This window comes from Streptomyces sp. NPDC054961, from assembly GCF_053609145.1.
Genome location: NZ_JBSGWY010000005.1, coordinates 39,335 through 84,736, shown reverse-complemented (window position 1 = coordinate 84,736; position 45,402 = coordinate 39,335). Strand labels below are relative to the sequence as shown.

Genomic DNA, 45,402 nt, shown 5'->3' with positions numbered 1-45,402 from the left:
CACTCAGGCTCTCCTCGCGAAGGACTCTCACCAGATCCCACACGTCGTAGTGGGAGGGCGCTTCTGGCCTCGCGACGGCCCCCCCCCCCCCCCCCCCTCGACCGCGGACTACTCCCCGGAGGGACCCTGGTCCAGCACGCGGCCCTCGCCCGGCGCCAGCGTGCCCAGAATCCGCTCGAGATCCTCCATTGATGCGAACTCGACGGTGATCTTGCCCCGCTTCTGACCCAGGTCCACCTTCACCCGCGTCTCGAACCGGTCCGACAGCCGCGTCGCCAGCTCACTGAGCGCCGGAGAGACCCGGGCTCCGGCCCGCGGGCCCTTCGGCTTCACCGCGCCGGCCGATTCCGCCCCCATCAGGGAGACGATCTCCTCGACCGCGCGGACGGAGAGACCCTCGGCCACGATCCGATGCGCCAGCCGGTCCTGCGCCTCGGAGTCGTCCACCGAGAGCAGGGCCCGCGCATGACCGGCCGACAGCACGCCCGCCGCCACCCGGCGCTGCACCGACGGCGACAGCTTCAGCAGCCGCAGCGTGTTCGACACCTGCGGACGCGAACGCCCGATCCGGTCCGCCAGCTGGTCGTGGGTGCACTTGAAGTCCTGGAGGAGCTGGTCGTACGCCGCAGCCTCTTCCAGCGGGTTCAGCTGGGCCCGGTGCAGGTTCTCCAGCAGCGCGTCCAGCAGCAGCTTCTCGTCGTCCGTCGCCCGGATGATCGCCGGAATGCGCGGCAGGCCGGCCTCCCGGCACGCCCGCCACCGCCGCTCGCCCATGATCAGCTCGTAGCGGCCCGGGGCCGCCTGCCGTACGACCACCGGCTGGAGCAGGCCCACCTCCTGGATGGAGGTCACCAGCTCCGCCAGCGCGTCCTCGTCGAACACCTCGCGCGGCTGGCGCGGGTTCGGCGTGATCGCATCCATCGGAAGCTCCGCGAACGTCGCTCCCGCCACCTCCCCGAGCTCCGGGGCAGCCTGCGCCGCCTCGGCCACGGCCGGGAAAGCCGTCGATGTTTCACGTGAAACATCGGCCTGCGACAGCGCGGCCAGCTTCGCCGCCGCGATTCCGCGCTCCGAGGGCAGCACCGGTACGGCCGACGGAGACGTCGACCCGGAACTGATCACCGGCGGCGTCTTCTCCTGCGGAGCCGCGGGAATCAGCGCGCCGAGCCCCCGCCCCAGACCCCTACGTCGCTCACTCACTGGATCCCCTCCGCCATGCTCTGCGTGTTGTTCATGCCCGCACCCAGATGGGGGTGCTGGGGGTCGTACTGGATTCCGGCCCCGCGCAGCGCGATCTCGCGCGCCGCCTCCAGGTAGGAGAGGGAACCGCTGGAGCCCGGGTCATAGGTCAGCACCGTCTGCCCGTAGCTCGGGGCCTCGGAGATGCGGACCGACCGCGGGATGCTCGTGCGCAGCACCTCCTTGCCGAAGTGCGTGCGCACCTCCTCCGCCACCTGCGAAGCCAGCCGGGTCCTGCCGTCGTACATCGTCAGCAGGATCGTGGACACGTGCAGCGTGGGGTTCAGGTGGGCCCGCACCAGGTCGACGTTGCGCAGCAGCTGCCCCAGACCCTCCAGCGCGTAGTACTCGCACTGGATCGGGATCAGTACCTCCGCGCCCGCGACCAGGGCGTTCACGGTCAGCAGGCCCAGCGAGGGCGGGCAGTCGATCAGGATGTAGTCGAGCGGCTGCTCGTACGCCTGGATGGCCCGCTGGAGGCGGCTCTCGCGCGCCACGAGGGAGACCAGCTCGATCTCGGCGCCCGCCAGATCGATCGTGGCGGGGGCACAGAACAGCCCTTCCACGTCGGCCACCGGCTGGACGACCTCCATCAGCGGGCGGCTGTCCACGAGTACGTCGTAGATGGACGGCACGTCCGCGTGGTGGTCGATGCCCAACGCGGTGGAGGCGTTGCCCTGCGGGTCGAGGTCCACGACCAGGACCCGCGCACCGTGCAGAGCCAGGGAGGCGGCCAGGTTCACGGTCGACGTGGTCTTGCCCACGCCGCCCTTCTGGTTGGCCACCACCATGATCCGGGTCTGCGCGGGGCGGGGCAGGCCCTCGCTCGCACGGCCCAGGGCCTCGACCGCGATCTGGGCGGCACGGCCGATGGGCGTGTCTTCGTTGTCCACAAGCGGCGGGGCCGATGTTTCACGTGAAACATCGTCGCCCGGCGATTCGGAGCGGGGACCGGGGACCGGATCGGCCATCGGCCCCGCAAGGTTGGCGTCTGACCGCACGGTGTCACTCTCCTCGGCATCAGGCTCGCGATGAACAGAGCCTGCCATGTCGCCGGGGTTGCGAACCAGCGGGGCCCGTACTCCTGTGGATGAATCCACCATTGTGGACAACTCCGTCCCCCCTTCGTCCTCGCGGTGAGGGGGGGACGCAGCCGCACGACCGCGGCTGATGACTCCGTGCAGCAGAGAGCGACGTTTCACGTGAAACACGATGCCCGGACGGAGTCATCCGGCCGCTACGACACTCCGGCTGGAGCCTTCGGGGTCAGCGGCGCCGACGCGTACGGCTCACCCGGGCGGCCTTGGCCCGCTTCGCCGCGAACCTCACGCCTCCGGGGCTCTCGCCGACCTCGACCCGCACCACGGTCGAGAGCGGATCCACGATCCCCTCGCCGACATGCAGCACCGAGGTCTTCACCACACCGAGCTTGGTGAGCGCGGCCTTCGCCGCCACCAGCTCCTCCTCCGCGGTGTCACCCTTCAGCGCCAGCATTTCGCCGTACGGACGCAGCAGGGGCACGCCCCAGCCCGCGAGCCGGTCCAGGGGCGCGACCGCCCGAGCCGTCACCACGTGCACCGGCTGGAGCTTTCCGAGGACCTCCTCGGCCCGGCCCCGCACCACCGTCACATGGTCCAGCCCCAGCATTTCCACGACTTCCTGGAGGAAGTTGGTGCGGCGCAGCAGCGGCTCCAGAAGCGTGATCTTCAGGTCCCGGCGGACCAGGGCCAGCGGGATGCCGGGGAGGCCGGCGCCCGAACCCACATCGCAGACGGTCACACCCTCGGGCACGACCTCCGAGAGCACGGCGCAGTTGAGCAGGTGCCGCTCCCACAGGCGCGGTACCTCGCGCGGGCCGATGAGGCCTCGCTTGACCCCCGCGTCCGCCAGCAGCTCCGCGTACCGCACGGCTTCCGGGAAATGTTCGCCGAACACCGCACGCGCCTCTTCAGGTGCCGGGGGCGCTTCTTCAGGCGTCAGGGGAAGCTCAGCTGCCTCCGTCACGGGACCGTCCTTCCGTACCGCATGGTGTGAAAACCACGTCGTCACTGCCAGGCTGACAAACTTCGGCCCCGCCTGCGAGACAGACGGGGCCGGACACTACAGCTTCCGGTCAGGCCGGGAGCACGACGACGAAGCGCTGCGGCTCCTCGCCCTCGGACTCGCTCCGCAGACCGGCGGCCGCCACGGCATCGTGGACGACCTTCCGCTCGAAGGGGGTCATCGGGTCCAGCTTCAGGGGCTCGCCCGAAGCCTTCACCTCGTCCGCGGCCTTGGCACCGAGCGCGGTCAGTTCTTCGCGCTTCTTCGCCCGGAACCCACCGATGTCCAGCATCAGACGGCTGCGGTCACCGGTCTCGCGGTGCACGGCGAGGCGGGTCAGCTCCTGCAGGGCCTCGAGCACCTCGCCGTCACGGCCCACGAGCTTCTGCAGGTCGCGTGCGGATTCGCTGACGATGGAGACCGAGGCGCGGTCCGCCTCGACGTCCATGTCGATGTCGCCGTCCAGGTCGGCGATGTCCAGCAGACCCTCGAGGTAGTCGGCCGCGATCTCGCCCTCCTGCTCGAGGCGGGTCAGGGTGTCGCCACCCTCAGCGGCAGCGGCGGTGGTGGTGCCTTCCGTCACGGGAGGGGCTCCTTCTTACTTCTTGGAAGAGGGCTTGCTGGGGGGCGTCTGTCGCTGCGCCTTCGACTGCCGCTTGGGCTGCTGCCGCTTCTGGAGACCACCGCCGGCCGCATCCGCGTCGACGGTCGCCTCGACGCTCTTCGTCACCGAGCCGTCCGCCTGGGCGGCCATGCCCTGCTTGGTCAGAGCGGTGATGAACTTGCGCTCGTTGTCGTTGCGGTCCGGGCCCTTGGCCACGATCGCCGCGACGATCTTCTTCTTGCTCCGGCCCTTGATCGCGCCGTGGGTGGAGACGTGCTTCAGCAGGCGGGTCAGGTACTGGTCCTGGGCCTTGCTTCCCGGGGTCGGGTTCTGGCTGATCACGAACATCTGCTGACCCATGGTCCACAGGTTCGTGGTCAACCAGTAGATGAGGACGCCGACGGGGAAGTTGATGCCCATGACGGCGAAGATCAGCGGGAAGACGTACATGAGCATCTTCTGCTGCTGCATGAACGGCGTCTTGACCGAGAGGTCGACGTTCTTCTGCATCAGCTGGCGCTGCGTGTAGAACTGCGACAGCGACATCATGACGATCATGATCGCGGTGACCACGCGCACGTCGGTGATGGAGGCGCCCAGAGAGGCGGCCTTCTCCGCGCTGTCCGTGAACTTCGCCGCCAGCGGAGCACCGAAGATGTGCGCGTTACGGGCGCTCTCCAGGAGCGGGCCGTCGATCTGGCCGATCGGCTTGCCGTTCGCGATGCCGGAGAGCACGTGGTAGAGCGCGAAGAAGAACGGGGACTGCGCCAGGATGGGAAGGCACGAGGAGAGCGGGTTGGTACCCGTCTCCTTGTACAGCTTCATCATCTCTTCGGACTGGCGCTGCTTGTCGTTCTTGTAGCGCTCCTGGATCGCCTTCATCTTCGGCTGGATCGCCTGCATGCCACGCGTCGCCTTGATCTGCTTCACGAAGAGCGGGATCAGGCAGATGCGGATCAAGATCACCAGGGACACGATGGACAGGCCCCAGGCCCACCCACTGTCGGCGCCGAACATGGCGCCGTACACCTTGTGGAACTGGACGATGATCCACGAGACAGGCGTGGTGATAAAGCTGAACAAACCGGCAAACGTGTCCACTAATCAGGCTCCTTGAGCATTGCGAGATCGACGCAACGCACTGCGCAGCTGCTCGTGCCAACGCGGGCGTTTACGGGGTGGGACATGATCCACACCGCCCGGGGACCACGGATTGCACCGCAGGATCCGCCAGCCGGTCAGGACCGTCCCCTTCACCGCACCATGCCGGTCGATGGCCGTATACCCGTAGTGCGAACACGAGGGGTAGTAGCGGCACACCGGCCCGAGCAGCGGACTGATCGTCCACTGGTACAGCTTGATCAGTGCGAGCAGCGGGTACTTCATCGAGCCACGCCTCCCAAGAGCCGCAGCAATGCGGCGTCAAGGTCCCGGGCCAGCTCGTCGAGACCGGCATCGCCCGCTCCGGGCAGAGCCCGTACCACCACCAGGCTACCTGCGGGCAGCTGCGACAGCCGCTCGCGGATGAGATGGCGCAAACGGCGCTTGACCCGGTTGCGTACGACGGCACCGCCGACAGCCTTGCTGACGACGAAACCCGCACGCGTCGAGGGATCGATCTCCCCCGGCTCGTGCGGGTCCGTTGCACCGCTTGTACGTAGGTGTACGACGAGGAGCGGGCGACCAGCCCGACGGCCCCGACGTACCGCGCTCGCGAAGTCCTCGCGCCGCCTCAGCCGATTCTCGGGAGACAGCACGACGTCACGATCCGCCCGTCAGTTACGCGGAAAGGGCGGCGCGGCCCTTGCCACGACGGTTCGCGAGGATGGCGCGGCCGGCACGGGTACGCATCCGGAGACGGAAGCCGTGGGTCTTGGCACGACGGCGGTTGTTCGGCTGGAAGGTGCGCTTGCTCACTCGGGGGCTCCAGAGAATAAATCGTTGTGGCGGGACATCGCCTGGCTGTCACCGTGCGCCCACGAGGAAGAAACTCGCGTGTACGCCCGAGTGGCACCGCAAAACGATCACTATCAGTGATCTTCGCCCATCGGTAGGCAGGCGGCAGCAGCCATCGACAACTCGACCTCGTTACGGTACGCGCGGCTACGCCATCCGGTCAAACCGGGTCGGCTGGGCCTCACACTGTGCACAGGCTGTGGACAACGACTTGAACCGTACCCGTTGGCCTGACTACCGTTGACTGATCCCGGATTTTTCGTCCCGACCGTCCCAAAGAACCACACATTCGTGGGACCCCCTGTGAGAGAGCGTGCTCTGTGGCTGACGTACCTGCCGATCTTGCCGCAGTGTGGCCAAGGGTGCTCGAGAAGCTCCTCGGTGAGGGACAGAACAGCATCGAGCCCAAGGACAAGCAGTGGGTCGAGCGATGCCAGCCGCTGGCCCTCGTGGCCGACACCGCACTGCTCGCCGTCCCCAACGAGTACGGCAAGCGCGTGCTCGAAGGCCGGCTCGCCCCGCTCATCAGCGACGCCCTCAGCCGTGAGTGCGGCCGCCCGATCCGGATCGCCATCACCGTCGACGACTCCGCCGGCGAGCCCGCGCCCCAGGTGACGGACGCGCCGTCCGGCCGGGATTCCTACGAGTCCTACGGCGGCCAGCGCCCCGGAGGCCACACCGGACCCGGAGGCCACACCGGTCACACCGGCCCGAACTCCGGACCCGGCTCCTCCGACGACGACCGGCTCCCCACGGCCCGCCCCGCCTATCCGGACTACCAGCAGCCGCGCCCCGAGCCCGGCGCCTGGCCCCGCGGCGGCCAGCAGGACGACTACGGCTGGCAGCAGCCCCGCCTCGGCGGCTTCCCCGAGCGCGATCCGTACGCCTCCCCGCAGCCGGGCTACCTCCAGCAGCCCGACCCCTCCTCCTACGACCAGGGCTCCTACGAACAGCAGAAGTACGAGCAGCCGCGCCAGCAGTACGAGGACCCGCAGCAGCGCCCGTCCCGGTCGTACGAGCAGCAGCAGTACGAGCGGCCCGCCGCCCGCCCGGCGCCCAGCCGGCCCGCGCCCTCCGCCCCGTCCGGCGGCTCCACCTCGGGCCCGCTGGAGCCGACCGCCCGGCTGAACCCCAAGTACCTGTTCGACACCTTCGTCATCGGCGCCTCCAACCGCTTCGCGCACGCCGCCGCGGTGGCCGTCGCCGAGGCGCCGGCGAAGGCGTACAACCCCCTCTTCGTCTATGGGGAGTCGGGTCTCGGCAAGACGCACCTGCTGCACGCCATCGGGCACTACGCCCGCAGCCTCTACCCCGGCACCCGGGTGCGGTACGTGAGCTCCGAGGAGTTCACCAACGAGTTCATCAACTCGATCCGCGACGGCAAGGGCGACGCGTTCCGCAAGCGCTACCGCGAGATGGACATCCTGCTCGTCGACGACATCCAGTTCCTCGCGAGCAAGGAGTCGACGCAGGAGGAGTTCTTCCACACCTTCAATACGCTCCACAACGCCAACAAGCAGATCGTGCTCTCCTCCGACCGGCCGCCCAAGCAGCTCGTCACCCTGGAGGACCGGCTGCGCAACCGCTTCGAGTGGGGCCTGATCACCGACGTCCAGCCGCCCGAGCTGGAGACCCGCATCGCGATCCTGCGCAAGAAGGCGGTCCAGGAGCAGCTCAACGCCCCGCCGGAGGTACTGGAGTTCATCGCCTCCCGCATCTCGCGCAACATCCGCGAGCTGGAGGGGGCGCTGATCCGGGTCACGGCCTTCGCGAGCCTGAACCGGCAGCCGGTCGACCTGGGTCTGGCCGAGGACGTCCTGAAGAACCTGATCCCCGGCGGCGAGGACAGCGCGCCCGAGATCACGGCCAGCGACATCATGGCGGCCACCGCCGACTACTTCGGGCTCACCGTGGACGACCTCTGCGGCTCCTCGCGCAGCCGCGTGCTCGTCACCGCCCGGCAGATCGCCATGTACCTGTGCCGGGAGCTCACGGACCTCTCCCTGCCCAAGATCGGGGCACAGTTCGGCGGCCGCGACCACACCACCGTCATGCACGCGGACCGCAAGATCCGCGCCCTGATGGCCGAGCGCCGCTCCATCTACAACCAGGTAACCGAGCTCACCAACCGCATCAAGAACGGCTGACGCGGGCCCGTGCAAGGGCCGTACGGGCGTCGCCAGGACCTCCCCAAACGCTTCCAGAGGGCGCTCCCGGGTCACTTCGGGGGCGCCCTTCTTCGTGCGTGCGCCCCCGACTTGTTCGAATACGCCCCCAATGGAGCAACTCATCCACAGATTGGGCCACTTTCTTCTGTCCACACCCTGGGGACGGCCCGCCCCGCCCACAAAACTGTCCACAGGACCCGGGCGTGAGGCACCATCAGAGCTGGTCAGACCCCTGTGGAATTGTGCGCAAGCACTGTCCACAGGCTGTGGACAGAATTTTCATCCACAGGTTCGTCCACCGCGTTGTCCACCGGTGGTCCACAGCTTCCGGTGTCCTGTGCACAGGATCAGACGACTTCCCCACACCGTTGTCCACTGTTCGGCAACGGGGAAGCCCCTCTCACCGCCCCGAGTGAAAGCGGTCACACTGAAGTCGACGTTTGGGTTGTGGAGTACTGGGGGAAACCTGGGGACGCACCTGTGGAGTAGTCGGGGTCATCTGGGGACGGCCTGTGCAGAACTTTTCGTTCTCCACAGAGACACGGGGTTGTCCACCGGTGTCACCCACAGGGTGTGGGGATAAAAAACGCGGGCTGACCTGCGAAGACGGGCTTATCCACCGTTTCCACAGGCCCTACTACTACCCCCATAGAGAGTTAGCCCGGTTTCGGTTTTCAAGCAGGACCTGTGCACAACTCGGTGGATCGCCCTCCCCGACACCTCGCTCCCGACTTGACCGCCAGCAGCGACGACTGTCGGCGCCGTACGTCAGACTGGTCCCCGGCAACGGTCGAGGCATCGACGAGCCGACGACGAAGGCCGGCAGACGAGCGAGCAACAGCAGGAGGCGGTTTCCGGTGAAGATCCGGGTGGAGCGCGACGTACTCGCGGAGGCGGTGGCCTGGGCTGCTCGTAGCCTCCCGGCCCGGCCGCCGGTGCCCGTTCTCGCGGGCCTGCTGCTGAAGGCCGAGGAGGGCAAGCTGTCCCTCTCCGGCTTCGACTACGAGGTCTCGGCCCGTGTCTCCGTCGAGGCCGACGTCGAGGAGGACGGCACCGTCCTGGTGTCCGGCCGGCTGCTCGCCGACATCTGCCGCGCCCTGCCCAACCGGCCGGTGGAGATTTCCACAGACGGTGTACGGGCGACCGTGGTCTGCGGCTCCTCGCGGTTCACACTCCACACCCTGCCTGTGGAGGAGTACCCGGCGCTGCCGCAGATGCCCACCGCGACCGGCACCGTGCCCGGCGAGGTCTTCGCCTCCGCCGCCGCCCAGGTCGCCATCGCCGCCGGCCGCGACGACACGCTGCCCGTGCTGACCGGTGTCCGCATCGAGATCGAGGGCGACCGCGTCACCCTGGCCTCCACCGACCGCTACCGCTTCGCGGTCCGCGAGTTCCTGTGGAAGCCCGAGGACCCGGAGGCCTCCGCCGTGGCCCTGGTGCCCGCCAAGACCCTCCTGGACACCGCCAAGTCGCTCACCAGCGGCGACACGGTCACCATCGCGCTGTCGGGCTCCGGCCAGGGCGAGGGCCTCATCGGCTTCGAGGGCGCCGGCCGGCGCACCACCACCCGCCTCCTCGAGGGCGACCTGCCGAAGTACCGCACGCTCTTCCCGACGGAGTTCAACTCCGTCGCGGTGATCGAGACCGCCCCGTTCGTCGAGGCCGTCAAGCGCGTCGCCCTGGTCGCCGAGCGCAACACCCCGGTCCGCCTCAGCTTCGAGCAAGGCGTGCTGATCCTGGAGGCCGGCTCCTCCGACGACGCACAGGCTGTGGAGCGCGTCGACGCGAAGCTGGAGGGCGACGACATCTCGATCGCCTTCAACCCGACCTTCCTGCTGGACGGCCTGAGCGCGATCGACTCGCCGGCCGCGCAGCTCAGCTTCACGACCTCGACCAAGCCCGCGCTGCTCAGCGGCCGCCCGGCCGTCGACGCCGAGGCCGACGAGGCGTACAAGTACCTGATCATGCCCGTCCGCCTCTCCGGCTGAGACCCGGTCGGCACACGGCAGTGAGCACGGCGTCGGGCCCGGTCACGCTTCCCGCGGGGCCGGGCCCGACGTCGTCCTCCCGGCCCGGGCGCGCTGTCCGCGTCCTCAGTCCCGCCCGGAGCGCCCGTGGGGCCGGGCAGCGCCGCCCGGCGTACGCTCGGGACGGGGGAGGTCCCGAGCAGCAGGGGACCCCCGGCACAGACGGCCACAACGCTTAAGGAACCACCTGATGGAGCTTGGTCTCGTCGGTCTCGGCAAGATGGGCGGCAACATGCGCGAGCGCATCCGCCGCGCCGGCCACACCGTCATCGGATACGACCGCAACCCGGACCTCGCCGATGTCCACAGCCTCGCGGAACTTGTGGACGGCCTGCAGGCCCCCCGCGTGGTGTGGGTGATGGTCCCCGCGGGCGCGGCGACCCAGTCCACCGTCGACGAGCTCTCCGAGCTGCTCTCGCCGGGCGACATCGTCGTCGACGGCGGCAACTCGCGCTGGACCGACGACGAGAAGCACGCCGGCGAACTGGCGGCCAAGGGCATCGGTTTCGTCGACTGCGGCGTCTCGGGCGGCGTCTGGGGCCTGGAGAACGGCTACGCGCTGATGTACGGCGGCGACAAGGAACACGTCGCGGTCGTCCAGCCGGTGTTCGACGCCCTCAAGCCCGAGGGCCAGTTCGGGGCCGTGCACGCCGGCAAGGTCGGCGCCGGCCACTTCGCCAAGATGGTCCACAACGGCATCGAGTACGCCATGATGCAGGCCTACGCCGAGGGCTGGGAGCTCCTGGAGAAGGTCGACTCGGTCACCGACGTCCGCGAGGTCTTCCGGTCCTGGCAGGAGGGCACGGTCATCCGTTCCTGGCTGCTGGACCTGGCCGTGAACGCGCTGGACGAGGACGAGCACCTGCAGCAGCTGCGCGGCTTCGCGCAGGACTCGGGCGAGGGCCGCTGGACGGTCGAGGCCGCGATCGACAACGCCGTGCCGCTGCCGGCGATCACCGCCTCGCTGTTCGCGCGCTTCGCGTCCCGCCAGGACGACTCCCCGCAGATGAAGATGATCGCCGCGCTGCGCAACCAGTTCGGCGGCCACGCGGTCGAGAAGAAGTAATCCACAACCGCTCCACAGCAGCACAGAGCAGAGCAGCAGGAAGCCGGGGGAGGTCGGCGCCGTATGCATGTTTCGCATCTCTCGTTGGCCGACTTCCGCTCGTACGCCCGGGCCGAGGTTCCCCTCGACCCGGGCGTCACGGCTTTCGTGGGTCCCAACGGCCAGGGCAAGACGAACCTCGTCGAGGCGATCGGCTACCTCGCGACCCTCGGCAGCCACCGCGTCTCCGCCGACGCCCCCCTGGTGCGGATGGGCGCGGACCGGGCCGTCATCCGGGCCGCGGTCACCCAGGGCGAGCGTCAGCAGCTGGTGGAGCTCGAGCTGAACCCGGGCCGGGCGAACCGGGCGAGGATCAACCGGTCCTCGCAGGTCAGGCCCCGGGACGTGCTGGGCATCGTACGGACGGTGCTCTTCGCCCCCGAGGACCTGTCCCTGGTCAAGGGAGACCCGGGGGAGCGGCGCCGCTTCCTCGACGAACTCGTGACGGCCCGCTCGCCGCGCATGGCCGGGGTCCGCTCGGACTACGAGCGGGTGCTCAAGCAGCGCAACACCCTGCTGAAGTCGGCGGCGATGGCCCGCCGGCACGGCGGCCGCTCCATGGACCTGTCCACCCTGGACGTGTGGGACCAGCACCTCGCGCGCACGGGCGCCGAGCTGCTCGCCCAGCGGCTCGACCTGATCGCGACGCTGCTGCCGCTCGCGGACAAGGCGTACGAGCAGCTCGCGCCCGGCGGCGGCCCGCTCGGACTCTCCTACAAGTCCTCCGCCACCGCCGACGCGGTCGGCGAGGCCGTCACGGAGGCGGTCGCCGAGGCCGGAGCGGCCGTGGGCGGCGGCGCCCGCACCCGCGAGGCGCTGTACGAGGTGCTGCTCGCGGCGCTGGCCGACGTGCGCAAGCAGGAGATCGAGCGCGGCGTGACCCTCGTCGGCCCGCACCGCGACGACATGACCCTGCGCCTGGGCGAGCTTCCGGCCAAGGGGTACGCGAGCCACGGCGAGTCCTGGTCGTACGCACTGGCCCTGCGCCTGGCCTCCTACGAGCTGCTGCGCTCCGAGGGCAGCGAGCCGGTGCTGATCCTCGACGACGTGTTCGCGGAGCTCGACGAGCGCCGACGGGAGCGGCTGGCGGAGCTGGTGGCCCCCGGCGAGCAGGTGCTGGTGACGGCGGCGGTGGACGACGACGTCCCGGGGGTGCTGATCGGGACGCGGTTCGCGGTGTCCGGCGGTGAGGTGAACCGGTTGTGAGCGAGAACGAGCAGGGCGGCGGTGGCGGCCGGGAGCCCGCGCGCAAGGTCCCGGAGTTCTCGGGCGTGGACCTGGCGCGCCAGGCGCTGGCGGCCGCCAAGGAAGCGGCGCGCGCCCGGGGCAACGCGGCCACGGGCAAGAAGCGCCCCTATCAGCAGGGCCTGCGTTCGGGGGCCCGGGCGGACGGCCGGGACCCGATGCCGCTGATGGCGGCGCTGGACCGGCTGCGGACCGAGCGCGGCTGGGAGATGCCGATGGCGGTGGCGGGCGTGATGGAGCGCTGGCCCGAGATCGTCGGCCCGGACATCGCGGCGCACTGCGTGCCGGACCGCTACGAGGACCGCGAGCTGGTGGTGCGCTGCGACTCCTCGGCGTGGGCGGCGCAGCTGAAACTGCTGGCTCCGCAGCTGGTGGCGCGGCTGAACGCGGACCTGGGGCAGGGCACGGTCCGGCTGATCAAGGTGCACGGGCCGGGCGGCGGGCCGAAGCGGTACGGGCCGTGGCGGGCGCCGGGCAGCACGGGCCCGGGGGACAACTACGGGTGAGCGCGCGAGGTCCCGTACGGACCTCAGGCGCCCGTGGCCCGCGCGGGTCCCGGCGGACCCGGCGTCCGGTCCCCCCGCACCTCCGCACCCCCGGCGGACCTCCGCGCCGCCTCTACGCCGCCTCCGCGCGGGTTCCCCGGGGCTCCCCGCGCCCGCTTCCGCGCCGCCCGGCCGGAGCCGGCTCGAGCGTCCGCGCGAGGGCCCGTACGGACGGCCCGCGACCGGGACGTACGCCCGCTGCGAACGTCCGCGCGGGTGGCGTCCCTCACGGTAGCGGGAGGTTGACAGCCCGAAGCGCTCAATGCCCGTGTGAGCCTCTTTGAGCCCCTCCCTGGATATGGGGAGTCGGAGAGAGAGGTTTCCGGGCGGCACATGCGGACTCAGGTACCGGCAAACGCCCATTCATGGGGGTGATACCGGTAGACTGAACGAGAATCCCGCGCTTGCGCGGGATCCAGTCGAGTAAAGCTGACCACCGCTGACAACGCAGATCGACGCAGCCGCTCCCGCTTGCATGCCTGCCGGCCCGGAGTACGGCCTGTGCTGTGCCAGAAAGGGCGCTTCGTGGCCGATTCCGGCAACCCCAACGACAACCAGTCCACAGCCGGCCAGAACGGCGGCGACCCCGCTGCACCCGTTGAGTACACCGGCAACCAGATCCAGGTCCTCGAAGGCCTTGACGCGGTCCGCAAGCGGCCCGGCATGTACATCGGCTCCACCGGCGAGCGGGGCCTTCACCACCTCGTCTACGAGGTCGTCGACAACTCCGTCGACGAGGCCCTCGCCGGCCACGCGGACACCATCGACGTCACGATCCTGGCCGACGGCGGCGTGCGCGTCGTCGACAACGGCCGAGGCATCCCCGTCGACATCGTGCCCTCCGAGGGCAAGTCGGCCGTCGAGGTCGTACTGACCGTCCTGCACGCGGGCGGCAAGTTCGGCGGCGGCGGTTACTCCGTCTCCGGCGGTCTGCACGGCGTCGGCGTCTCCGTCGTCAACGCCCTGTCGACGAGGGTCGCGGTCGACGTCCGCAAGGACGGCTACCGCTGGAGCCAGGACTACAAGCTCGGCGTCCCGACGGCACCCCTCGCCAAGAACGAGGAGACGTCCGAGACGGGCACCACGGTGACCTTCTGGGCCGACGGCGACATCTTCGAGACGACCGAGTACTCCTTCGAGACGCTCTCGCGCCGCTTCCAGGAGATGGCCTTCCTCAACAAGGGCCTGACCCTCACGCTGACCGACGAGCGCGAGTCCGCGAAGGCGACGATGGGCGCGGACTCGGCCGAGGAGGCCGACGACGACCAGGCGCGCACGGTGAAGTACTTCTACGAGGGCGGCATCGTCGACTTCGTGAAGTACCTCAACTCGCGCAAGGGCGAGCTGATCCACCCGACCGTCATCGACGTCGAGGCCGAGGACAAGGAGCGCACGCTCTCGGTCCAGATCGCGATGCAGTGGAACTCGCAGTACACCGAGGGGGTCTACTCCTTCGCGAACACGATCCACACGCACGAGGGCGGTACCCACGAAGAGGGCTTCCGCGCGGCGATGACCGGTCTGGTCAACCGCTACGCGCGGGAGAAGAAGTTCCTGCGCGAGAAGGACGACAACCTCGCGGGCGAGGACATCCGCGAGGGTCTGACGGCGATCATCTCGGTGAAGCTGGGCGAGCCGCAGTTCGAGGGCCAGACGAAGACCAAGCTGGGCAACACGGAGGCCAAGACCTTCGTGCAGAAGGTCGTGCACGAGCACCTCAACGACTGGTTCGACCGGAACCCGAACGAGGCCTCGGACATCATCCGCAAGGCGATCCAGGCGGCCACGGCGCGCGTCGCGGCCCGCAAGGCCCGCGACCTCACCCGCCGCAAGGGCCTGCTGGAGAGCGCCTCGCTGCCGGGCAAGCTGTCCGACTGCCAGTCGAACGACCCGACCCAGTGCGAGATCTTCATCGTCGAGGGCGACTCGGCCGGCGGCTCCGCGAAGTCCGGCCGCAACCCGATGTACCAGGCCATCCTGCCCATCCGCGGCAAGATCCTGAACGTCGAGAAGGCCCGTATCGACAAGATCCTCCAGAACACCGAGGTCCAGGCGCTGATCAGCGCCTTCGGCACCGGCGTGCACGAGGACTTCGACATCGAGAAGCTCCGCTATCACAAGATCATCTTGATGGCGGACGCCGACGTCGACGGCCAGCACATCAACACCCTGCTGCTGACCTTCCTGTTCCGCTTCATGCGGCCGCTGGTCGAGGCCGGTCACGTCTACCTGTCGCGCCCGCCGCTGTACAAGATCAAGTGGGGTCGCGACGACTTCGAGTACGCGTACTCGGACCGCGAGCGCGACGCGCTGGTGGAGCTCGGCAAGCAGAACGGCAAGCGGATCAAGGAAGACTCGATCCAGCGCTTCAAGGGTCTGGGCGAGATGAACGCCGAGGAACTGCGCGTCACCACCATGGACGTGGACCACCGTGTCCTCGGCCAGGTCACGCTGGACGACGCGGCGCAGGCCGACGACCTGTTCTCGGTGCTGATGGGTGAGGACGTCGAGGCGCGGCGCTCCTTCATCCAGCGCAACGCCAAGGACGTCCGCTTCCTCGACATCTGAGTCGGCTCCGCTGACCGCCGCCTGAAAGGACTTCTGACCAGCAATGGCCGACGAAACCACCCCCACCGCAGAAAACCCCGCGGAGGAGCAGCCCGTGCTGCGCATCGAGCCCGTCGGGCTCGAGACGGAGATGCAGCGCTCCTACCTCGACTACGCGATGTCCGTCATCGTCTCGCGCGCCCTGCCGGACGTGCGCGACGGCCTCAAGCCGGTGCACCGCCGCGTGCTGTACGCGATGTACGACGGCGGCTACCGGCCCGAGAAGGGCTTCTACAAGTGCGCCCGCGTCGTCGGCGACGTCATGGGCACGTACCACCCGCACGGTGACAGCTCGATCTACGACGCCCTGGTCCGCCTGGCCCAGCCGTGGTCGCTGCGCATGCCGCTGGTGGACAGCAACGGCAACTTCGGCTCCCCGGGCAACGACCCGGCCGCCGCGATGCGCTACACCGAGTGCAAGCTGATGCCGCTGGCCATGGAGATGCTCCGGGACATCGACGAGGAGACCGTCGACTTCACGGACAACTACGACGGCCGCAACCAGGAGCCGACGGTCCTGCCGGCGCGCTTCCCGAACCTGCTGATCAACGGTTCCGCTGGCATCGCGGTCGGCATGGCGACCAACATCCCGCCGCACAACCTGCGCGAGGTCGCGGCCGGCGCCCAGTGGGCGCTGGAGCACCCGGAGGCCTCGCACGAGGAGCTCCAGGACGCGCTCATCGAGCGGATCAAGGGCCCGGACTTCCCGTCGGGCGCCCTGGTCGTGGGCCGCAAGGGCATCGAGGAGGCGTACCGGACCGGTCGCGGCTCCATCACGATGCGCGCGGTGGTCGAGGTCGAGGAGATCCAGAACCGCCAGTGCCTGGTGGTCACGGAGCTCCCGTACCAGACCAACCCCGACAACCTGGCGCAGAAGATCGCCGACCTGGTGAAGGACGCCAAGGTCGGCGGCATCGCCGACGTCCGCGACGAGACCTCGTCCCGGACCGGCCAGCGCCTGGTGATCGTCCTCAAGCGCGACGCCGTCGCCAAGGTCGTGCTGAACAACCTCTACAAGCACACCGACCTGCAGACGAACTTCGGCGCGAACATGCTGGCGCTCGTGGACGGCGTACCGCGCACGCTGTCGATCGACGCGTTCATCCGTCACTGGGTGGCGCACCAGATCGAGGTCATCGTCCGGCGCACGAAGTTCCGCCTGCGCAAGGCGGAGGAGCGCGCCCACATCCTGCGCGGTCTGCTCAAGGCGCTGGACGCGATCGACGAGGTCATCGCGCTGATCCGGCGCAGCAACACAGTCGAGATCGCCCGCGAGGGCCTGATGGGCCTGCTGTCGATCGACGAGATCCAGGCGAACGCGATCCTGGAGATGCAGCTGCGCCGCCTCGCGGCCCTGGAGCGGCAGAAGATCGTCGCCGAGCACGACGAACTCCAGGCCAAGATCAACGAGTACAACGCGATCCTGGCCTCCGAGGAGCGCCAGCGGCAGATCGTCAGCGAGGAACTGGCGGCCATCGTCGAGAAGTTCGGCGACGACCGGCGCTCCAAGCTGGTGCCCTTCGACGGCGACATGTCCATGGAGGACCTGATCGCCGAAGAGGACATCGTCGTCACGATCACCCACGGCGGGTACGTCAAGCGCACCAAGACCGAGGACTACCGCTCGCAGAAGCGCGGCGGCAAGGGCGTGCGCGGCACGAAGCTGAAGCAGGACGACCTCGTCGACCACTTCTTCGTGTCCACCACGCACCACTGGCTGCTCTTCTTCACGAACAAGGGCCGCGTCTACCGGTCCAAGGCGTACGAGCTGCCGGACGCCGGCCGGGACGCGCGCGGTCAGCACGTGGCGAACCTGCTGGCCTTCCAGCCGGACGAGAAGATCGCCCAGATCCTCGCGATCCGCGACTACGAGGCGGCGCCCTACCTGATCCTGGCCACCAAGGGCGGCCTGGTGAAGAAGACGGCGCTCAAGGACTACGACTCGCCCCGTTCGGGCGGCGTCATCGCCATCAACCTCCGCGAGACGGAGGACGGCAGCGACGACGAACTGATCGGCGCCGAGCTGGTGTCCGCCGAGGACGACCTGCTGCTCATCAGCAAGAAGGCGCAGTCGATCCGCTTCACGGCGACCGACGACGCGCTGCGCCCGATGGGCCGCGCCACCTCGGGCGTGAAGGGCATGAGTTTCCGCGGCGGGGACGAACTGCTCTCGATGAGCGTCGTCCGGCCGGGTACGTTCGTCTTCACCGCGACCGACGGCGGCTACGCCAAGCGGACGCCGGTGGACGAGTACCGCGTCCAGGGCCGTGGCGGCCTGGGCATCAAGGCAGCCAAGATCGTGGAGGACCGCGGCTCGCTCGTGGGCGCGCTCGTGGTGGACGAAACGGACGAGATTCTCGCCATCACCCTCGGCGGTGGTGTGATTCGTACGCGCGTCAACGAAGTACGGGAGACCGGCCGTGACACCATGGGCGTCCAGCTGATCAACCTGGGCAAGCGGGATGCCGTCGTCGGTATCGCCCGCAACGCGGAGGCCGGTCAGGATGCTGACGAGGTCGACGACAGCGAGACCGAGAACGAGAACGAGACCGAGATCGGGACCGGAGCGGCCGTCGAAGGACAGGCCGCCGAGGCCGCCGGGGGCACGGAGCCTTCGGCTGGGGAGCACGAGGAGTAAGCGTGAGTGGAGCCACGGGCGCCGGACCGGCCAAGACTGGAGAGAACGGTGCCCGTGGCCCCGCCGCGGACTCCCAGGGGGGAACTGTGACGGACACCCGAGGACCGCAGCCGCCTCAGTCACCGCAGGCGCAGGCCGGCCCGCAGCCGCCTTACCACCCGCCGCAGGCGTACGCGGCGCCCTCGGGCCCCGCGGCGCCGCGCGGCGGCGGCGACACCGGTGCGCAGCGCAAGCCGCGCACCGGGGCCCGTACGGCGCCCAGGACGCGCAAGGCGCGGCTCAGGGTAGCCAAGGCCGACCCCTGGTCGGTGATGAAGGTCAGCTTCCTGCTGTCGATCGCGCTGGGCGTGTGCACGATCGTCGCGTCGGTGGTGCTGTGGATGGTCATGGACGCCATGGGCATCTTCTCCAGCGTCGGCGGGACGATCAGTGAGGCGACCGGCTCGAACGAGAGCAACGGCTTCGACCTCCAGAGCTTCCTGTCGCTGCCGCGCGTCCTGATCTTCACGTCGGTGATCTCGGTCATCGACGTGGTCCTCATGACGGCGCTGGCGACCCTGGGCGCGTTCATCTACAACCTGTCGGCGGGATTCGTCGGCGGTGTGGAGCTGACGCTCGCCGAGGACGAGTAGCCCCCTCCGCGGACGGGCCGCGGACGGGGCTGATGACCTGCGCAGACGGGTCGCGGCAGTCAATTTTGGAGTCACCGGGTCTGTGCGCTAACCTTCAGAAGTCAGCGCGCAGCGCGGATGGGGCTATAGCTCAGTTGGTTAGAGCGCATCCCTGATAAGGATGAGGCCACAGGTTCAAATCCTGTTAGCCCCACAGTGTCGAAGACCCCCAGGCCCATGGCCTGGGGGTCTTCTGCGTAGGGCCAGTTGGGCCGTGCCGTTCCTGTCGGAAGGTCACCGATCGGATATCGGGCGGTGTGTATTGTTGGGCGCCAGAAGTCCCCTACGTCAACGAAAGACGAGGTCGCGCGGTGAAGAAGCTGCTCCTGGTCGCACTGGCCGCCATCGGCGGGCTCCTCGTGTACCGCCAGATCCAGGCGGACCGCGCCGAGCAGGACCTGTGGACGGAGGCAACTGACTCCGTGCCTTCTGGTTCCGGTGTGTGAGACCCAAGGTTGATCCCAGAGCCCCGACTGCCGCTGCGGTCGGGGCTTTGTGCTGCTGTGTGACGAAAAGCTGTAGTACGCAAAGATCTGGCTTGCGCGGGCAAACTCGGGGTGGGTGGGCGTGATGGAGCGGGTACGCCGGCCGGTACGGAGGCCCGTCGCGGCCGCGGCGGCGGCGTCGGCCGCCCTCGGGCTGCTGATGACCCTACCGGGCGCAGCCGGCGCCGCGGGGACCCCCCAGCCGCGGCCGCTGCCGGCCTACCGGGCCGCGGACGGCGCGAAGGCGGTCGAGGGCAAGCCCTCCACGGCCGGCTCCCCGCTGCTGGAGGCCGGCTCGGTCTACAAGGACTCGATCGCGCCGGGGGAGCGCTACTACCGGCTCTACCTCGACGACCGCTCCACCGTGTACGTCTCCGGGGTGCTCCAGCCGCCCGCGGGCGCCAAGGTCGGCTACAGCGACGGCGTCGAGGTCCAGGTCATGAACACCGAGAACCGCTCCTGTCCGGGCAACCCCGGCCGGGCGGGCTTCGGTTACGACCCCGTGCCGATCGGCGCCGCGGGCCTGCGCATGCTGCAGGAGGACGCCGGCTGCCAGGGGGCCGGCACCTACTACGTGAAGGTCACCCGCACGGCGGCCAAGGACGGCGACAAGAACGCCTGGCCGCTGGAACTGCGCGTGCAGCGCGAGCCGGGCCTGGGCACGGGCAGCGCGCCCACCACCGCGCCCAGCGTCTGGCCGTCGGCCTCCCCGACCCTGCCGGGCAGCGATCCGGCGCCGCGCCCGGGCGGCAGCGGCTTCAACGACGCGAGGGCCCTGGGCACCGGGGTGTGGAGCGACGAGCTGCGGCCCGGCCAGACCCGCTTCTACCGGGTGCCGCTGGACTGGGGGCAGCAGCTCGGCCTCGGCGCCGAACTCTCCGCCGCCCAGCGGACGAAGGAGTACGGCTCGGCCGCGGCCGGGCTCACCGTCTCGCTGTACAGCCCCTACCGGGCCCTGGTCGCCTCCGCGAACTCCTCCTACGACGGGAAGCAGGCGGGCGTCGCCCTGCCGCGGACGGCGCCGGTGGCCTACGAGAACCGCTTCTCCGGCGTCCGGGAGGTGCAGCCGGTCCGGATGGCGGGCTGGTACTACATCGCGGTGACCATGGGCGCGAAGGTCGGGGAGTTCACCGAGGACGCGGTGCCCGTGCCGCTCACCCTGCGGATGGACGTCATCGGTACGGCGGGCAAGGCCCCGGCGTACGCGGAAGGCCTCGCGGCCGGGGGGTTCGGCGTGGGGTCCGAGGACCGGACCGCCGCCAAGGAGGGGACCACGGCCGTGGAGGCCGACGCCGCCGCGGCGAACCGGTCGGTGATGCGGACGGTCGCGGGCGCCGGCTTCGGCGCCGGGACGCTGCTGCTGCTCGTCCTGGGCGGCTGGATCCTGCTGGCCGGGCGGGGCCGGGCCAGGGCCCGGGGCCAGGGGCAGGCCTAGAGCTGGGTCAGGCCCAGGGCCCGGGCCTAGAGCTGGGTCAGGGCCCAGACGCCGACGGCGAAGCACAGCAGCGCGGCGAGCACGATGCCGGCGATGACCTTCGCGGGCGGCGGAGCGATCCCGCCCGTACGGGGCTGCGCGGGCGGCGGGGAGTACGGGGCCGCGGGGGCGGTGTACGGGCCCGCCGGGGCGGTGTACGGGCCCGAGGCGACCGCGGCGGCCGCCGCGGGGAGCGGCGGCTGGAGGTGGAAGCTGCCCGTCTCCGAAGCCGCGTGGACCGGGGCGGGTGCGGGGGCGGTCGCGTACGACGGGGCCCGGGTCTCGGGCGCGCTCCGGGCGGGCGGAGCGGCCTGCGTGGGCACCGTGGCGGCCGCGCCGGGGTCCGTCCCGGTCTCGCGGGGCTCGGGTCCCCGGGGGGTGAAACCGGAGGGCACGGGGCCGAGTTGGTCGAACACCTCCACCGCCGGCTCGTCCGCGGCGGGCGGCGGCAGCAGCTCCACGGCCTCGGCAAGGGCCCTGCGCGCCCCTGTGGCCGTCTTGAACCGGTGCTGGGGATCAGGCTGAAGCAGCGCGGCCAGTACGTCCCACAGCGGCGCGGGAACGCCCTCGGGCGGGCCGGGGGTCCCGTGGGTGAGGAAATGCGCGACCAGGGCCTGGGAATCGGGCTTCCGGCCGTGCAGCAGGTAGAGGCCGACCAGTCCGGCGGCGAACAGGTCGGCGGTGAAGTCGGGTTCCTCGCCGAGGAGTTGCTCGGGTGCGAGATAGCCCGGGGTGCCGACCACGTAGGCGGTCTCGGTCAGCCTGGGCTCGCCCTTGCGCATGGCGATGCCGAAGTCGGACAGCCGCAGGTGCGGCCGTCCGGTTCCGGTGGCCTCCATCAGGATGTTGGCCGGTTTGATGTCGCGGTGGACCACGCCTTCCGCGTGCACCGCCGCCAGCCCCGCCAGGAGCTGGTCGAGCAGCGTGCAGACGAACCGGGGCGGCAGGGCCCCGTAGTCCCCGATCACATGGGCGAGGGAGCCGCCCGCGACGAGGTCCATGGTGAAGAGGACCTTGTCGTCGTCCGCCGCCCAGCTGGCCGGGGCCAGGACGTGCGGGTGGTCGATCCGCAGCGCCTGCTCGCGGACGAACCGCAGCAGGGTGTGGGCATCGCTCTGCAGGAGCACCTTCGCGGCGACGTACCGTCGGCGCCGGTGGTCCCAGGCACGCCAGACGGCGCCCGCGCCGCCCCGTCCGATCGGATCGATCAGCTCGTACCGGCCCGCGAAGATCTCACCCATCGCTGCGCCCGTCCCCCGTCGTCAGCCGCCGTCAGTTCTGATGGGCCTCGTAGTGCGAGACCGCGTCGGACGTACGGCCCGCTCCGTACACCCGGAGGAACTCTGCCAGTTCCGGATGGCTGGGGGCGAGGGAGTTGGCCGCGTCGATGATGTCCCCGGCCGCGGAGACCGAACGCAGCAGCGACTGGATCTCGCGCACCACGCGCTTGACGGTGGGGGCGCCGGAACCGGTGGCGGCCTGGCTGGAGCTGTTGCTGAGGACGGAACCTCCCTGGGTCTTCTTGATCTCGTCCATCCGGTCGGTTGCCTCTGCCGCGCTGACGCTTCCGTCGGCCACCTGGCCGGCGAGATCCTGGAGGGCCTGGACCCGCTGGACCACGGCGGGGTTGCCGATCTTGGCCCGCTGTCCGCTCATCAGCTGGGACAGCATCGGTGCCGACAGCCCGAGGACGGCAGCGAGGCGGGCCTGGTTCAAGCCGAGGTCATCTATGAGCCGGCGGAAGAGCGCTCCGAGGGGCTCCCCGTACCAACTGCGCTGAAGTTCTCTGGCTCTGGCCGTAGCCTCTTGCTGTACTGCGTCCACTCTTACTACTCCCCTTCGCTGGTGCGAACCTCGCGTGCATCTTACGGAGAGTGGTCGCGGGGCGGGAGTCCCTATCATTTTGCGGGATGAGGGGGTACACCCGGTACTCTGTTCTGCGGAACGGTCGCTCCTTCACGGGGGAGGACTGCGTCCGGATACCCGGGGCCTTAGCTCAGTTGGTAGAGCGCTGCCTTTGCAAGGCAGATGTCAGGAGTTCGAATCTCCTAGGCTCCACTTCCCTGATTCCCCCTGACCTGCGGAAACGCAGTGTCAGGGGGAATTTTTCATGCCCCGGGGCGGGCGCGCGCGGAGCGGCGCGGGGGTGCTCCGGGGGGACCCGCGCCGGCGCGCGGCGGGTCCTGCGGGCCGCTCCGGGGGACCGTACGACCGTGACGAGGAGCGGTACGGAGGACCGGTACGGAGGCCCAGTGCGGAGGCCCAGTGCGGAGGACCGGCACGACGGACCGTGCGGGGGCGGCCCGGTCAGCGAGGCCGGCCGCACCGGCCACCGGCCACCGGCTCGCGGTCCGCCGGGTCTCCCTCGCACCCTCCCTCCGCCCGACGACCTCCCCGGGACCGCTGTCCTGACCTGCCCGTCCGTCCCCACCTCGGATCTCACCCTCGACGCGTGAGCGCCAACGCGGCGGTCCCGCGCCGTAATTGCCGGTCGGGCGAGTCGGTCGCTGGCTAAAGTCCTGCTCTGGCAGGCCGGCATGGCCACCGTTCGGCGAGGGCAAGGCTGAGGAGCTCGGATGACTGTGGATGCCAGGACCACCGAGAGGGCGCTGCGGCTGCGGGAGTTGAGCGCCTCGATGCTCGTGCTGCCCAATGCCTGGGACGCGGCCAGCGCGGCCGTGATCGTGGCGGCCGGTGCGTCGGCCGTCGCGACGACCAGCGGCGGGGTGGCCTGGTCGATCGGACGCTCGGACGGTCAGCACGCGACCCGGACGGAGATGCTGGAGGCCGCCGCACGGATCGTGGCGGCCGTCGACGTGCCCGTCTCCGTGGACGCCGAGGGAGGCTACGAGGACGTCGCGGCCACCGTGCGCGAGGTCGTCGCGGTGGGAGCCGTCGGCATCAACCTGGAGGACTCGAAGGCCTCCGACGGCACGCTGTACACCGCCGCGGAGCAGGCCGGGCGGATCCGCTCGGCCCGTGAGGCCGCGGCCGCGGCCGGGCTGCCGGAGTTGGTGATCAACGCCCGCACCGACGTGTTCCTGTTCGGCATCGGCGAGGAGTCCGGCCGGCTGGCCGATGTGCTCGCGCGCGTCGAGGCCTACGCGGCCGCCGGCGCCGACGGGATCTTCGTACCGGGTCTGCTGGACCTGGAGGCCCTCGGCGAGATCGCCAAGGGGCCGCTCCCGCTCAACGCGATGGCGAGCCCGGGAGGCCCGTCGGTGGCCGAGCTGGCCGGGGCGGGGGTGCGCAGGGTCAGCGTCGGCACGGCGGTGGCCCAGGCGGCGTACTCCGCGGCCCGCGCCGCGGCCGTGGAGCTGCTGGGGCAGGGCACCTACGAGGGGCTCGGTGGGGAACTGGACTACCCGACGCTCAACGGGCTCTTCGGGAAGTAGGCGCCCGGCCCGGCCGGCCGCGTTCCCCGGACGGCTCAGTCACACGGCCGCGGCGCGCCTCCTGGCCGAGAGTGGGGAAGGACACCCAGACCAGGGGGGCGACACCACGCCGGAGGCGCACACACATGGGACTCTTCGACTTCCTGAGGTCCGACAAGGACAAGAAGAAGCAACACGAGGCCGAGAAGGCGGCGGAGCAGGTGCAGCAGCAGGCCGGGGCGGCTCCGCCGCCGCCGTCCGCGAGGCCCGGCCGAACCGGGACCAAGTACACCGACGCGGCGTCCGCGGACACCAGGGCGGCCGCGGAGCGCATGGCGGCCTCGGCGCCGCGCCCGCCCTCGGCGGCGCCCGCCACGCCGCCCGTCACACGGCCCGCTCCGCACACGCCCACCCCGGCGTCCGCCGCGCACAAGGCGGTGCCCGCCGCCCCGGTCCCCGCGCCCCAGCAGCAGCGCACGTGCACGGTCCGCCCCGGCGACTCACTCTCCGAGATCGCCCGCCGCGAACTGGGCAACGAGGCCCGCTGGCGCGAGCTCTACGCCATCAACCGGGGCGTCATCGGGTCCAACCCCGACGTGCTCCACCCGGGCACGAGGCTCACCCTCCCGAACTGAGGGGCGCGAAGCCGGAGCACGGAACCGCACGGAGGAGGGGCCCGGATCCTGGGATGGATCCGGGCCCCTCCTCCGTGCTCCTCGCCGGCGGACTTCCGCGGGCCCACCGCCCGGCGTCAGCGGTGCTTGCGCTTGGCGTCCTCCGCGTCGATGCGCTCCTGCGCGGCCTGCGCCTGTGCCTCGAGGCTGGAAGGCGCCCCCGGCTCCGGCGCGGATCCGTTCTGCGCGTCGCGCTCCTTCGCCGCCAGCTCGTCGTCGAAGGTCGCCGGGGCCGGCTCCTCGTCCCGGGACGACAGCTCGGTGGCCTCCGGCGGCTCGACGAGCCAGTCCGGGTTCGACTGCTGGTCCCACCACTTCCACGCCGCGAAGGCGCAGCCGGCCAGGACGCCGACCAGCGCGATGCCCTTGAGCAGCCGGCCCCGGCGGGCCCGCCGCTCATTGCGCCGGACGATCTTGCGCACCTCCTCGGCCGTCACCTGGCCGCGCAGGGCCGCCAGCGCCGCCGTCGACCGCGAAGCGGCCTCCTCGGCCACCGGCTGGGCCGCCGCGAGCGCGCTCTCCAGGCGCGGCTGCGTGTAGTCCGCCGCCTGCCTGGCCGCGAGCCGCGTCTGTCGTACGGCGTTCGTCGCGGCCCGGTCCACGGGCGGCGGCACATGGGCGCGGGCCGACTTGATCATGGGCTGGACATGGCAGTCGTACGTCGTGCGTGCCTGCTTGGCGGCCTCGGACGCCGCGTACGACACCTTCGGTGCCAGCAGTTCGTTCGCCTCGTGGGCGTAATGCGACGCGGCGTTCTTGGCGGATTCCGCGTACGGCGCCACCACTTCCGCTGCGTGCCGCACCGTATCCCTGGCACTCGACGCGGCCAGGCGCACGCTTTCATTGCGGGTCACGGGACCTCCTCCTCGGTGGCGGACACAGTTCACCTTTCCACCCTTTGTCGGATCATGCCTCCCATCTCGCCGACCGGCATGCGTGACAGGGCATATGGGTGGACGATTTCTGCCCGCGGGTGCCCTCCGTGGGAGGATCTGAAACCGACAGTGATGACGAGGGAAGGCAGATCCGTGGCCGCGAAGCTCTACGCCACCCTGAAGACCAACCACGGCGACATCGAGATCGAGCTGCTGGAGAACTTCGCCCCCAAGACCGTGCGCAACTTCGTGGAGCTCGCCACGGGCGCCCGCGAGTGGACGCGTCCCTCGGACGGGCAGAAGACCACGGACCCGCTCTACGACGGCACCGTCTTCCACCGCGTCATCAGCGGTTTCATGGTGCAGGGGGGTGACCCGCTCGGCAACGGCACCGGCGGCCCCGGCTATCAGTTCGCCGACGAGTTCCACCCCGACCTGGCCTTCACCAAGCCCTACCTGCTGGCCATGGCCAACGCCGGCCCCGGGACCAACGGCTCGCAGTTCTTCATCACCGTCGCCCCGACGGCCTGGCTGACGCGCAAGCACACCATCTTCGGCGAGGTCACCGACCAGGCCAGCCAGAAGATCGTGGACGAGATCGCCGCCGGCCCGACCAACCCGCGCACCGAGCGGCCCGTCGACGACGTGATCATCCAGTCCGTCGTCATCGAGCGGCGCTGACCGGGGGCGCGCACCCCGCGCCGGGCCGCCGGTGAGCCCCGGGGCCTCGTCCCCGGGTCCTGGCCCCCGGGGTCCTCGCCCCTCGGGATCCTCGCCCCGGGCCCGGCCCCCGGCCTCCTGCCCCGCCGGGAACCTTTCCGGCCCACCCGTCCGTCCTCGTTACATACCGGACGGGCGAACGGTGGATCCGCCGCCCGCCCCCGCCGCTCGCCGCCGACCGAGGGGACCGATGGACACCGACCGTCTTCCGGGCTGCTACCGCCACCCGGACCGCGACACCGGGATCAGCTGCACGCGCTGTGAGCGGCCGATCTGCCCCGAGTGCATGATCAGCGCCTCGGTCGGCTTCCAGTGCCCCGAATGCGTCCGGGGCGGCTCCGGCACGGGCCACGGGCCCGCCGCGAACGCCCCGCGCACCCTGGCGGGCGGGGTGGTCGCCGCCGATCCGCACCTGGTCACCAAGATCCTGATCGGGATCAACCTCGCCCTGTTCCTCGCGGCGGCCGCCTTCCCCGGGCTGACGCTCCAGCTGGAGCTCCTCGGCCGGTACCGGGAGCTGGAGGGCGGTCCGCTGGAGGGCGTCTCCACGGGCGAGTACTACCGGCTGCTGACCTCGACGTTCCTGCACGTCGAGTGGTGGCACGTCTTCGGCAACATGGTCGGGCTGTGGTTCCTCGGCGGCCCTCTGGAGGAGGCGCTCGGCCGGGCCCGCTACCTCACCGTGTACCTGCTGTCGGCGCTGGGCGGCAGCGCCCTCGTGTACCTGCTGACCGAGCCGAACGCCGCCACCCTCGGCGCCTCCGGGGCCGTCTTCGGCCTGCTCGGCGCCACCTTGGTGCTGGCCCGCCGGAAGCGGTACGAGATGCGTCCGCTGATCACCATGCTGGTGTTCATGCTGGTGCTGACCTTCGCGCCGTCGTTCGGCGGTCTGAGCGTGTCCTGGCAGGCCCACATCGGCGGCCTGGTGACCGGTGCGCTGCTCGCGCTGGGCCTGCTGTGGCCCGCGACCGGCAGCGGCGCGAGGAAGCGCGCGCTCGTCCAGTGGGGGACCTGCGGGGCGGTCTTCCTGCTGGCGGCAACCGTGATCGCGGTCCGGACGGCGGAACTTTCCGTACTCACCTGATCACACCGGCGTCAACTCTCCACAGAGTTATCCACAGATCTTCTGTCTTTTCCTCAGGTGTGGATGACGCTGTGGATAACTCATGGGGAGAGCTTGCGGAGCCGGTCGTACCACGCGACTATCGCGGGGCTACTTCCACTGCGTGGAGACGCCGAATCCCGCTGCAATGAAGCCGAAACCGACCACAATGTTCCAATTGCCCAGAGCTTCGATCGGGAGCTGGGTGTCGGACAGATAGAAGACGACGATCCACACCAGGCCGACGACGAAGAAGGCCAGCATGACCGGGGCGACCCAGTTGCGGTTCGTCAGCTTGATCGCCTGCGGCGTCCGCGCGGGCGGCGGGGTGTAGTCGTCCTTCTTGCGGATACGTGACTTCGGCACGAGGGGCTCTCCTGTCGATGGGCTGGGGACCTTGCCTGCCCCGGGCGTCCGTTAGCGTAGTGGACCTGTGGCGTTGAAGGAGAAGGGTACGTTGAGCAATTCCGACGACTCCTCCGCGGGTCCCCGTCGCCGTGCCAGACCGGTCCGGCTGCTGACCGCCGCCGTTTTCGCCCTGGCCGGCTTGATCTTCGTCACCAGCTTCAACACCTCCAAGGGTACGAACATCCGGACGGACGCCTCGCTCCTCAAGCTGTCCGACCTGATCCACGAGCGCAGTCAGAGCAATCTGGAGCTCGAGAAGGCCACCGGAACGGTCCGCGACCGGGTCGACGCCCTCGCCGAGCGCGACAACGGCAGCACCAAGGCCGAGGACGCCAAGCTGACGGCCCTGCGCGCGGCCTCGGGCACCGAGGAGCTCACCGGCAAGGCGGTGAGCGTCACCCTGAACGACGCGCCGCCGAACGCCACGGCCCGCATCCCCAACGTGCCCGAGCCGCAGCCCAACGACCTGGTGATCCACCAGCAGGACCTCCAGGCCGTCGTGAACGCCCTCTGGCAGGGCGGGGCCCAGGGCATCCAGGTCATGGACCAGCGGCTGATCTCCACCAGCGCCGTGCGCTGCGTGGGCAACACCCTCATCCTCCAGGGCCGGGTCTACTCGCCCCCGTACAAGGTGACGGCCGTCGGCGACCCGGCCGCGCTCAAGAGGGCCCTCGCGGCCTCCCCCTCGCTGCAGAACTACCAGATGTACGTCAACGCCTACGGGCTCGGCTGGAAAGTGGACGAGCACAAGGCGCTGACACTGCCCGGCTACTCCGGCACAGTGGACCTCCACTATGCGAAGCCGCTGGAGTCCGCCACCCCGTGACGTCGTACTGCGCCTGCTGGTACGGACGTTCAGCGAGGTGTGCCTGACCGCCGGATCGCTGATCCTGCTCTTCGTGGCCTACGCGCTGCTGTGGACCGGGGTCAAGGCCGATCTGGCCATGGACGGCGAGATGGCCCGGCTGCGCGACCGCTGGGCGGCGGTGCCCGCGGCCGCCCCGCAGCCCCCGGCGGCCCCCGCGGCCGGGGCGGATCCCGCCGCGCCGACGGCTCCCGCGCCGCCCCCGCAGCCCGCCGGCTACCCCCCGGACCAGGCCTTCGCCGAGATGTACGTCCCGCGCTTCGGGCCGGACTGGAACAAGCCCGTCCTGGAGGGCACCGGACCGGAGCTGCTGAAGAAGGGCCTCGGCCACTACGCCGGCACGGCCCGGCTCGGCGGCCCCGGGAACTTCGCGGTCGCCGGCCACCGCCGTACGTACGGAGACCCCTTCAAGGACGTTCCGCAGCTGCGCCCCGGGGACGCCGTCATCCTCAAGGACGCGAGCACCTGGTACACGTACACGGTCCGCGCCGAACCGCTGCGCACGCTTCCGACGGAGGTCGGCGTGGTCGACCCGGTGCCGCGCCGCTCGCCCTTCACCGCACCGGGCAGCTACCTGACGCTGACCACCTGCGACCCGGAATGGGGCCACAGCCACCGGCTCGTGGTCTGGGCCGAGCTGACCCAGACGCGGACCGTCGCGCAGGGCAGGCCGGAGGGTTTGGCAAGGTGACCCTCCGCGCCGGGCGGGTGGCTTTAGGCTGTGGGCGTACCGCCCCCGCGGTGCGTTGGACGATCGTGGACGAAAAGGACGCAGGCGGCATGTACGGCTGGATCTGGCGGCATTTGCCGGGCAACGCGTGGGTGCGCGTGGTGATCTCCCTCGTGCTGGTGCTCGCGGTGGTGTTCGTGCTGTTCCAGTACGTCTTCCCGTGGGCCGAGCCGCTGCTCCCGTTCAACGATGTGACGGTGGACGAAGGATCGGGAGCCACTCCGTGAGCGCGCGCATTCTGGTGGTCGACAACTACGACAGCTTTGTCTTCAACCTGGTCCAGTACCTCTACCAGCTCGGTGCCGAGTGCGAGGTGCTGCGCAACGACGAGGTCGCGCTCGCCCACGCCCAGGACGGCTTCGACGGCGTCCTGCTGTCCCCGGGACCGGGCACCCCGGAGGAGGCGGGCATCTGCGTGGACATGGTCCGCCACTGCGCGGACACCGGCGTCCCCGTCTTCGGCGTCTGCCTCGGCATGCAGTCGATGGCCGTCGCCTACGGAGGCGTCGTGGACCGGGCTCCGGAACTGCTGCACGGCAAGACCTCGCCGGTGGTCCACGAGGGCCTCGGGGTGTTCGAAGGCCTGCCGTCGCCGTTCACCGCGACCCGCTACCACTCCCTCGCCGCCGAGCCGGGGACCCTTCCGGACAGCCTGGAGGTCACGGCGCGGACCGAGGACGGGATCATCATGGGCCTGCGCCACCGGGAGCACGACGTGGAGGGCGTGCAGTTCCACCCCGAGTCGGTGCTGACCGAGTGGGGCCACCGGATGCTCGCGAACTGGCTGGTGCGCTGCGGTGACGCGGATGCCGTGGAGCGGTCGGTGGGGCTGGCCCCGGTGGTGGGCAAGGCCGTCGCGTGACGACGTTCGCGCCGCCCGCGCCCACGGAGGGCCGGGCCGCGCGGCGCAGGGCGGCTCAGGAGGCCGCGAAGCGAGCGCGGGGCCGGGGGCGGCGGCGCAAACGGCCGGCGTCGGGCGGCCCCGTCGTGGTGCTCAGCCGGCTCGCCGGGGAGCTGTTCATCACGCTGGGGACGGTGATGCTGCTCTTCGTCGGCTACCAGCTCTGGTACACGAACTTCCTGGCGGACCGGACGGTCAAGGACACCGCCGGCTCGCTGCTGCAGAACTGGGACCGGAGTCCGGCCGAGGCCGACGCCCCGGCGGTGGCGGCCTTCGAGCCGGGTCAGGGCTTCGCGATCCTCCACATCCCGAAGCTGGACGTGAAGGTGCCCGTCGCCGAGGGGACCAACAAGGCGAAGGTGCTCGACAAGGGGCTGGTCGGCCACTACGGCGAGGAGCCGTTCAAGACCGGGATGCCGGCCGATCAGCAGGGGAACTTCGCGCTGGCGGGCCACCGCAACACGCACGGCGAGCCGTTCCGCTACATCAACCGGCTGGTGCCGGGGGACAAGATCGTGGTCGAGACGAGGGACGCGTACTACACGTACGAGATGACCTCGCAGCTGGCGCAGACCCCGCCGGCGAACGTCTCGGTGATCCGGCCGGTACCGGTGGGATCGGGCTTCACATCCCCGGGCCGGTACATCACCCTGACCACCTGCACCCCCGAGTTCACCAGCACCTACCGGATGATCGTATGGGGCAGGATGACCGCTGAACGCCCCCGCAGCCAGGGTGCTCCGCCCGAGCTGAACAGCCCGTAGAGGAACCGCAGTGTCACGTGCCGCACCGCCCCCGAGCCGCAGTCTCCTCGCGGGGTTCCTGAGCCTGCTGGGCGAGCTCCTGATCACGGTGGGCCTGGTGCTCGGCCTGTTCGTGGCGTACTCGCTGTGGTGGACGAACGTCCTCGCGGACCGGAACGCCTCGGCGCGCGGCGACGCGGTCCGCCAGCAGTGGGAGCAGCCCGGTCCCGTGCCCTCGACGCCCGTCGAACCGGGGGCGCTGGACACCAGGGGCGGCGTCGGCTTCCTGCACGTGCCGGCGATGAAGAACGGCGAGGTGCTGGTCAAGAAGGGCACCGCCCCGGACGTCCTGAACGACGGGGTCGCGGGGTACTACACGGAGCCGGTCGCGTCGGCCCTGCCGTGGGACGCTTCGGGCAACTTCGCGCTGGCGGCGCACCGGGACGGGCACGGAGCCAAGTTCCACAACATCGACAAGCTGAAGAACGGCGACGCGGTCGTGTTCGAGACGCGGGACACCTGGTACGTGTACAAGGTCTTCGCCGAGCTGACCCAGACGTCGAAGTACAACGTGGACGCGATCAGCCCCGTCCCGAAGGAGTCGGGCAAGGCGGCGCCGGGGCGGTACATCACGCTGACGACCTGCACGCCCGTGTACACCTCGAAGTACCGCTACATCGTGTGGGGCGAGCTGGTCCGCACGGAGAAGGTGGACGACAAGCGCACGCTCCCGGCGGAGCTGAGGTAGCGGCCCTTCGCGGCATCGGGACCCGCGAGGATCCCGCGAGGATCCCGTGAGGATCCCGCGAGGGCCCCGCAAGGGTCCCTCAAGCCCCCTGGCGGGGGCTGTGGCGGCGCCGGAGGCCGAGGACGGCAAAAGGGTCCGGTCCCTCTCGTCGAGAGGGACCGGACCCTTCTGTGCCGGTGGGGCCGTAGCGGCCCGGAGGCTAACCGCCGAGGCCTCCGAAGAAGCCGCCGCCGTTGCCGCCGTTTCCGTTGCCGCCGTTCTGCTGGCCGCCGAAGGTGGTCACGTTGATCCTCGTGCCCGGCGGGACCGGTGTGTTGGCGGCCGGGTCCGAGGACAGGACGAGCGACTTGCCCTCGTTCGGTCCCGAGAGGACGTCACCGAAGCTCAGCCCCTTGGAGGCCAGCTCGGCCTTGGCCTGGTTGACGGTCTTGCCGGCCAGGTTCGGCACCGGGACCATCGTGGCGGCGGCCTTGGCGATGGACACGTTGACGGTGGTGCCGACGTCGACCGAGTCGCCCGCGGCGCGGTCCTGCTGGACCACCGTCTTCGGAGCCGTGCCCGGGGGCGCGTCCACCTCCGTGACGCTGCCGAGCTTCAGCTTGGCGTCCTGGAGCGCCTTGGAGGCCTGCTCCTTGGTCTTGCCCATCAGGTCCGGCACGGCCGCCTTGGACTTCTCCTTGGCCACGTCGAGCGTGACGGACGAGCCCTTCTCGGCCTCGCCACCGCTCTTCGGGTTCTGGTCGAGGACGGTGCCGGGGGTCCGCTCGGACTCGACGAGCTTCTTCTCGACCTGGAAGCCCTTGTCCTTGAGGGCCTTCTCCGCGTTGTCGAACGTCATGTTGATGACGTCCGGCACGGCGACCTTGGCCGCGCCCGTGGAGACCTTCACCTTGACGACGGACTTCTTGTCGACCTTGGTGCCCTCGGCCGGGTTCTGCTCGCAGACGCTGCCCTTCGGCTGGGCGTCGCAGGCCATGTCCCCTTCCTTCTGGACGACGAGGCCGACGTTGTCGCCGTTCTTCACCGCCTGCTCGAAGGGCTCGCCGACGAGCTTGGGCACGATGGGCCGGTTGTCGGCGCCGCCGCTGAAGAGGGAGCGGCCGATGAGGATCGCGCCGACCAGCACGAGGACGCCGGCGGTCACCAGCAGGATCGTGGAGGCCTTGCTCTTCTTCTGCGGGCGCCGGCCGTGGCCGCCCTGGTCGTAGCCGCCCTGGTCCCCGTATCCGTAGCCGCCCTCGCCCGGGGGCATCGGCGGGAGCATGGAGGTCTGGCCCGGCTCCGTGGTGCGCAGCGCGGTGGTGGGCTGGTCGTAGCCCTGGTGTCCGTAGCCGTGTCCCTGGTCGGGGTAGCCGTAGCCGGCCGCGCCCATGGAGGCGGTGGCGGCGACGGGCTGGCCGTCGAGGCAGGCCTCGATGTCGGCGCGCATCTCGTCGGCGGACTGGTAGCGGTAGTCGGCGTCCTTGACCAGCGCCTTCAACACGATCGCGTCCATCTCGGGCGTGATCTCGGAGTCGAAGTTCGACGGGGGCTGGGGCTCTTCCCGTACGTGCTGGTAGGCGACGGCGACCGGAGAGTCACCGATGAACGGCGGCCGCACGGCGAGGAGCTCGTACAGCAGGCAGCCGGCCGAGTAGAGGTCGGACCGCGCGTCGACCTGCTCGCCCCTGGCCTGCTCCGGGGAGAGGTACTGGGCGGTGCCGATGACGGCGGCGGTCTGCGTCATCGTCATGCCGGAGTCGCCCATGGCACGGGCGATGCCGAAGTCCATGACCTTGACCTGGCCGGTGCGGGTGAGCATGACGTTGGCGGGCTTGATGTCGCGGTGCACGATGCCGGCGCGGTGCGAGTACTCCAGGGCCTGGAGGATGCCGATGCACATCTCCAGGGTGCGCTCGGGCAGCAGCTTGCGGCCGGAGTGCAGGAGTTCGCGCAGGGTCGAGCCGTCGACGTACTCCATCACGATGTACGGGATGGAGATGTTGTCGACGTAGTCCTCGCCGGTGTCGTACACGGCGACGATCGCCGGGTGGTTGAGCGATGCGGCCGACTGGGCCTCGCGCCGGAACCGGGCCTGGAAGGACGGGTCGCGGGCGAGGTCGGCGCGCAGGGTCTTGACGGCGACGGTACGGCCGAGCCGGGTGTCGTGGGCGAGGTAGACCTCGGCCATGCCACCGCGGCCGAGCACGTGGCTCAGCTCGTACCGGCCGCCGAGGCGACGCGGCTCTTCCATAACGTTGCAGCCCTCTCCGTCAGTCCCGACCGCACCCGTGTGTGGTCCGGCGGTGTGCTGTTCGCGCAAAGGCTACCGGCCGATCGTCGGTGATCGGTTCGTGACCACAGGCTGATACCGGACCGGTACCGTACGCTCGGATCCGGACGGTTTTGAGTGATCCGGATCACACCTGTATGCCCCTTGCGGCTCTCGCGTGGTGCGGGGTCCCGCCCGTCACCCCTTGTTGCTCTTCAGGACGGCTTCCATGACGGCCTTGGCGACGGGGGCGGCGAGACCGCCGCCGGTGATGTCGTCGCGGCTCGCCTCGCTGTCCTCGATGACGACGGCGACGGCGACGGGCGAGGTGCCGTCGGGGTTCTCGGCGTAGGAGATGAACCAGGCGTACGGGCGCTTCTTGTTGCCCTCGCCGTGCTGGGCGGTGCCGGTCTTGCCGCCGACGACGGAGCCCTTGATCTTGGCGTTGCCGCCGGTGCCCTTCTCGACGACGTCGACCATCATTTCCTGGATCTTCTTCGCGTTCTCCCCGGAGACCGGACGGCTCATCTCCGCCGGCTCGTGCTTCTCGATCACGTCGAGGTTCGGAGCGGTCAGCTGGTCGACCATGTACGGCTTCATCAGCTTGCCGTCGTTGGCGATGGCGGCCGTGACCATGGCCATCTGCAGCGGGGTGGCGGCGGTGTTGAACTGGCCGATGGCGCTCTGGGCGTTGCCGTCCTTGCTCATCTTCTTGTCGTAGACGCTGGCGAAGGCGCGGACCGGGATGTCGATCTTGTCGTTGTTGAAGCCGAACTTCTCGGCGGTCTTCACCATGTTGTCCCGCCCCACCTTGTCGCCCATGTTGGCGAAGACGGAGTTGCAGGAGACCTCGAGGGCCCGCATGAGGCTGGCCTTCTCGCACCCGGAGGCGTGGTTGACCATCGGGGTCTTGGTGCCCGGCAGGATGTAGGGCTCGGGGGTGTCCGTCGGGGCGTTGATGTCCTGGACGACGCCGTTCTCCAGGGCCGCGGCGGCGGTGACGACCTTGAAGGTGGAGCCGGGCGGGTAGGTCTCGCGCAGGGCGCGGTTGACCAGCTTCTTGTCCTCGCTGTCCTTGAGCTCCACCCAGTTCTTCTCGTCGGCCTTGGAGTTGCCGGCGAACGAGGAGGGGTCGTAGGAGGGGGTGCTGACGAGGGCGAGGATCGCGCCGGTGCGCGGGTCGATCGCCGCGACGGCGCCCTTCTTGTCGCCGAGCTTCTCGAACGCGGCCTTCTGGGCGGCGGCGTTGAGCGTCGTGACGACGTTGCCGCCCTGCTTCTTCTCGCCGGTGAACATGCCGATGGTGCGGTCGAAGAACAGCCGGTCGTCGTTGCCGGTCAGGATCTGGTCCTCGAGGGACTCGAGCTGCGTGGATCCGAAGGCCTGCGAGGCGTAGCCGGTCACCGGGGACCAGAGGGTGCCGTCGAGGTAGGTGCGCTTGTACTTGTAGTCGCTGCCGTCGGTGACCGCGGAGCCGGTGATCGGGTTGCCCTCGACGATGATGTTGCCGCGCTCGGTGGCGTACTGGGCGATCTGGACCCGGCGGTTCTCCTTGCGGGTGCTCAGCTCCCCGGCCTCGACGTACTGCAGCCAGTTGGTCCGCACGAGCAGTGCCAGGATGAGCAGCCCGCAGAAGATCGAGATGCGGCGCAGGGGCTTGTTCATGACGGGCGGACCACCTGGGTCATCTCGGAGTCGGGGGACGGTGCCGGGGCCGGGGCGGGGCGGCGTGCGGTGTCGCTGATCCGGATGAGGATGGCGATGAGGATCCAGTTCGCGAGGACGGACGAGCCGCCGGAGGCGAGGAAGGGCATCGTCATACCGGTGAGGGGGATGAGCCCCATGACTCCGCCGGCGACGACGAAGACCTGCAGCGCGAAGGCGCCGGAGAGGCCGATGGCGAAGAGCTTGCCGAAGGGGTCGCGGGCGGCGAGGGCGGTGCGCACGCCCCGCTCGATGATCAGGCCGTAGAGCAGGAGGAAGGCCATGACCCCGGCGAGCCCGAGCTCTTCGCCGACGGTGGAGAAGATGAAGTCGGAGTTGGCGGCGAATCCGATGAGGTCGGAGTTGCCCTGTCCCCAGCCGGTGCCCAGGACCCCGCCCGAGCCGAAGCTCATGATCGACTGGCCGACCTGCTCGCAGGCGCCGGACTTCTGGTAGCAGTCGAAGGGGTCGAGCCAGGCGGTCACGCGGACCTTGACGTGGCTGGCGGTGGCACCGACCACGGCCGCGCCGCCCACGCTCATGAGCAGGCCGATCACGATCCAGCTGGTGCGCTCGGTGGCCACGTACAGCATGATCACGAACATGCCGAAGAAGAGCAGCGAGGTGCCGAGGTCGTTCTCGAAGACCAGGACCAGCAGGCTCACGGCCCAGATCATCAGGATCGGCCCGAGGTCGCGGCCGCGCGGCAGGTAGAGCCCCATGAAGCGACGGCTGGCCAGGGCCAGGGCGTCGCGCTTCACCATGAGGTATCCGGCGAAGAAGACCGCGATGACGATCTTCGCGAACTCGCCGGGCTGGATGGAGAACCCGCCGACGCTGATCCAGATCTTGGCGCCGAAGACGTCGGCGCCAAGGCCCGGGACGACCGGCAGGATCAGCAGGACGAGCGCGGCGGCCATCGAGATGTACGTGAACCGCTGGAGCACGCGGTGGTCCTTGAGGACCAGCAGCACGCCCGCGAACAGGGCGATGGCGAGCGCCGTGTACATCATCTGCCGGGGCGCGGACTCGGAGAACGTCCCGTAGATGCGCTTGGCCGTGTTCTGCAGTCGCGTGGACTGGTCGAGACGCCAGATGAGCACCAGGCCGAGCCCGTTGAGGAGCGTGGCGATCGGCAGCAGCAGCGGGTCGGCGTACTTCGCGTAGCGGCGTACGACGAAGTGCGCGATGCCGGCGAGCACGCCGAGGCCGAGCCCGTAGGTGAGCATGCCCGGGGGCAGCTTCCCGTGGATCGACAGCCCCGCGTTGGCGTAGGCGAAGATCGGGATGACCACGGCGAAGCCGAGCAGCAGGAGCTCGGTGTTCCGCCGGCTCGGCAGCTCGATGGCGCCGATGGTGGTCGTGTTGGTGACAACGCTCATGGTGTGACGGGCCCCCTGTGCCCGCGTATGTCTACTGCTTCTCGCACACGCTGACCAACTGCTGCTCAGCGGCGGTCAGGGCGGGGCCCGGTGTCTGGTTTCCCTGTCCCTCGGCGGTGCGGCGCTCCTCGTCCTTCTTGCAGGCGGAGGCCTGGGTGCCGAGCTGGTCGATCTTCTCGCGGGCGCCGTCCAGGCTGCTCTCGCTGATGGTGGCCTCGACCTGCTTGCGCTTGTAGGTCGGCAGGTACTTCAGTTCGATGTCGGGGCGGTCGGTCTCCACCTTGGAGAGCTCCAGGGGCCCGAGCTTCTGGCTGATGCCGCGGAAGAGCGCCACGTGCTCGCCCTTGACGCCGACGTAGAACTGGGTCTGCGTCCAGCGGTAGCCCGCGTAGAGACCGCCGCCGAGCAGGCCGAGGACGACGAGCAGCGTCAGCGTGCGCGTGGTCCACTTGCGGCCCTTGCCGCGCCGCCTGCGGGGGTGGTCGTACGTGTCCTCGTAGCCGGAGTCCCCGGCGTACGGATCGGCTTCGCCGAAGCTCCCGTACCCGCCGGCTCCGCCGCCCTGTCCCTGGGCGCCGTAGCCGCCGTGTCCGGGGGCCTCCCCGCTGCCGGGGGGGCCGAAGGATCCGGCGGGCGGGGGGCTCTGCCGGCCGAGGCCGGAGGCCCGGCCGGCCGGGGTCTGCATGGCGTTGCCGCCGTCGAAGAGCTGGTGGTGCTGGTTCTCGGCGACCGCGCCGACGACGACGGGGGTGTCGTTGACCTGCGCGGCCAGGGTGTCGCCGCTGTCGGTGTCGAGGACGTCGGCCACGATGCAGGTGATGTTGTCGGGGCCGCCGCCGCGCAGGGCGAGCTGGATCAGCGACTGCACGGTCTCGCGGGGACCGTGGTAGTCGGCGAGGGTCTCTTCCAGGGTCTGGTGGGAGACGACGCCGGAGAGCCCGTCGGAGCAGATGAGGTAGCGGTCGCCGGCCCTGACCTCGCGGATGGAGAGGTCGGGTTCGACGATGTCGCCGCTGCCGAGCGCCCGCATCAGGAGGGAGCGCTGCGGGTGGGTGGTGGCTTCCTCCTCGGTGATCCGGCCCTCGTCCACGAGGCGCTGCACCCAGGTGTGGTCCTGGGTGATCTGCGTGAGGATGCCGTCGCGGAGCAGGTAGGCGCGGGAGTCCCCGACGTGGACCAGGCCGAGGCGCTGGCCCGTCCACAGGAGGGCGGTGAGCGTGGTGCCCATGCCCTCGAGCTGGGGGTCCTCCTCGACCATGGCGCGCAGCTGGTCGTTGGCGCGCTGCACCGCCGTGCTGAGTGCGGTGAGCATGTCGGAGCCCGGGACGTCGTCGTCGAGCTGGACGAGGGCGGAGATCACCTCGGAGCTGGCGACTTCACCGGCGGCCTGGCCGCCCATGCCGTCGGCGATCGCGAGGAGACGCGGACCGGCGTAGCCGGAGTCCTCGTTCCCCTCCCGGATCATGCCCTTGTGCGATCCGGCGGCGAACCGCAGGGACAGACTCATACGCACCTGCCCTGTCGACGACGCTGCCTCCGGGTACAACCGGTCTCGAGCCACACTGCCCACCCTCCGGTCGGGAGCGCGCTCGGGTCCGTGTCCCCGGTGGGACGGACCGCTGCGGCTCGCTCGCTCCGCTCGCTCATTCTCGTACTACTTCCGCAGCTCGATGACGGTCTTGCCGATGCGGATCGGTGCGCCCGGCGGAATGGGCGTCGGGGTGGTCAGCCGGGTCCGGTCGAGATACGTGCCGTTGGTGGACCCGAGATCCTCGACGATCCACTGGCCGTCACGGTCGGGATAGATCCTGGCATGCCTGCTGGAGGCGTAGTCGTCGTCCAGCACGATCGTGGAGTCGTGGGCGCGGCCCAAGGTGATCGTCTGGCCCGCGAGGGCCACCGTGGTACCCGTGAGGGTGCCCTCGGACACGACGAGCTTGGTGGGCGCACCGCGGCGCTGGCGCTGCTGCGGTGGCGCGGCCGCGGCCTGGCGCCCCTGCTGCTGCGGGGCGCCGGTGGCGCCTCCGCCGCGCCGGGAACCGCGCTGCGTGACTCTCGTACCGAAGAGGTCGCTGCGGATGACCTGGACGGCCACGATGACGAACAGCCACAGAACGGCCAGGAAACCCAACCGCATGACCGTCAGGGTCAGCTCTGACATTGCCCCCGCTTCACCCTTCGGCTTGCCGGTAAATGATGGTGGTGCTGCCCACGACGATCCGTGAACCGTCGCGGAGCGTAGCGCGGGTGGTGTGCTGCCCGTCCACCACGATGCCGTTGGTGGACCCTAGATCCTGGATCGTCGAGGGCATTCCGGTCCGGATCTCACAGTGCCGGCGCGATACGCCGGGGTCGTCGATCCGCACGTCGGCTTCGGTGCTCCGGCCGAGTACGAGCGTCGGGCGCGAGATCTGGTGGCGGGTGCCGTTGATCTCGATCCAGTGGCGCCGGACGGCGCCGCCGGGGGACACGGGCGGTACGGGGGCCCCCGCGGACGGTGCGGTCTGGCCCGCGTGCCCGCCGGGACCAGGCCTGCGCGCTCCGGGGCCGCCCGGGGGCGGTCCGGCGGGCATGGGCGGTGCGGAGACCGGGGGGTAGCCGTATCCGCCGGGCTGGGCCGGGGCGGCCTGGCGGCCCTGCCCCGGTCCCTGCGCCGGCTGGCCCGGGGCCTGGGAGGTGCTGGAGGCGAGCGTGCGACTGCGGACCCGGTAGAGCCCGGTGTCCAGGTCGTCCGCCTTCTCCAGGTGCACCTTGATGGTGCCCATGAAGCTGTAGCGCTGCTGCTTGGCGTAGTCGCGGACGAGGCCCGCGAGTTCGTCGCCGAGCTGGCCCGAGTACGGGCTCAGGCGCTCGAAGTCGCCCGCGCTGAGCTCCACGATGAAGTCGTTGGGGACGACGGTCCGCTCCCGGTTCCAGATCGTGGCGTTGTTGTCGCACTCGCGCTGGAGGGCGCCGGCGATCTCCACGGGCTGGACCTCGGACTTGAACACCTTGGCGAAGGTGCCGTTCACCAGACCTTCGAGTCGCTGCTCGAACCGCTTCAGGACTCCCATGGGGCACCTCCTCCGTCGTTGTCGCCCTGTACTGCTTACTGATCGTATCCACGCGTGGCGGATTCGGGTGGTTCCCCATCGGTCGCGAGGTGAGGAGTGTTGGTCCTCACAAGCGATCGTAGGGGCGCCCCAGGGACAGTGTCCCGCACCCGGAGCCGAGTACGGGAGTGACCGTCCTCGCAGGGTCCGGGCAGAGCACGAAAAGCGATGTGAATCCACCCCGTCCCACGTGCTAATGTTCCGATGTCGCCAGGGGAACGGCCCGCAAGGGAAGAACCGCTGGTAGCTACTTGCGCGAGTGGCGGAACGGCAGACGCGCTGGCTTCAGGTGCCAGTGCCCTTCGGGGCGTGGGGGTTCAAATCCCCCCTCGCGCACTTAACGACACGGTCGTCATCGGTAAACGGTGGCGGCCGTTTCGCGTTTTCCGTCTATGACGGATGACACTGCCGGACGGCCGGGGCCGGGGCCGGGCTGGGACGCGTGACAGACGAAGCGCACGAGGACATCCGCGAGACCTTGCCCGCCCTTCACGGCCCGCAGCCCGCTCACGCCCGTCACGACGCTTCCGGAGGCCGGCGCACTGCCGTCGGCTGGATCCGGGCCATGCTCGCCGATCTGGCGGGCTGGGTGCTGCGCAAGCCGGCGGACGTGCCCCCTGGAAGCCGGGTGGTGGCGCACTCCGCCGATGTCCGGACGGCGTTGTGGGCCGTGGCCGCCACCGAGCTCGTTTTTGACGCGGTCGTGGACGCGATGGTCCCGCCCGCCCGCCTACCGGCCGCTGCACCTCGCCTGGGTCGCCGTCTCCCTGGTGCTCGTCCTCGGGTCCTGCGCGATGACGCTCCGCACGCCCCACCTGGGGGTGCGCCGGTCGTGGCCCGCCGGTTCTACTTCGCGGCGGACCGGCCGGCCGAGGCCGCGCGGCTGATCGGGCTGGCCGCCCGCGAAGCGGCTGAGGGATGCGCCGGGAGACTTTCGTCGGGCGGGGCGCGACGAAAGAGAGCAGTACGGGGCGGGCGGCGGTGTCTAGGGTCGGCCGGGTGGATGTGACGGCGAGGACGCGCGCGGGACGGGACTGGCTCAGGGGCCCCGAGCCCTGGACCCGGCGGACGCTGGCCGGGGACCTGGCGCTGGGCGTGGTGCTCGCGCTGCTGGGGCTCGTCGTCGAGGAGCTCGACAACGGCTCCGGGGTGCGGATGGCGGCCAGTGCCGCGACCGTCATGGTGCTGATCCTGCTGAGGCGAAGGCTGCCGGTGCTCACGCTGGTGGTGGGCTCGGCGGTGGGCGTCTACCTGCCCGGGGCGTTCCTCGTGGCGATCCCGCTCGGCTGGTCGGCGGGACGGCGCATCGTCGGCGTCGGGAGGGCGCTGGGAGCCTTCACCGCGGCCTTCACGGCCGCCGTCGTGCTCAGCGTGGTCAAGGAGTGGTCGCAGGGCCGCCCGCTGCTGATCATCGTCTTCAGCACGCTGATGTTCCTGGCCACGGTGGTCATGCCCGGCCTGGCCAGCCGTTACTGGTCCCAGCGCAACACGCTGCTGCGCGCCCTCCAGGAACGCAACGCCCAGCTGCTGCGCGAGCGGGCGATGATCGCCGGGCAGGCCCGGCTGCGCGAACGCCAGCGCATCGCCCAAGACATGCACGACAGCCTCGGCCACCAGCTCGCGCTGATCTCGGTGCACACCGGTGCGCTGGAGGTCGACCCGGTGCTGACCGACCGGCAGCGCGAGGCGGTGGGCGTACTGCGCCAGGCCTCGGTCGCGGCCATGCACGAGCTGCGCGAGGTCGTCGGCATCCTGCGGGACGGGGTGGAGGCGCCGGAGCCGGTGGAGGAGGCGCAGCCCGCCGCGCGCGGGGTGGCGGGCATCGCCGGGCTCGTGGAGGCGGCGCGCAGCGCGGGCACCGACGTACGGCTCACGACGGCGGGGCGGCCCCGGGCGCTGGTCGCCGCCTGCGACCACGCGGCGTACCGGATCGCCCAGGAGGCGCTGACCAACGCCTACAAGCACGCTCCGGGCGCGCCGATCACGGTGGAACTGCGCTACGAGGACGACTCGCTGGTGGTGGAGATCGCCAACGGTCCGGCGGCCGGTCCGGGCGCCGGCGAGGTGGTGTCCGGGGGCCAGGGGCTGACGGGACTGCGCGAGCGGGCCCGGCTGGTCGGCGGCATGGTCTACGCGGGGGCCGCCGAGGGCGGCGGCTTCCGGGTCGCGGGGGTGCTCCCGTACGGGACCGAGCCGGCCGTGGCGCAGGAGAGCGGGACGGGGACGGGCGGACTGGGCGGGGTCGCCGACGACTTCGGGCAGCAGCTGCCGGGCATCGGTACGGCGCCGGTGGACTGGGCCGCGGTCGACCGGAAGCTGCTGGGCGGGAACGGCCGGTCCGGGGGCGTGGCGCTGGGCTGTGGGATCGCGGTCGCGGCCGTGGTGGTGCTGCTGATCGTGATCGGGGCGGCGGTGGCGCTGCTCGTGGGCTCGTTGAGCGACGCGACGATCAGCCGGGCCGACTACGACGGCATCCACGTCGGCGAGCCGGAGGACGCGGTGCGCTCCCGGCTGCCCAGCGGGGACAGCGTCCTGACCGAGGGGCTCGACCGGAAGGGGCCGCCGCGCCCGCAGGGCGCCACGTGTGTGGCCCTGCTGGCGGACGATGATTCCGAGATCGGCGGCAACAGTGTTTTCCGGTTCTGCTTCAAGGACGGCAAGCTCGTCGACAAGCAGGCGTACCAGGCCGAGTAAGGGGAGCACGGGTGACGGTCAAGGTGATCCGCGTGGTGATCGCTGACGACGAGCCGCTGATCCGGGCCGGGATCAGGATGATCCTGACCTCGGCGGCGGACATCGAGGTCGTCGCGGAGGCGGCGAACGGCCGGGAGGCGGTCGAGCTCGCCCGCGCGCACGGACCGGACGTGATGCTCCTGGACCTCCAGATGCCCGTCATGGACGGGCTGACGGCGCTGGGCGAACTCGGGCGTTCGGCGCCCGAGGTGCGGACGCTGATCCTGACGACCTTCGGGGAGAAGGAGAACGTGCTGCGCGCGCTGAGCGGGGGTGGCGCGGGGTTCCTGTTGAAGGACTCGGCTCCCGGCGAACTGATCGGGGCCGTCCGGGCAGCCGCCGCCGGGGACGCCTACCTGTCCCCGGCGGCGACCCGGCACGTGGTGGACCAGCTGGCGTCCGGGCAGTCCGCGGGACGCGGCGAGGCGGCCCGGCGCCGGGTGGCGGAGCTGAGCGAGCGCGAGCGCGGGGTACTGGCGCTGCTGGGCGAGGGGCTGTCGAACGCGGACGCGGGCCGGCGGCTGCACATGAGCGAGGCGACGGTGAAGACGTACGTGAGCCGGATCCTGGCGAAGCTGCAGTGCGAGAACCGGGTCCAGGCGGCACTGCTGGCCAGGGACGCCGGGCTCTAGGTACGGTCGGGCCCGAACCGATGGTGATCAGGGGGCGGGACGCATGACGGTGGTACCGGAGCAGCGCGTGGGGGAACCGGACGCGAAGGAACGGATACCGGAGGTCCCGGGGTTCGCCAGGCGGTTCACCGAGGGGCGCGCGGGAGGTCCGGACGGCTCGCCGAGGGCGGCCGGCAAGGCGCTGCGCGTCCGCGTCCCGCGGGCGGCCCAGGCGCACTTCCAGGCGCCGGCCGACCGCCCGGACGCGGTGCGGGCGGTGGAGGAGTCCAACGTCGGCCGGGTCGACGAGCTGACGCCGATACGGGTCGGGCGGATGGCCGCCAACCCCTTCGCGTTCCTGCGCGGATCGGCCGGGCTGATGGCCCACGACCTCTCCGGCGGTCCGGTGACGGGGATCGGCGCGCAGATCTGCGGAGACGCCCACGCGGCCAACTTCGGCCTGTACGGGGACGCGCGGGGCCGGCTCGTCATCGACCTCAACGACTTCGACGAGACCGTCTTCGGCCCGTGGGAGTGGGACCTCAAGCGGCTCGCCACGTCGCTGGTCCTGGCCGGCCGGGTGGCCGGCGCCGACGAGGACACCTGCCGGGCGGCGGCGCTCGACTCGGTGGGCGCCTACCGCCGCACCATGCGCCTCCTCGCCAAGCTGCCGTCGCTGGACGCGTGGAACGCGATCGCCGACGAGGAACTGGTCTCGCACACCGATGCCCGGGACCTGCTGGGCACGCTGGAGCGGGTCTCCGAGAAGGCCCGCAACAACACCTCGGCCCGGTTCGCCGCGAAGTCCACCGAGGCCGCGCCCGACGGCGGCCGGGCCTTCGTGGACGCGCTGCCCGTGCTGCGCCGGGTCGGGGACGGGGAGGCGGCGGCCGTGGCGGCCGCGCTGGGCCCGTACCTCGAGACGCTGCAGGGGGACCGGCAGCCGCTGCTGGCCCGGTACGCGATCCACGACGTGGCCTTCCGGGTGGTGGGGACCGGCAGCGTGGGGACCCGCTCCTACGTGGTGCTGCTGCTCGACCACCGGGGCGAGGCGCTGGTCCTCCAGGTGAAGGAGGCCCGGCCGTCCGCGCTGCTGCCCTACCTGCCCGGTCTCGGCTTCGTCTCGCCGCCGGAGGAGCACGAGGGCCGGCGGGTGGTGGCCGGGCAGAAGCAGATGCAGGTGGTCTCCGACATCCTGCTGGGCTGGACGACGGTGGAGGGGCGGCCCTTCCAGGTCCGCCAGTTCCGCAACCGCAAGGGCAGCGTGGACCCGGCGGCGCTGGCCGTGGAGCAGATCGACGACTACGGGCGGATGACCGGGGCCCTGCTGGCGCGGGCGCACGCGCACAGCGCGGATCCGCGGCTGCTGGCGGGGTACTGCGGGAAGAACGAGGAGCTGGACGAGGCGATGGCCACGTTCGCGGTGTCCTACGCGGACCGGAGCGAGGCCGACCACGCGGTCCTGGTGGCGGCGGTGCGGTCCGGGCGGATCGCGGCGGAGTCGGGGGTCTAGGACGGCAGGGGCGGGAGCCGGCCGGGGCCGGCCGGAGGCGGCCGGAGGCGGCCGGGCGGGGGGGGGGGGGGGGTGGGGGGGGGGGGGGGGGGGCGGCGCGGGGGGGGGGGGGGGGGGGGGGGCGGGGGGCGCGGCTCGCGGGGGGTCTGTGGGGCTCTCGGAGTCTCGG

General features: G+C 70.6%; 40 protein-coding genes, 3 tRNA genes and 1 pseudogene. 26 read left to right on the top strand and 18 right to left on the bottom strand.

Annotated elements, in window-relative coordinates; translation table 11 throughout:
* Nucleotides 1–108: 108 nt before the first annotated feature.
* The 8 genes from ACWF9Z_RS07490 to rpmH all read right to left on the bottom strand — a co-directional run bounded on the left by ACWF9Z_RS07490 (nucleotide 109) and on the right by rpmH (nucleotide 5,803).
* Nucleotides 109–1,200 carry a ParB/RepB/Spo0J family partition protein gene (locus ACWF9Z_RS07490; RefSeq protein WP_453598459.1) on the bottom strand — a complete coding sequence of 364 codons (1,092 nt, stop codon included), beginning with the start codon at nucleotides 1,198–1,200 and terminating at the stop codon, nucleotides 109–111.
* A complete protein-coding gene (locus tag ACWF9Z_RS07485) occupies nucleotides 1,197–2,288 on the bottom strand; it encodes a ParA family protein (protein WP_453598457.1) in 1,092 nt (363 codons plus the stop codon). The genes ACWF9Z_RS07490 and ACWF9Z_RS07485 overlap by 4 nt, the downstream gene beginning before the upstream one ends.
* Before the next feature lie 217 nt (nucleotides 2,289–2,505).
* On the bottom strand, nucleotides 2,506–3,219 hold the full coding sequence (rsmG, locus tag ACWF9Z_RS07480) for a 16S rRNA (guanine(527)-N(7))-methyltransferase RsmG (RefSeq protein WP_356652848.1): 714 nt from the start codon (nucleotides 3,217–3,219) through the stop codon (nucleotides 2,506–2,508).
* 133 nt (nucleotides 3,220–3,352) lie between these two features.
* Nucleotides 3,353–3,865, bottom strand: coding sequence for a Jag family protein (locus ACWF9Z_RS07475; RefSeq protein WP_453598455.1), 513 nt, complete (start codon nucleotides 3,863–3,865; stop codon nucleotides 3,353–3,355).
* 15 nt (nucleotides 3,866–3,880) lie between these two features.
* Entirely contained in the window at nucleotides 3,881–4,987 is a 1,107-nt protein-coding gene (yidC, locus tag ACWF9Z_RS07470; RefSeq protein WP_453598453.1) for a membrane protein insertase YidC, read from the bottom strand.
* Nucleotides 4,988–4,990: 3 nt separating this feature from the next.
* The gene (gene yidD / locus ACWF9Z_RS07465) at nucleotides 4,991–5,272 is read right to left on the bottom strand and encodes a membrane protein insertion efficiency factor YidD (protein WP_215021225.1); all 282 of its coding nucleotides are present in this window, start codon (nucleotides 5,270–5,272) and stop codon (nucleotides 4,991–4,993) included.
* On the bottom strand, nucleotides 5,269–5,643 hold the full coding sequence (gene rnpA, locus ACWF9Z_RS07460; RefSeq protein WP_453598452.1) for a ribonuclease P protein component: 375 nt from the start codon (nucleotides 5,641–5,643) through the stop codon (nucleotides 5,269–5,271). The genes yidD and rnpA overlap by 4 nt, the downstream gene beginning before the upstream one ends.
* Before the next feature lie 22 nt (nucleotides 5,644–5,665).
* Nucleotides 5,666–5,803: a 50S ribosomal protein L34 gene (gene rpmH / locus ACWF9Z_RS07455; protein ID WP_008741645.1), complete on the bottom strand. Its 138-nt coding sequence runs from the start codon at nucleotides 5,801–5,803 to the stop codon at nucleotides 5,666–5,668.
* Between the two features lie 359 nt (nucleotides 5,804–6,162).
* Here rpmH and dnaA point away from each other — a divergent pair, with 359 nt between their 5' ends.
* The 11 genes from dnaA (at nucleotide 6,163) to ACWF9Z_RS07400 (ending at nucleotide 20,768) form a co-directional block, all read left to right on the top strand.
* Nucleotides 6,163–7,989: a chromosomal replication initiator protein DnaA gene (gene dnaA, locus ACWF9Z_RS07450; protein ID WP_453598449.1), complete on the top strand. Its 1,827-nt coding sequence runs from the start codon at nucleotides 6,163–6,165 to the stop codon at nucleotides 7,987–7,989.
* 878 nt (nucleotides 7,990–8,867) lie between these two features.
* Complete coding sequence (gene dnaN / locus ACWF9Z_RS07445; protein ID WP_356652810.1) at nucleotides 8,868–9,998, top strand: DNA polymerase III subunit beta; 1,131 nt, start codon at nucleotides 8,868–8,870, stop codon at nucleotides 9,996–9,998.
* A gap of 229 nt (nucleotides 9,999–10,227) precedes the next feature.
* A complete protein-coding gene (gene gnd, locus ACWF9Z_RS07440; protein WP_453598447.1) occupies nucleotides 10,228–11,103 on the top strand; it encodes a phosphogluconate dehydrogenase (NAD(+)-dependent, decarboxylating) in 876 nt (291 codons plus the stop codon).
* Nucleotides 11,104–11,166: 63 nt separating this feature from the next.
* Complete coding sequence (recF, locus tag ACWF9Z_RS07435; protein WP_453598445.1) at nucleotides 11,167–12,348, top strand: DNA replication/repair protein RecF; 1,182 nt, start codon at nucleotides 11,167–11,169, stop codon at nucleotides 12,346–12,348.
* Nucleotides 12,345–12,893, top strand: a complete 549-nt coding sequence (locus ACWF9Z_RS07430; RefSeq protein WP_453598443.1) for a DUF721 domain-containing protein — start codon at nucleotides 12,345–12,347, stop codon at nucleotides 12,891–12,893. The genes recF and ACWF9Z_RS07430 overlap by 4 nt, the downstream gene beginning before the upstream one ends.
* A 540-nt stretch (nucleotides 12,894–13,433) precedes the next feature.
* Nucleotides 13,434–15,500 (top strand): DNA topoisomerase (ATP-hydrolyzing) subunit B, encoded by a 2,067-nt coding sequence (gene gyrB, locus ACWF9Z_RS07425; protein ID WP_453598441.1) that lies wholly within the window; start codon nucleotides 13,434–13,436, stop codon nucleotides 15,498–15,500.
* Between the two features lie 43 nt (nucleotides 15,501–15,543).
* Nucleotides 15,544–18,177: a DNA gyrase subunit A gene (gyrA, locus tag ACWF9Z_RS07420; protein ID WP_453598439.1), complete on the top strand. Its 2,634-nt coding sequence runs from the start codon at nucleotides 15,544–15,546 to the stop codon at nucleotides 18,175–18,177.
* A gap of 86 nt (nucleotides 18,178–18,263) precedes the next feature.
* A complete protein-coding gene (locus tag ACWF9Z_RS07415) occupies nucleotides 18,264–18,809 on the top strand; it encodes a DUF3566 domain-containing protein (RefSeq protein ID WP_453598438.1) in 546 nt (181 codons plus the stop codon).
* A gap of 119 nt (nucleotides 18,810–18,928) precedes the next feature.
* Nucleotides 18,929–19,002 (top strand) — tRNA-Ile (locus tag ACWF9Z_RS07410).
* 157 nt (nucleotides 19,003–19,159) lie between these two features.
* A complete protein-coding gene (locus ACWF9Z_RS07405; RefSeq protein ID WP_208809277.1) occupies nucleotides 19,160–19,294 on the top strand; it encodes a DLW-39 family protein in 135 nt (44 codons plus the stop codon).
* Nucleotides 19,295–19,418: 124 nt separating this feature from the next.
* On the top strand, nucleotides 19,419–20,768 hold the full coding sequence (locus ACWF9Z_RS07400) for a hypothetical protein (RefSeq protein ID WP_453598436.1): 1,350 nt from the start codon (nucleotides 19,419–19,421) through the stop codon (nucleotides 20,766–20,768).
* A gap of 26 nt (nucleotides 20,769–20,794) precedes the next feature.
* On the opposite strand, the gene ACWF9Z_RS07395 is transcribed toward ACWF9Z_RS07400, so the two are convergent.
* Both ACWF9Z_RS07395 and ACWF9Z_RS07390 read right to left on the bottom strand, forming a co-directional pair.
* The gene (locus ACWF9Z_RS07395) at nucleotides 20,795–22,048 is read right to left on the bottom strand and encodes a protein kinase domain-containing protein (protein WP_453598434.1); all 1,254 of its coding nucleotides are present in this window, start codon (nucleotides 22,046–22,048) and stop codon (nucleotides 20,795–20,797) included.
* 31 nt (nucleotides 22,049–22,079) lie between these two features.
* Nucleotides 22,080–22,631 carry a helix-turn-helix domain-containing protein gene (locus ACWF9Z_RS07390; RefSeq protein ID WP_356652792.1) on the bottom strand — a complete coding sequence of 184 codons (552 nt, stop codon included), beginning with the start codon at nucleotides 22,629–22,631 and terminating at the stop codon, nucleotides 22,080–22,082.
* 161 nt (nucleotides 22,632–22,792) lie between these two features.
* Between ACWF9Z_RS07390 and ACWF9Z_RS07385 the strand changes: the two genes are divergently transcribed.
* From ACWF9Z_RS07385 to ACWF9Z_RS07375, 3 genes are all read left to right on the top strand, one after another.
* A tRNA-Ala gene (locus ACWF9Z_RS07385) sits at nucleotides 22,793–22,865 on the top strand.
* A gap of 518 nt (nucleotides 22,866–23,383) precedes the next feature.
* Nucleotides 23,384–24,202 carry an isocitrate lyase/PEP mutase family protein gene (locus ACWF9Z_RS07380; RefSeq protein WP_453598432.1) on the top strand — a complete coding sequence of 273 codons (819 nt, stop codon included), beginning with the start codon at nucleotides 23,384–23,386 and terminating at the stop codon, nucleotides 24,200–24,202.
* 125 nt (nucleotides 24,203–24,327) lie between these two features.
* Nucleotides 24,328–24,816 carry a LysM peptidoglycan-binding domain-containing protein gene (locus tag ACWF9Z_RS07375; RefSeq protein WP_453598430.1) on the top strand — a complete coding sequence of 163 codons (489 nt, stop codon included), beginning with the start codon at nucleotides 24,328–24,330 and terminating at the stop codon, nucleotides 24,814–24,816.
* A gap of 116 nt (nucleotides 24,817–24,932) precedes the next feature.
* Here ACWF9Z_RS07375 and ACWF9Z_RS07370 read toward each other — a convergent pair whose 3' ends face one another.
* Entirely contained in the window at nucleotides 24,933–25,709 is a 777-nt protein-coding gene (locus ACWF9Z_RS07370; protein ID WP_453598428.1) for a DUF5324 family protein, read from the bottom strand.
* Between the two features lie 174 nt (nucleotides 25,710–25,883).
* Between ACWF9Z_RS07370 and ACWF9Z_RS07365 the strand changes: the two genes are divergently transcribed.
* Together ACWF9Z_RS07365 and ACWF9Z_RS07360 are read left to right on the top strand one after the other, a co-directional pair.
* Entirely contained in the window at nucleotides 25,884–26,411 is a 528-nt protein-coding gene (locus ACWF9Z_RS07365; protein ID WP_453598426.1) for a peptidylprolyl isomerase, read from the top strand.
* Nucleotides 26,412–26,640: 229 nt separating this feature from the next.
* A complete protein-coding gene (locus tag ACWF9Z_RS07360) occupies nucleotides 26,641–27,534 on the top strand; it encodes a rhomboid family intramembrane serine protease (protein WP_453598424.1) in 894 nt (297 codons plus the stop codon).
* 129 nt (nucleotides 27,535–27,663) lie between these two features.
* On the opposite strand, the gene crgA is transcribed toward ACWF9Z_RS07360, so the two are convergent.
* On the bottom strand, nucleotides 27,664–27,918 hold the full coding sequence (gene crgA / locus ACWF9Z_RS07355) for a cell division protein CrgA (RefSeq protein WP_453598422.1): 255 nt from the start codon (nucleotides 27,916–27,918) through the stop codon (nucleotides 27,664–27,666).
* A 91-nt stretch (nucleotides 27,919–28,009) separates the two neighbouring features.
* On the opposite strand from crgA, the gene ACWF9Z_RS07350 reads away from it, so the two are divergent.
* The 6 genes and pseudogenes from ACWF9Z_RS07350 (at nucleotide 28,010) to ACWF9Z_RS07325 (ending at nucleotide 31,947) form a co-directional block, all read left to right on the top strand.
* The gene (locus ACWF9Z_RS07350; protein WP_453598420.1) at nucleotides 28,010–28,786 is read left to right on the top strand and encodes a DUF881 domain-containing protein; all 777 of its coding nucleotides are present in this window, start codon (nucleotides 28,010–28,012) and stop codon (nucleotides 28,784–28,786) included.
* A complete protein-coding gene (locus ACWF9Z_RS07345) occupies nucleotides 28,755–29,516 on the top strand; it encodes a class E sortase (RefSeq protein ID WP_453598418.1) in 762 nt (253 codons plus the stop codon). Before ACWF9Z_RS07350 ends, ACWF9Z_RS07345 begins: the two co-directional genes overlap by 32 nt.
* Before the next feature lie 50 nt (nucleotides 29,517–29,566).
* Nucleotides 29,567–29,782 carry a hypothetical protein gene (locus tag ACWF9Z_RS07340; RefSeq protein WP_453598835.1) on the top strand — a complete coding sequence of 72 codons (216 nt, stop codon included), beginning with the start codon at nucleotides 29,567–29,569 and terminating at the stop codon, nucleotides 29,780–29,782.
* A complete protein-coding gene (locus ACWF9Z_RS07335) occupies nucleotides 29,779–30,417 on the top strand; it encodes an aminodeoxychorismate/anthranilate synthase component II (RefSeq protein ID WP_453598416.1) in 639 nt (212 codons plus the stop codon). The genes ACWF9Z_RS07340 and ACWF9Z_RS07335 overlap by 4 nt, the downstream gene beginning before the upstream one ends.
* Nucleotides 30,393–31,220: pseudogene (locus ACWF9Z_RS07330) on the top strand (class E sortase); the annotation flags it as partial. The gene ACWF9Z_RS07335 and the pseudogene ACWF9Z_RS07330, both read left to right, overlap by 25 nt.
* 10 nt (nucleotides 31,221–31,230) lie before the next feature.
* Nucleotides 31,231–31,947, top strand: coding sequence for a class E sortase (locus ACWF9Z_RS07325; protein ID WP_453598414.1), 717 nt, complete (start codon nucleotides 31,231–31,233; stop codon nucleotides 31,945–31,947).
* A gap of 199 nt (nucleotides 31,948–32,146) precedes the next feature.
* Here ACWF9Z_RS07325 and pknB read toward each other — a convergent pair whose 3' ends face one another.
* The 6 genes from pknB to ACWF9Z_RS07295 all read right to left on the bottom strand — a co-directional run bounded on the left by pknB (nucleotide 32,147) and on the right by ACWF9Z_RS07295 (nucleotide 40,337).
* Nucleotides 32,147–34,180: a Stk1 family PASTA domain-containing Ser/Thr kinase gene (gene pknB, locus ACWF9Z_RS07320; RefSeq protein WP_453598412.1), complete on the bottom strand. Its 2,034-nt coding sequence runs from the start codon at nucleotides 34,178–34,180 to the stop codon at nucleotides 32,147–32,149.
* 216 nt (nucleotides 34,181–34,396) lie between these two features.
* The gene (locus tag ACWF9Z_RS07315) at nucleotides 34,397–35,863 is read right to left on the bottom strand and encodes a peptidoglycan D,D-transpeptidase FtsI family protein (protein ID WP_453598410.1); all 1,467 of its coding nucleotides are present in this window, start codon (nucleotides 35,861–35,863) and stop codon (nucleotides 34,397–34,399) included.
* Entirely contained in the window at nucleotides 35,860–37,284 is a 1,425-nt protein-coding gene (locus ACWF9Z_RS07310; protein WP_453598408.1) for an FtsW/RodA/SpoVE family cell cycle protein, read from the bottom strand. Before ACWF9Z_RS07310 ends, ACWF9Z_RS07315 begins: the two co-directional genes overlap by 4 nt.
* Before the next feature lie 31 nt (nucleotides 37,285–37,315).
* Nucleotides 37,316–38,791: a PP2C family protein-serine/threonine phosphatase gene (locus tag ACWF9Z_RS07305; RefSeq protein WP_453598406.1), complete on the bottom strand. Its 1,476-nt coding sequence runs from the start codon at nucleotides 38,789–38,791 to the stop codon at nucleotides 37,316–37,318.
* A 147-nt stretch (nucleotides 38,792–38,938) separates the two neighbouring features.
* Nucleotides 38,939–39,445 carry an FHA domain-containing protein FhaB/FipA gene (locus tag ACWF9Z_RS07300; protein WP_356652764.1) on the bottom strand — a complete coding sequence of 169 codons (507 nt, stop codon included), beginning with the start codon at nucleotides 39,443–39,445 and terminating at the stop codon, nucleotides 38,939–38,941.
* A 10-nt stretch (nucleotides 39,446–39,455) separates the two neighbouring features.
* Nucleotides 39,456–40,337, bottom strand: a complete 882-nt coding sequence (locus ACWF9Z_RS07295; protein ID WP_453598403.1) for an FhaA domain-containing protein — start codon at nucleotides 40,335–40,337, stop codon at nucleotides 39,456–39,458.
* Between the two features lie 292 nt (nucleotides 40,338–40,629).
* Here ACWF9Z_RS07295 and ACWF9Z_RS07290 point away from each other — a divergent pair.
* From ACWF9Z_RS07290 to ACWF9Z_RS07275, 4 genes are all read left to right on the top strand, one after another.
* Nucleotides 40,630–40,712, top strand: a tRNA-Leu gene (locus ACWF9Z_RS07290).
* A 663-nt stretch (nucleotides 40,713–41,375) separates the two neighbouring features.
* Complete coding sequence (locus ACWF9Z_RS07285) at nucleotides 41,376–43,070, top strand: sensor histidine kinase (RefSeq protein WP_453598401.1); 1,695 nt, start codon at nucleotides 41,376–41,378, stop codon at nucleotides 43,068–43,070.
* Between the two features lie 23 nt (nucleotides 43,071–43,093).
* Nucleotides 43,094–43,741, top strand: coding sequence for a response regulator (locus tag ACWF9Z_RS07280; protein ID WP_453598803.1), 648 nt, complete (start codon nucleotides 43,094–43,096; stop codon nucleotides 43,739–43,741).
* 43 nt (nucleotides 43,742–43,784) lie between these two features.
* A complete protein-coding gene (locus tag ACWF9Z_RS07275) occupies nucleotides 43,785–45,233 on the top strand; it encodes a DUF2252 domain-containing protein (protein WP_453598399.1) in 1,449 nt (482 codons plus the stop codon).
* The last annotated feature ends 169 nt before the right edge of the window (nucleotides 45,234–45,402 follow it).

What these genes read in the sequence shown, in the direction of transcription:
- ACWF9Z_RS07275 (WP_453598399.1), top strand. Translation starts at nt 43,785, where the DNA reads ATGACGGTGGTACCGGAGCAGCGCGTGGGGGAACCGGACGCGAAGGAA.
- ACWF9Z_RS07400 (WP_453598436.1), top strand. Translation starts at nt 19,419, where the DNA reads ATGGAGCGGGTACGCCGGCCGGTACGGAGGCCCGTCGCGGCCGCGGCG.
- recF (WP_453598445.1), top strand. Translation starts at nt 11,167, where the DNA reads ATGCATGTTTCGCATCTCTCGTTGGCCGACTTCCGCTCGTACGCCCGG.
- ACWF9Z_RS07295 (WP_453598403.1), bottom strand. Translation starts at nt 40,337, where the DNA reads ATGGGAGTCCTGAAGCGGTTCGAGCAGCGACTCGAAGGTCTGGTGAAC.
- gnd (WP_453598447.1), top strand. Translation starts at nt 10,228, where the DNA reads ATGGAGCTTGGTCTCGTCGGTCTCGGCAAGATGGGCGGCAACATGCGC.
- pknB (WP_453598412.1), bottom strand. Translation starts at nt 34,180, where the DNA reads ATGGAAGAGCCGCGTCGCCTCGGCGGCCGGTACGAGCTGAGCCACGTG.
- ACWF9Z_RS07345 (WP_453598418.1), top strand. Translation starts at nt 28,755, where the DNA reads ATGCGAAGCCGCTGGAGTCCGCCACCCCGTGACGTCGTACTGCGCCTG.
- ACWF9Z_RS07315 (WP_453598410.1), bottom strand. Translation starts at nt 35,863, where the DNA reads ATGAACAAGCCCCTGCGCCGCATCTCGATCTTCTGCGGGCTGCTCATC.
- ACWF9Z_RS07300 (WP_356652764.1), bottom strand. Translation starts at nt 39,445, where the DNA reads ATGTCAGAGCTGACCCTGACGGTCATGCGGTTGGGTTTCCTGGCCGTT.
- ACWF9Z_RS07305 (WP_453598406.1), bottom strand. Translation starts at nt 38,791, where the DNA reads ATGAGTCTGTCCCTGCGGTTCGCCGCCGGATCGCACAAGGGCATGATC.
- ACWF9Z_RS07310 (WP_453598408.1), bottom strand. Translation starts at nt 37,284, where the DNA reads ATGAGCGTTGTCACCAACACGACCACCATCGGCGCCATCGAGCTGCCG.
- ACWF9Z_RS07485 (WP_453598457.1), bottom strand. Translation starts at nt 2,288, where the DNA reads ATGGCAGGCTCTGTTCATCGCGAGCCTGATGCCGAGGAGAGTGACACC.
- ACWF9Z_RS07360 (WP_453598424.1), top strand. Translation starts at nt 26,641, where the DNA reads ATGGACACCGACCGTCTTCCGGGCTGCTACCGCCACCCGGACCGCGAC.
- yidD (WP_215021225.1), bottom strand. Translation starts at nt 5,272, where the DNA reads ATGAAGTACCCGCTGCTCGCACTGATCAAGCTGTACCAGTGGACGATC.
- ACWF9Z_RS07375 (WP_453598430.1), top strand. Translation starts at nt 24,328, where the DNA reads ATGGGACTCTTCGACTTCCTGAGGTCCGACAAGGACAAGAAGAAGCAA.
- ACWF9Z_RS07395 (WP_453598434.1), bottom strand. Translation starts at nt 22,048, where the DNA reads ATGGGTGAGATCTTCGCGGGCCGGTACGAGCTGATCGATCCGATCGGA.
- gyrA (WP_453598439.1), top strand. Translation starts at nt 15,544, where the DNA reads ATGGCCGACGAAACCACCCCCACCGCAGAAAACCCCGCGGAGGAGCAG.
- ACWF9Z_RS07380 (WP_453598432.1), top strand. Translation starts at nt 23,384, where the DNA reads ATGACTGTGGATGCCAGGACCACCGAGAGGGCGCTGCGGCTGCGGGAG.